At 66.3% G+C, this 57,671-nt stretch carries 50 protein-coding genes (2 of these 50 running past the window's edge); 21 read left to right on the top strand and 29 right to left on the bottom strand.

What is annotated here, in order from left to right; all coding sequences use genetic code 11:
• Positions 1 to 41, bottom strand: partial view of a cell division protein ZapE gene (gene zapE / locus AC5RVY_RS09270; RefSeq protein ID WP_493954425.1) — the 5' end (the start) only. The gene continues 997 nt to the left of window position 1, outside the view; only the first 41 of its 1,038 coding nucleotides appear in the window; its start codon is at positions 39 to 41; its stop codon lies beyond the left edge, outside the window.
• A gap of 214 nt (positions 42 to 255) precedes the next feature.
• Here zapE and AC5RVY_RS09265 point away from each other — a divergent pair, with 214 nt between their 5' ends.
• From AC5RVY_RS09265 to ybaK, 3 genes are read left to right on the top strand one after another with little or no spacing between them, the layout of a single operon-like run.
• Positions 256 to 1,179, top strand: coding sequence for a sulfurtransferase (locus AC5RVY_RS09265; RefSeq protein WP_493954699.1), 924 nt, complete (start codon positions 256 to 258; stop codon positions 1,177 to 1,179).
• 36 nt (positions 1,180 to 1,215) lie between these two features.
• Positions 1,216 to 1,665, top strand: coding sequence for a SufE family protein (locus AC5RVY_RS09260; protein WP_493954424.1), 450 nt, complete (start codon positions 1,216 to 1,218; stop codon positions 1,663 to 1,665).
• A 17-nt stretch (positions 1,666 to 1,682) separates the two neighbouring features.
• Positions 1,683 to 2,177 (top strand): Cys-tRNA(Pro) deacylase, encoded by a 495-nt coding sequence (gene ybaK, locus AC5RVY_RS09255; protein WP_493954423.1) that lies wholly within the window; start codon positions 1,683 to 1,685, stop codon positions 2,175 to 2,177.
• Here the strand turns inward: ybaK and AC5RVY_RS09250 are convergent.
• Complete coding sequence (locus AC5RVY_RS09250; RefSeq protein WP_493954422.1) at positions 2,161 to 3,447, bottom strand: alpha/beta hydrolase family protein; 1,287 nt, start codon at positions 3,445 to 3,447, stop codon at positions 2,161 to 2,163. The genes ybaK and AC5RVY_RS09250 overlap by 17 nt on opposite strands.
• 116 nt (positions 3,448 to 3,563) lie before the next feature.
• On the opposite strand from AC5RVY_RS09250, the gene AC5RVY_RS09245 reads away from it, so the two are divergent.
• The 9 genes from AC5RVY_RS09245 to AC5RVY_RS09205 all read left to right on the top strand — a co-directional run bounded on the left by AC5RVY_RS09245 (position 3,564) and on the right by AC5RVY_RS09205 (position 13,817).
• Positions 3,564 to 4,055: a hypothetical protein gene (locus tag AC5RVY_RS09245; RefSeq protein WP_493954421.1), complete on the top strand. Its 492-nt coding sequence runs from the start codon at positions 3,564 to 3,566 to the stop codon at positions 4,053 to 4,055.
• Positions 4,056 to 4,069: 14 nt separating this feature from the next.
• The gene (gene msrB, locus AC5RVY_RS09240) at positions 4,070 to 4,585 is read left to right on the top strand and encodes a peptide-methionine (R)-S-oxide reductase MsrB (RefSeq protein WP_493954420.1); all 516 of its coding nucleotides are present in this window, start codon (positions 4,070 to 4,072) and stop codon (positions 4,583 to 4,585) included.
• 141 nt (positions 4,586 to 4,726) lie between these two features.
• Positions 4,727 to 6,094 carry a DUF6421 family protein gene (locus AC5RVY_RS09235; protein WP_493954419.1) on the top strand — a complete coding sequence of 456 codons (1,368 nt, stop codon included), beginning with the start codon at positions 4,727 to 4,729 and terminating at the stop codon, positions 6,092 to 6,094.
• A gap of 50 nt (positions 6,095 to 6,144) precedes the next feature.
• Entirely contained in the window at positions 6,145 to 6,909 is a 765-nt protein-coding gene (locus AC5RVY_RS09230) for an SDR family NAD(P)-dependent oxidoreductase (protein WP_493954698.1), read from the top strand.
• A 41-nt stretch (positions 6,910 to 6,950) separates the two neighbouring features.
• A complete protein-coding gene (locus tag AC5RVY_RS09225) occupies positions 6,951 to 8,048 on the top strand; it encodes a threonine aldolase family protein (protein ID WP_493954697.1) in 1,098 nt (365 codons plus the stop codon).
• A 61-nt stretch (positions 8,049 to 8,109) separates the two neighbouring features.
• The gene (locus tag AC5RVY_RS09220; RefSeq protein ID WP_493954418.1) at positions 8,110 to 8,757 is read left to right on the top strand and encodes a DUF3000 domain-containing protein; all 648 of its coding nucleotides are present in this window, start codon (positions 8,110 to 8,112) and stop codon (positions 8,755 to 8,757) included.
• 83 nt (positions 8,758 to 8,840) lie between these two features.
• Positions 8,841 to 10,175 (top strand): HRDC domain-containing protein, encoded by a 1,335-nt coding sequence (locus AC5RVY_RS09215; RefSeq protein WP_493954417.1) that lies wholly within the window; start codon positions 8,841 to 8,843, stop codon positions 10,173 to 10,175.
• A 160-nt stretch (positions 10,176 to 10,335) separates the two neighbouring features.
• On the top strand, positions 10,336 to 11,643 hold the full coding sequence (locus AC5RVY_RS09210; RefSeq protein ID WP_493954416.1) for a thiolase family protein: 1,308 nt from the start codon (positions 10,336 to 10,338) through the stop codon (positions 11,641 to 11,643).
• A complete protein-coding gene (locus AC5RVY_RS09205; RefSeq protein ID WP_493954415.1) occupies positions 11,640 to 13,817 on the top strand; it encodes a 3-hydroxyacyl-CoA dehydrogenase NAD-binding domain-containing protein in 2,178 nt (725 codons plus the stop codon). Before AC5RVY_RS09210 ends, AC5RVY_RS09205 begins: the two co-directional genes overlap by 4 nt.
• 136 nt (positions 13,818 to 13,953) lie before the next feature.
• Here AC5RVY_RS09205 and AC5RVY_RS09200 read toward each other — a convergent pair whose 3' ends face one another.
• The 11 genes from AC5RVY_RS09200 to AC5RVY_RS09150 form a co-directional block, all read right to left on the bottom strand.
• Entirely contained in the window at positions 13,954 to 15,561 is a 1,608-nt protein-coding gene (locus AC5RVY_RS09200; protein ID WP_493954414.1) for an ABC transporter ATP-binding protein, read from the bottom strand.
• Positions 15,562 to 16,299, bottom strand: a complete 738-nt coding sequence (locus tag AC5RVY_RS09195) for an energy-coupling factor transporter transmembrane component T (RefSeq protein ID WP_493954413.1) — start codon at positions 16,297 to 16,299, stop codon at positions 15,562 to 15,564. It abuts the gene before it with no gap.
• 10 nt (positions 16,300 to 16,309) lie between these two features.
• Entirely contained in the window at positions 16,310 to 17,128 is an 819-nt protein-coding gene (locus tag AC5RVY_RS09190) for an ECF transporter S component (protein ID WP_493954412.1), read from the bottom strand.
• A 168-nt stretch (positions 17,129 to 17,296) separates the two neighbouring features.
• Entirely contained in the window at positions 17,297 to 18,322 is a 1,026-nt protein-coding gene (locus AC5RVY_RS09185) for a nucleoside hydrolase (protein WP_493954411.1), read from the bottom strand.
• A gap of 8 nt (positions 18,323 to 18,330) precedes the next feature.
• Entirely contained in the window at positions 18,331 to 19,308 is a 978-nt protein-coding gene (locus AC5RVY_RS09180; protein WP_493954410.1) for an aldo/keto reductase, read from the bottom strand.
• Positions 19,309 to 19,316: 8 nt separating this feature from the next.
• Positions 19,317 to 19,877 (bottom strand): hypothetical protein, encoded by a 561-nt coding sequence (locus AC5RVY_RS09175; protein WP_493954409.1) that lies wholly within the window; start codon positions 19,875 to 19,877, stop codon positions 19,317 to 19,319.
• Positions 19,874 to 20,491: a DUF402 domain-containing protein gene (locus AC5RVY_RS09170; protein ID WP_493954408.1), complete on the bottom strand. Its 618-nt coding sequence runs from the start codon at positions 20,489 to 20,491 to the stop codon at positions 19,874 to 19,876. The genes AC5RVY_RS09175 and AC5RVY_RS09170 overlap by 4 nt, the downstream gene beginning before the upstream one ends.
• Complete coding sequence (gene dxs / locus AC5RVY_RS09165; RefSeq protein WP_493954407.1) at positions 20,488 to 22,461, bottom strand: 1-deoxy-D-xylulose-5-phosphate synthase; 1,974 nt, start codon at positions 22,459 to 22,461, stop codon at positions 20,488 to 20,490. The genes AC5RVY_RS09170 and dxs overlap by 4 nt, the downstream gene beginning before the upstream one ends.
• A gap of 155 nt (positions 22,462 to 22,616) precedes the next feature.
• Positions 22,617 to 25,442, bottom strand: coding sequence for an aconitate hydratase (locus tag AC5RVY_RS09160; RefSeq protein ID WP_493954406.1), 2,826 nt, complete (start codon positions 25,440 to 25,442; stop codon positions 22,617 to 22,619).
• 166 nt (positions 25,443 to 25,608) lie between these two features.
• Complete coding sequence (locus AC5RVY_RS09155) at positions 25,609 to 26,988, bottom strand: class I SAM-dependent RNA methyltransferase (RefSeq protein WP_493954405.1); 1,380 nt, start codon at positions 26,986 to 26,988, stop codon at positions 25,609 to 25,611.
• Positions 26,985 to 28,961: an APC family permease gene (locus AC5RVY_RS09150; RefSeq protein WP_493954404.1), complete on the bottom strand. Its 1,977-nt coding sequence runs from the start codon at positions 28,959 to 28,961 to the stop codon at positions 26,985 to 26,987. Before AC5RVY_RS09150 ends, AC5RVY_RS09155 begins: the two co-directional genes overlap by 4 nt.
• Before the next feature lie 120 nt (positions 28,962 to 29,081).
• Between AC5RVY_RS09150 and AC5RVY_RS09145 the strand changes: the two genes are divergently transcribed.
• Complete coding sequence (locus tag AC5RVY_RS09145) at positions 29,082 to 29,756, top strand: potassium channel family protein (protein ID WP_493954403.1); 675 nt, start codon at positions 29,082 to 29,084, stop codon at positions 29,754 to 29,756.
• On the top strand, positions 29,753 to 30,496 hold the full coding sequence (locus AC5RVY_RS09140) for a potassium channel family protein (protein ID WP_493954402.1): 744 nt from the start codon (positions 29,753 to 29,755) through the stop codon (positions 30,494 to 30,496). Before AC5RVY_RS09145 ends, AC5RVY_RS09140 begins: the two co-directional genes overlap by 4 nt.
• Here AC5RVY_RS09140 and AC5RVY_RS09135 read toward each other — a convergent pair.
• The 4 genes from AC5RVY_RS09135 to dut form a co-directional block, all read right to left on the bottom strand.
• The gene (locus AC5RVY_RS09135; RefSeq protein WP_493954401.1) at positions 30,493 to 31,347 is read right to left on the bottom strand and encodes a DUF3159 domain-containing protein; all 855 of its coding nucleotides are present in this window, start codon (positions 31,345 to 31,347) and stop codon (positions 30,493 to 30,495) included. The genes AC5RVY_RS09140 and AC5RVY_RS09135 overlap by 4 nt on opposite strands.
• Positions 31,344 to 31,598 carry a hypothetical protein gene (locus AC5RVY_RS09130; RefSeq protein WP_493954400.1) on the bottom strand — a complete coding sequence of 85 codons (255 nt, stop codon included), beginning with the start codon at positions 31,596 to 31,598 and terminating at the stop codon, positions 31,344 to 31,346. Before AC5RVY_RS09130 ends, AC5RVY_RS09135 begins: the two co-directional genes overlap by 4 nt.
• 100 nt (positions 31,599 to 31,698) lie before the next feature.
• On the bottom strand, positions 31,699 to 32,412 hold the full coding sequence (locus AC5RVY_RS09125; RefSeq protein WP_493954399.1) for a DUF3710 domain-containing protein: 714 nt from the start codon (positions 32,410 to 32,412) through the stop codon (positions 31,699 to 31,701).
• A gap of 117 nt (positions 32,413 to 32,529) precedes the next feature.
• Positions 32,530 to 33,069, bottom strand: coding sequence for a dUTP diphosphatase (gene dut, locus AC5RVY_RS09120; protein ID WP_493954398.1), 540 nt, complete (start codon positions 33,067 to 33,069; stop codon positions 32,530 to 32,532).
• A 170-nt stretch (positions 33,070 to 33,239) separates the two neighbouring features.
• Here dut and AC5RVY_RS09115 point away from each other — a divergent pair, with 170 nt between their 5' ends.
• Positions 33,240 to 33,728 carry a DUF3093 domain-containing protein gene (locus AC5RVY_RS09115; protein WP_493954397.1) on the top strand — a complete coding sequence of 163 codons (489 nt, stop codon included), beginning with the start codon at positions 33,240 to 33,242 and terminating at the stop codon, positions 33,726 to 33,728.
• Positions 33,729 to 33,774: 46 nt separating this feature from the next.
• Here the strand turns inward: AC5RVY_RS09115 and AC5RVY_RS09110 are convergent, their stop codons facing one another.
• On the bottom strand, positions 33,775 to 34,074 hold the full coding sequence (locus AC5RVY_RS09110) for a DUF4193 domain-containing protein (protein WP_493954396.1): 300 nt from the start codon (positions 34,072 to 34,074) through the stop codon (positions 33,775 to 33,777).
• A gap of 224 nt (positions 34,075 to 34,298) precedes the next feature.
• Between AC5RVY_RS09110 and sepH the strand changes: the two genes are divergently transcribed.
• Positions 34,299 to 35,696, top strand: coding sequence for a septation protein SepH (gene sepH / locus AC5RVY_RS09105; protein ID WP_493954395.1), 1,398 nt, complete (start codon positions 34,299 to 34,301; stop codon positions 35,694 to 35,696).
• 26 nt (positions 35,697 to 35,722) lie between these two features.
• Here sepH and AC5RVY_RS09100 read toward each other — a convergent pair whose 3' ends face one another.
• From AC5RVY_RS09100 to AC5RVY_RS09080, 5 genes are all read right to left on the bottom strand, one after another.
• Entirely contained in the window at positions 35,723 to 35,860 is a 138-nt protein-coding gene (locus tag AC5RVY_RS09100; RefSeq protein ID WP_493954394.1) for a hypothetical protein, read from the bottom strand.
• Between the two features lie 73 nt (positions 35,861 to 35,933).
• Positions 35,934 to 36,665 (bottom strand): thymidine kinase, encoded by a 732-nt coding sequence (locus AC5RVY_RS09095; RefSeq protein WP_493954393.1) that lies wholly within the window; start codon positions 36,663 to 36,665, stop codon positions 35,934 to 35,936.
• Positions 36,658 to 37,827: an alkaline phosphatase family protein gene (locus AC5RVY_RS09090; RefSeq protein WP_493954392.1), complete on the bottom strand. Its 1,170-nt coding sequence runs from the start codon at positions 37,825 to 37,827 to the stop codon at positions 36,658 to 36,660. Before AC5RVY_RS09090 ends, AC5RVY_RS09095 begins: the two co-directional genes overlap by 8 nt.
• 62 nt (positions 37,828 to 37,889) lie before the next feature.
• Positions 37,890 to 38,633, bottom strand: a complete 744-nt coding sequence (locus tag AC5RVY_RS09085; protein ID WP_493954391.1) for a DUF5998 family protein — start codon at positions 38,631 to 38,633, stop codon at positions 37,890 to 37,892.
• 42 nt (positions 38,634 to 38,675) lie between these two features.
• Complete coding sequence (locus AC5RVY_RS09080; RefSeq protein ID WP_493954390.1) at positions 38,676 to 41,360, bottom strand: bifunctional acetate--CoA ligase family protein/GNAT family N-acetyltransferase; 2,685 nt, start codon at positions 41,358 to 41,360, stop codon at positions 38,676 to 38,678.
• A gap of 76 nt (positions 41,361 to 41,436) precedes the next feature.
• On the opposite strand from AC5RVY_RS09080, the gene AC5RVY_RS09075 reads away from it, so the two are divergent.
• Positions 41,437 to 43,944, top strand: coding sequence for a DNA gyrase/topoisomerase IV subunit A (locus AC5RVY_RS09075; RefSeq protein ID WP_493954389.1), 2,508 nt, complete (start codon positions 41,437 to 41,439; stop codon positions 43,942 to 43,944).
• Positions 43,945 to 43,953: 9 nt separating this feature from the next.
• On the top strand, positions 43,954 to 44,472 hold the full coding sequence (locus AC5RVY_RS09070) for a DinB family protein (RefSeq protein ID WP_493954388.1): 519 nt from the start codon (positions 43,954 to 43,956) through the stop codon (positions 44,470 to 44,472).
• Here the strand turns inward: AC5RVY_RS09070 and cydD are convergent.
• From cydD to AC5RVY_RS09055, 3 genes are read right to left on the bottom strand one after another with little or no spacing between them, the layout of a single operon-like run.
• Complete coding sequence (gene cydD, locus AC5RVY_RS09065; protein ID WP_493954387.1) at positions 44,454 to 47,990, bottom strand: thiol reductant ABC exporter subunit CydD; 3,537 nt, start codon at positions 47,988 to 47,990, stop codon at positions 44,454 to 44,456. The genes AC5RVY_RS09070 and cydD overlap by 19 nt on opposite strands.
• 1 nt (position 47,991) lies before the next feature.
• Entirely contained in the window at positions 47,992 to 49,041 is a 1,050-nt protein-coding gene (gene cydB, locus AC5RVY_RS09060) for a cytochrome d ubiquinol oxidase subunit II (protein WP_493954386.1), read from the bottom strand.
• A 27-nt stretch (positions 49,042 to 49,068) separates the two neighbouring features.
• The gene (locus AC5RVY_RS09055) at positions 49,069 to 50,673 is read right to left on the bottom strand and encodes a cytochrome ubiquinol oxidase subunit I (protein ID WP_493954696.1); all 1,605 of its coding nucleotides are present in this window, start codon (positions 50,671 to 50,673) and stop codon (positions 49,069 to 49,071) included.
• Between the two features lie 273 nt (positions 50,674 to 50,946).
• Here AC5RVY_RS09055 and AC5RVY_RS09050 point away from each other — a divergent pair, with 273 nt between their 5' ends.
• Together AC5RVY_RS09050 and AC5RVY_RS09045 are read left to right on the top strand one after the other, a co-directional pair.
• Positions 50,947 to 51,333 (top strand): BlaI/MecI/CopY family transcriptional regulator, encoded by a 387-nt coding sequence (locus AC5RVY_RS09050; RefSeq protein WP_493954385.1) that lies wholly within the window; start codon positions 50,947 to 50,949, stop codon positions 51,331 to 51,333.
• A gap of 6 nt (positions 51,334 to 51,339) precedes the next feature.
• Positions 51,340 to 52,362, top strand: coding sequence for a M56 family metallopeptidase (locus AC5RVY_RS09045; RefSeq protein WP_493954384.1), 1,023 nt, complete (start codon positions 51,340 to 51,342; stop codon positions 52,360 to 52,362).
• Positions 52,363 to 52,468: 106 nt separating this feature from the next.
• On the opposite strand, the gene AC5RVY_RS09040 is transcribed toward AC5RVY_RS09045, so the two are convergent.
• Positions 52,469 to 54,577 (bottom strand): DNA gyrase/topoisomerase IV subunit B, encoded by a 2,109-nt coding sequence (locus AC5RVY_RS09040; protein WP_493954383.1) that lies wholly within the window; start codon positions 54,575 to 54,577, stop codon positions 52,469 to 52,471.
• A gap of 255 nt (positions 54,578 to 54,832) precedes the next feature.
• On the opposite strand from AC5RVY_RS09040, the gene AC5RVY_RS09035 reads away from it, so the two are divergent.
• Entirely contained in the window at positions 54,833 to 55,054 is a 222-nt protein-coding gene (locus tag AC5RVY_RS09035; protein ID WP_493954382.1) for a DUF7455 domain-containing protein, read from the top strand.
• Positions 55,055 to 55,315: 261 nt separating this feature from the next.
• On the opposite strand, the gene AC5RVY_RS09030 is transcribed toward AC5RVY_RS09035, so the two are convergent.
• Together AC5RVY_RS09030 and AC5RVY_RS09025 are read right to left on the bottom strand one after the other, a co-directional pair.
• The gene (locus AC5RVY_RS09030) at positions 55,316 to 56,629 is read right to left on the bottom strand and encodes an RNA polymerase sigma factor (RefSeq protein WP_493954381.1); all 1,314 of its coding nucleotides are present in this window, start codon (positions 56,627 to 56,629) and stop codon (positions 55,316 to 55,318) included.
• A gap of 271 nt (positions 56,630 to 56,900) precedes the next feature.
• Positions 56,901 to 57,671: the 3' portion of a DUF4192 domain-containing protein gene (locus tag AC5RVY_RS09025; protein ID WP_493954380.1), read on the bottom strand. 522 nt of this gene lie beyond the right edge of the window; the window shows 771 of its 1,293 coding nt (coding positions 523–1,293); its start codon lies off the right edge, out of view; its stop codon occupies positions 56,901 to 56,903.

The raw sequence follows: 57,671 nt of genomic DNA, 5'->3' as shown, positions 1-57,671 counted from the left end.
ACCGACGGGGTTCGGGCGGCAAGCTGTTCGATCTGTACCAAGGTGGTCCGTTCTGCTGGTGGTAGGTCCCCAGAAAGGATACCGGCAATGACCCCCGGCCCCCGGTGGCACCGGCCACATTGGGCACCCACGTGATGAAGGCAACATTTCCTCCTGTTAACGCAAACCGGACATCGTCCGGGGCGGTGGCTAGGGTGGGAGCAGGTCCCCATCCGGTCCCGCGGATCACCCGTGTTCTCGATGAAAGGCAAAGCCATGTCCTACCCGGTTGAACAGAACGAAAAGTTTGCAGCCTACGCCCACCCGGAGCGCCTCGTCTCCACGGAGTGGCTTGCGGCAGCTGTGGAGAGCGGCGCCGTCGCCAGTGGCCAACTGGTAGTGGTGGAGTCTGACGAGGACGTCCTCCTGTACGAAACGGGGCACATCCCCGGCGCCGTGAAGATTGACTGGCACACCGACCTGAACGACGAAGTGACCCGCGACTACGTGGACGGGGCGGCCTTCGCGGAACTGGCGGCGTCGAAGGGCATCTCGCGCGACAGCACCGTGGTGATCTACGGTGACAAGTCCAACTGGTGGGCTGCCTACGCGCTGTGGGTCTTCACCCTGTTCGGGCACCAGGACGTGCGGCTGCTCGACGGCGGCCGGGACAAGTGGATTGCCGAAGGCAGGGAACTGACCACGGAAAAGCCGGCGCCGGCCAGGGGCGAGTACCCCGTTGTCGAGCGGGATGATGCTCCGATCCGCGCTTTCAAGGAAGATGTCCTGGCGCACCTGGGCAAGCCCCTCATCGACGTCCGCTCCCCCGAGGAATACACCGGCCAGCGCACCCACATGCCGGCCTACCCCGAGGAAGGCGCGCTGCGTGGCGGCCACATTCCGACTGCCGCCTCCATTCCCTGGGCACGGGCTGCCGCAGCGGACGGAACCTTCCGCAGCCGCGAGGAACTCGATGCCCTCTACCTGGGCGAGGCCGGCCTGGCCGAAGGCGACGACGTTGTGGCCTACTGCCGCATCGGCGAGCGTTCCAGCCACACATGGTTCGTGCTCAAGTACCTCTTGGGCTTCGAATCGGTCCGCAACTATGACGGTTCATGGACCGAATGGGGCAACGCCGTGCGCGTGCCCATCGTCAAGGGCGCCGAGCGCGGGTCCTTTCCCGTCGCCGTCGGAGCCTGACGCGGCCGCGCCTGGTACCTGCGTAAAATTGGAATAATGACTACTCAAGCCCTGCCCTCCGCCCTTGCGGCCATTGTGGACGACTTCCAGGCCCTGTCAGAGCCCGAGCGGCTGCAGCTGCTCCTGGAGTTCTCGCAGGGTCTCCCGGAACTGCCCGAACGGCTCAAGGACCACCCCGAGCTGCTCGAGCAGGTGGTGGAATGCCAGTCCCCGCTGTTCCTGACCATCGAGACGGAAAGCGGTGCCGGCGCCGTGCGGCTCTTCTTCAAGGCTCCGGCCGAGGCTCCCACCACCCGCGGCTTTGCCGGTGTGCTGCATGAAGGCCTGGACGGTCTGTCCGCCGAAGAGATCCTCTCGGTGCCGGATGACATGCCTGAATTGCTGGGCCTGACCCGCGCCATCACGCCCCTGCGGATGCGGGGCATGACGGCAATGCTGGGAAGGATCAAGCGCAAGGTTGCCGCTTCCACCGCCGTGCGCTCCTAGCCAGCGCCAAGGCACCGATGGCACGTAAGAACGCATCTCAGGGAACTCCGGCCACCGCGGTACTGGCGGCGGCCGGGGTTCCCTTTGTGTTGCATCCCTACGATCACGATCCCTCCACCGCCAGTTACGGCGCGGAAGCTGCGCAGGCCCTGGGCATTGCCCCGTCGAAGGTGTTCAAGACGCTGATGGTCGCGGTGGAAGGCAAGCTGGCGGTGGGCATTGTGCCGGTCAGCGGCACATTGGACCTCAAGGCGTTCGCGGCTGCCCTTGGAGCCAAGAAGGCGGCGATGGCGGACCCGGCTGCCGCCCAGCGTCGCACCGGCTACGTGCTTGGCGGCATCTCCCCGCTGGGCCAGCGCCTGCCCTCCCCCACCGTGCTGGACCACAGTGCCCTGGCGCTGCAGACGGTGCTGGTCTCCGGCGGCAAACGCGGCCTGGACATCGAACTCGCTCCTGCCGACCTGATCCGCCTCACCGACGCCGTCACAGCGCCGATCAGCTCGTCGTCGTAGTCCCGGGACGGGCTGCCCCCGGATTCAGGCGCGGCGCCAGCTGTTTGCGCAACCACGCTTTGACCACGCGCTCCCACCGCTCGGGGTCAACGTTCCACTCCTTGGTGTGCCGGGCATGGTTGAAAGCCTCGTAGGTCACCATTTCCGGATTGCGTTCAGCCAAAAGCGCGGACGGGCCGTAGGGCACGTACTCGTCGTCCACGCTGTGGATGATCAGCGTGGGAGTGCGGAGTTCAACTGCCCGGGACACCCAGTCCATCGCCTTGAGGTCCACCGGGGCGGACAGTCCGGTGAGCCTTCGGCCAAGCGGATGCCCCAGCATCAGTTGCCCGTAGCGTCCCACCAGGGACGGGATCCTGTTCAGCTGCGCATGGTGGGCCAGCACGGTGACCCAGTCGATCACCGGCGCGTCCAGCACCATGGCCCTGATCAGGTGCCGGTAGCGCGACAGATCCGCGGTCTGCAGGCAGATGGCGCCACCCATGGACCAGCCGAACAGCACAATCTCCTCGGCTCCGTTGGCCAGTGCATACTCAATGGCGGCCTCGACGTCGCGCCACTCGGTGGACCCCAGGCCGTAGCGCCCGTCGTCCGCGGACGGCGCCAGCCCGTCATTACGGTAGGACACCACCAGGGTTGTCAGTCCCAGCTCGAGGGCGGGCCCGACGGCGCGCAGGGCTTCCTGCCGGCTGGCGCCGCGTCCGTGCACCATCACCGCCCAGGTGCGTGCCGTCCCGCCGGCGCGGACCAGCCAGGCGGGCGCCTGGCCCCGGTCCACGTCGATCAGTACGTCTTCGGCAGGAAGGCCTACGGCGTCCGGGTCCGGGTATACCGCACCGCTCCACCAGCCCCAGCGGGCAGTGGCGAGGTCCCCGGAGTACACCGCTTCGACTTCGCGTGCCACTGTGCGCTCAGCCGGAGAGTACGAGACGATGCGGCCGATCCGCGCGTGCCCCTTGCCGCCGTCGAAAAAGAATCCGTACACGCCCTCAACGGTGGTGTCCTCATTGGCGGCCATGATCACCTGCTGCTGGTGCCCGTCCCGGATGACGGCCAGTACTTCCTGGTTTGCCGCCCTTTGGCGGGCAGGGGTGATCACCCGGCGTGCAAAGTACACAGCAAGCGCCGACGATCCCGTAGCCAGCAGCCCGGCAGCCGCACCTCCGCCGATGGCCCCGCCGATGGCCCATTTCGTTCCCAGCGACAGGCCGGCGCCGGACTGCGTGGTGCTCGCGACGGGTGGTGGGCTGCTGCGCTGGAAAAGTGCCATGGAACTATTCTTACCGGCCCGGCAGCGGCAGGCCGTCATTGCCGCGGAAGGTCGCGAGGGACGGCGCGTCCTTCGAACCCGTGCGGCTGCGCCACGCTCGGGACTAGGCTAAGGCCATGAGTGATCCCATCGTCATCCTGACCGAAGAACCCCTGGGGGCGGACGACCGCCTGAACATCGAGCGTCTCGTGGACGGAGCGGACACCCGGCTCCTCGTCCTGGTTCCGGCCAACACCGAACGGCATCTGCTGGTGGACTTCCTCGAGAACCTTTCCATGCTGGATATTGCCAAGGCTTTCCGCGAACTGACGTCCCACGCCCCGGATCGTGCCTCCGAGCGGGCGCAGGCCGCGGAAACGCTTGCGGTGTCGCTGGCTGCGCTGGCGGGGCTGGGCGCGGGCGTCACGGGAGAAGTAGTCGACGGCGGTGCGGTGCAGGCCCTGGTGGCCAAGGTTAAGGAAAGCGGAGCGTCGCAGGCCGTGGTGGTCACCCGGCCGCACGCAGTGGCGGATACCTTCCATACCGACTGGGCCAACAAGGCCCAGGACCAGCTGGGCCTGCCCGTCCTGCACCTGTATGCGGGGTCGGGATTTATCGGCGACTCCTGAGCGTTGACAAGGCTATGAGCATCTTCGGAAACAACATCGTGGGTAAGAACATCTTCGGCAGCAAGGATGCAGCTCGGGCTCCGGAGTCCGCCGCCGGGCCCAGCGTCCAAAAGACCGACGCCGAGTGGCGGCAGGAGCTCACGCCGGAGGAATACAAGGTACTCCGCCAGTCCGGCACAGAGCGGCCCTTCACCGGTGAATATTGGGACACCCATACTGCCGGTGTCTACCAGTGCCGCGCCTGCGGGGCCGAACTGTTCACCAGCAATGAGAAATTTGATTCCCACTGCGGGTGGCCCTCCTTCTTTGCTCCCTTGGCGGAAGGGACCGTCCGTTACATCCATGACCGCACGTTGGGCATGGAGCGCGTGGAGGTCCGGTGCGCCACCTGCGATTCCCACCTGGGGCACGTGTTCGACGGCGAGGGCTACCCCACGCCGACAGACCAGCGCTACTGCATCAATTCCGTCTCCCTGAAGCTCGTTCCGCGCGAGGAACCGCAGGTCACCGGGCCGGCGAAGGAAGCCTGAGATCAGGAAAGACTGGACCTTCGGCCTGTGCTTGCGGACCGAAGGAAAAGCATTTCTTAGGCTAGGCCCCTTTCAAGATTAGTTCTGCTGGTTGCTTGCTACGCTCACCGTAGAAAGCAAGCAACCAGAAAGGCGCCGACGATGACCGAAGTATTGATCACCGCATCCACCGGGATTTCCGCAGAAAACCGGGACTGGACCACCCTCAAGGCGGCCACGGCCGCCCTCCAGGCGCTCCAGGTGAAGGACGGCTCCATTCCCGACCCCGCACACCATGCTGCGGCATCCCGGCACGTCGCAGACATCATTGACGCAGTGCGCGCCCTGGCGCCCGCCTTCCCGCACGACGCCGCCTACCTGGCCGCCGTCGTCGACGACTTTTCCGCCTGGGAAGCCCAGGGCTTCACGGTCCCCGACTTCCTGTCCTCACTGCTCGCCTTCCAGCCGCAGGAACAGCGCCAGGACGGCCTCCAGCACCTGGTGGTCTTTCCGATGTACACGCAGAACGGCAGCAGCAACAGGCTGGTGGAAGCCGTCCTGATTGAAGTGATCTGGCCGGAGTTCATCGCCGGGTTGGAGTCGGCGGAGTACTCGAACAAGCTGTTCGTGCCCATCCGCTTCCTGGACTTCACTGCCGGTTACGACACCAACTCCGCAGTACTCTTTCCCGAGACCGTTGCCGTCCGCGAAACACCCACGTTCACCTGGGGCGCCATCTTCGCTGACCGGGAAGCCGCCCGCTTCCGCCGCGTCCTCAAGGCCGCCGCGGAAACCACCCGCCTGGAACTCCCGGAAGGGGCGGCAGAACTCCTCGCCGACCAGGACCTGACGGAATCCACCTTCGTGATGTGGGACCTCATCCACGACCGCACCCACATGCGCGGCGACCTCCCCTTCGATCCCTTCATGATCAAGCAGCGGATGCCGTACTTCCTGTACTCGCTCGAGGAACTGCGCTGCGACCTGACCGCCTTCCGCGAATCGGTCCGGATCGAGAAGGATAACGACGCCGATCCGGAGGCGCGGCGGCACGCCAAGCTCGTGCAGTACGCCATCATCTTTGACCGCATTTTCCGCTTCGCGATCACCGGGACCCGCGTCCGCAACTACGACGGCCTCGGCGGCCAGCTTCTGTTCGCATGGCTGCACCAGCAGCATGTCCTGCACTGGACGGATACGCGGCTCACCATTGACTGGGACGAGGTGGCCGACGCCGTCATCGCCTTGGGTGCCAGCATCGATGAGCTGTACTGGCGGTCCATCGACCGGCCGAAGACCGCACATTGGCTCGCCGCATACGAGCTCATTTCAGCTACCGTTACCCCTAACCCGGCTTCCGTCTGGGCCAAGGGTCCCGAGGCGCTGGCGCTGGCCGGTCCGCCGCGCGGCCTGACCGACCAGGTGCTGGACGACGAGTTCCCGCTGTCCATGTTCTACGAAGCATTGGAGAAGAAGATGCGCCCCGTGATCGAATCCACCGCCGGAATCACTGGAGCCTCCGCACTGTGACGGAGGAGCCCGTAACAGCCGTCCCAGGTTCACCGGCTTCCCACACCGGCCTGCCCCGGCTGAACATCCTGGTGACAGGCGGCAGCGGAGCGTCCGGCATCGCCGTCGCACGGGCGCTGCACGCTGTCGGCCACCGGGTGTTCACTGTCGGTTCGGACCGGGCAAGGATCGAAGCGGCAGCGCAGCAGGCGGGCGACGGCGTCACGGGCCTCGTGTGCGACCTCGCCGCTTTGGCGGAGGTACGGCAGCTGCGGAGCGACGTGACCGCAGCTGCCGCGAACGGGAACGCCGGGACCGTTGATGCGGTGATCCATCTCGTCGGCGGCTGGCGCGGAGCCAAGGGCATTCCGGACCAGACCGATGAGGACTGGGACTTCCTGGAGCGCGGCGCCATCACCACGCTCCGGAACGTGTCCCGCGTGTTCTACGACGACATTGCCGCCTCACGCTGTGGCCGCTTCGCGATGGTGTCCTCCACCGCCCTGGAAAAGCCGGCAGCGGCCACGGCAAGCTATGTTGCGGCCAAAGCAGCGGCGGAGGCCTGGACCATGGCCATGGCCGACGGATTCCGCCGGGCAACGGCCGCCAACCCCGGTACGGACACCGGTGCCAACCCCGGCGCGGATACCGCTATGGCGCCGGCCGCCGTCGTCCTGGTGGTCAAATCCCTGGTGGACGACGCCATGCGCCGCAAGAATCCGGAGCGCAGCTTCCCCGGCGCTACGGATGTGGAAGACCTTGCCCGCGCCGTCGTCGGACTCTTTGACGCCCCGGGGGACGGGCTGAACGGGACCAGGCTCCGGCTGGCGAACTAGCGGCCCATGACTCTATTTAGACTGAAAGCGTGACCAAAGCCATGACGACAACAGCAGAAACTGCCGCCGGAACCCGGCTGCACGATCCGAACGTCCGCGGATTCGCCTCGGACAACTACTCGGGGGTCCATCCGGAGGTCCTCGCGGCGCTGGCTGCCGCAAACGACGGCCACCAGGTGTCCTACGGAGAGGACGAATACACCGCCCGGCTGCAGGAATTGCTGGAGGGCCACTTCGGCACCGGCATCGAGAGCTTCCCGGTTTTCAACGGCACCGGCGCCAATGTCCTCTCCCTGCAGTCGCTGCTCCCGCGCTGGGGTGCGGTGGTGTGTGCCTCCACCGCCCACATCAACATGGACGAAAACGGCGCACCGGAACGCGTGGGCGGGATCAAGCTCCTGCACGTCCCCACCCCGGACGGCAAGCTCACGCCCGAACTGATCGACCGCGAAGCCTGGGGCTGGGGCGACGAGCACCGCGCCCAGCCACTGGCCGTCTCCATCACGCAGACCACTGAGCTGGGCACCTGCTACACGCCGGAGGAGGTCCGGGCCATCGCCGACCATGCCCATTCCAAGGGAATGAAGCTCCATATGGACGGAGCCCGGCTGGCCAACGCGGCCGCCCACCTCCAGGTACCGCTGCGGGCGTTCACCCGGGACGCAGGGGTGGACATCCTTTCCTTCGGCGGCACCAAGAACGGCCTGCTGTTTGGCGAGGTGGTGGTGGCGCTGAACCCGGAGGCGGCGCACGGGCTGGTGTACCTGCGCAAGATGAACATGCAGCTGGCGTCCAAAATGCGCTTTATGTCAGCCCAGTTCATCGCGCTCCTCGAAGGTGATCTTTGGCTGCGCTCCGCCTCCCATGCCAATGCCATGGCAGCCAGGCTGCGTGCCGCCGTCGACACCATTGAGGGAGTGCAGCCTACGCAAAAAACCGAGTCCAACGGCGTTTTTGCCATCCTTCCCGAAGGCGTGGCTGACAGGCTGCGGAAGTCCTTCCGTTTCTACGACTGGGACGAGAGCGCCCGGGAAGTGCGCTGGATGTGTTCGTTTGATACCACGGAGGAAGATATCGATGCCTTTGCCCAAGCAATCCGGCACGAACTTCGCGCGCACCGGAGCGATCCGGCCAGCTAGTACGCGCCGGGTGACGGCGAGCCTTCCCGCCGCACCCGGCCCGGTTGCGTAACCTGCGAAGGTGAACGCACTTGACCAGGTTCCCCCGGAGTTTCTCCACGCCTTGGGAACCCTCAGGAAAGCCCAGTGCCGCGGGGAACTACGCCTTGCGGAGATCCCCGCGCCTGCACGGCTGGCGCCCTTTGCCGTGGCGCTCGGCGCGGAGGTCCTGGCTCCGGGGCCAAGAACCACCACTCCCCTCCATGGACCGGCGGCGATGGCACTGGCCGCGGCCTCAGGAACAGCGGACGATGACGAGACAGAGTTGGCAACGGGGCGCTTTATCCTGCTCCACGACCCCGAGGGCTCGGCGGTGTGGGACGGCGAGTTCCGCATCGTGACCTACATCCGCGCGCAGCTCGAGCCGGAAATGGGCAACGACGAGATGCTCGGAACAGTTGCCTGGACCTGGCTGGTGGAGGCTCTGGAAAACCACAAGGCCCCGTACCGCGCAGCCGGCGGCACGGCAACGCGGGTTCTTTCCGAGAGTTTTGGAACGCTGGCGGAGAGGCCCGGCTCCATCGACATCGAGCTCCGCGCCTCGTGGACTCCCGCCACCTCCGACGTCACCGCCCACCTCGAAGCCTGGTCCGACATGGTGTGCACCTTCGCCGGCCTGCCGCCCCTTCCGGATGGCGTCACCCCGTTGCCGCAGCGGCGCCGGAACTGAAGGCGCAACGTGCGCCTGAGTATTGGCTGGGGCCCGCCGGTGCCCGGCGGCGGTCCCGGACCGGCCGGTAAACTAAAGGCATCATGACCCCTAACATTCCGGAAAACACCACGGCCGGCGTCCCGGCTGCTGATACCGCACCCCACATCACCGTGGAGGGCTTTGATGCCCCCATCCCCGAAATCATTGAACTCGATTCGCCCCGCGACGGCGTTCCGCTGGTCATCGAAACGCAGGCAGGGCTTGAGCGGTGCGCAGCCGCCATCGCCGCCGGCACAGGACCGGCCGGAGTGGATGCTGAACGCGCTTCCGGCTTCCGCTACGGACAGCGCGCCTTCCTGGTCCAGATCCGCCGTGAAGGTGCGGGGACCTGGCTGATCGACCCCGAACCCTTCGACAACCTGGACATCATCAACGATGCCCTGCACGGCGCCGAGTGGATCCTGCACGCCGCCAGCCAGGACCTGCCCTGCCTCTCCGAGCTCGGCATGTGGCCGGACAAGCTCTTTGACACCGAACTGGCAGCGCGCCTGGCCGGCCTGCCGCGGGTGGGCCTTGCCGCCGTTATTGAACAGCTGCTGGGTTTCGGGCTCGCTAAGGAGCACTCCGCCGCGGACTGGTCCACCCGGCCCCTTCCCGAACCGTGGCTGCGGTACGCCGCCCTGGACGTTGAGGTCCTCACCGAGCTGAGGGAGGAACTCATCGAACTCCTCGAGGCGGACGGCAAGCTGCAGTATGCGGAACAGGAGTTCGCCGCAATCCTGGCAGCCGGACTGCCCCCGGCCCGCGTTGACCCATGGCGTAAAACGTCAGGCCTGCACCAGATCCGTGACCGGCGCCAGCTCGCTGCCGTTCGCGAGCTGTGGCTGGAACGCGATTCGCTGGCCCAAAAGCGGGACGTTGCGCCGGGCCGGCTGATCCCGGACTCCGCCCTGGTGGCCGCCGCCAAGGCCATGCCATCCACCGTCCCCCAACTGCTGGGCACCAAAGGCTTCCACGGCCGCGCAGCCCAACGCGAAGCTCCCCGCTGGCTGCGCTGCATTGCCACGGCCCGGGACCTGGTGGAACTGCCGCCGCTGCACCTGGCCACCAATGCGCCTCCGCCGCCGCGAGTGTGGGCGGACCGCGACCCGGAAGCCGCAGCCCGGCTCGCCACCGCCCGGCCCATGCTGCAGGACATGGCAGACCAGCTCAACCTCCCGCTGGAGAACCTCCTGACCCCGGACTACCTGCGCCGCGTGGCCTGGCGGCCACCGGCCGAGATCAGTGAGGCATCCGTGGCCGCGGAGCTGCGGGCGCTGGGCGCCCGCCAGTGGCAGGTGGACCTGGCAGCACCCCTCATTGCGGACGCGTTCCTCCATCCGCAGCCCTTGCCGGCAAAGGAACCCAAGCCGGACGTGGCCGCCGCCGGGCAGTAGCCAACGTTCCGGACCACGTCCCCACGCGCTTTCCAACGCGTACCTGAATTCGGGGTCTTGCAGCGTAAGTTACTCGCGGGTAACATCGGAGGCACTGCCATACGGTTGCCTGCCGCGCTGCGGCCTGCACCGGTGCCTACGTCTCGATGAGGAGTTACACGTGAGCCAAACCCGCTCCAGCGGAGAAAACAGCAGTGCATCCGCACGCACTGTCCGGGACGTCGTTTTTGTGGACGGCCTCCGCACCCCCTTTGGCCGGGCAGGGGAAAAAGGCATCTACGCCGGCACCCGGGCCGACGACCTGATCGTGAAATGCATCCGGGAACTGTTGCGCCGGAATCCGTCGCTGCCGCCCGAACGGGTTGACGAGGTCGCCATCGCTGCCACCACCCAGACCGGTGACCAGGGCCTCACCCTGGGCCGGACCGCTGCACTCCTGGCCGGACTTCCCCGGACGGTTCCCGGCTTTGCCATCGACCGGATGTGTGCGGGCGCCATGACGGCCGTCACCACCACCGCCGGCGGAATCGGATTTGGTGCCTACGACGTGGTAATCGCCGGAGGCGTCGAACACATGGGCAACCACCCGATGGGCTCCGGGGCAGACCCCAATCCCCGGTTTATGTCCGAACGCCTCGTAGACCCGGCAGCGCTGAACATGGGCAATACCGCCGAGAACCTTCATGACCGGTTTCCGACCATCACCAAAGATCGGACCGATGCCTACGCGGTTGCGTCCCAGGCGAAGTTTGATGAAGCCCGCCGCAACGGCCTGATCCAGCCGGACCTGGTTCCAGTAGCCACCCTGAAGCCGGGCCAGGGCTGGACGCTCAACACCGTTGACGAACCGCCGCGGCCGGGCACTTCCCTTGCTGACCTGGCTGCCCTGCGCACCCCGTTCCGCCCCCACGGCCGGGTTACCGCAGGAAACGCCGCGGGACTGAACGACGGCGCCACCGCCGCCCTCCTGGCATCCTCCGATGCCGCCGCTGACCTCGGCCTGCCGGTCCGGATGCGGCTGGTCAGCTACGCCTACGCAGGGGTTGAGCCTGAGGTGATGGGCATCGGCCCTGTCCCCGCCACCGAGAAGGCGTTGAAAAACGCCGGGCTGTCCATCAACGAGATCGGCCTGTTCGAAATCAACGAAGCCTTTGCCGTCCAGGTGCTGAGCTTCCTGGAGCACTTCGGCATTGCCGACGACGATCCCCGCGTCAACCGCTACGGCGGGGCCATCGCGGTGGGCCACCCCCTGGCCTCCTCCGGCGTGCGGCTGATGAACCAGCTCGCCCGCCAGTTCGAGGAGGATCACTCGGTACGGTACGGCATCACCACCATGTGCGTAGGGTTGGGGATGGGTGCCACGGTGATCTGGGAGAACCCCCACCATGCCGATTACAGCGGAACCCGGCCAGGGTCCGCCGCAGAAACAGTTACCGCCGCCCACACCCTTTCCGAAGGAGCAGCATGAGCGCCGCCGATTTCACCAAGCTTGCCGACATGTTCCCCCACGAGACTGTGACGCACTCCTACGTCCAGGACATCGAACTTCCGGCGCCGGTGGGAAAGCCCAGCCCCGGCACCTTCGCCCTCATCACCCTGGACAACGGCCTGGATCACACCAAACCCACCACCCTTGGACCCAAGACCCTGGTGGAGCTGGGCACCGTGCTGGAGGGACTTCGTGAGCGCGCACGGCGTGGTGAGATCGTGGGTGTGGGGGTGACCGGCAAACCCTATTTCCTGGTGGCCGGGGCCGACCTCTCCGCCGTGAAGAACCTCGAAGAGCGCGAGCACGGACTGCGGATGGCGCAACTGGGGCACGACGTGTACAGCACACTCGCCAAGCTCGGAGTCCCCAGCTTCGCGTTCATCAACGGCGCAGCGTTGGGCGGCGGCCTGGAGATCGCCCTGCAGTCCACTTACCGGACCGTCTCAACCGGAGCCGGTGCCCTGGCACTGCCCGAAGCCTTCCTTGGACTGGTTCCAGGCTGGGGCGGCGTGTACCTCCTGCCGCGCCTCATCGGTCCGGAGAACGCTGTGAAGGTGATGATCGAGAACGCCCTCAGCAACAACCGGGCACTCACGGGACCGCAGGCCTTCACGCTCGGCGTCGCTGATGCGCTGTTCGAGCCGGCGGACTTCCTTGAGCAGTCCCTGGCCTGGGCCGCGAAAATCATTTCCGGTGAGGCCTCGGTGGAACGGGCCAACGCCGTCGACCCCGCCGATCCGGACATAGCGGCGCGCTGGTCAGCGGCGGTGGCTGCCGGCCGGGCGCTGGTGGAAGCGAAGACGTCGAACGCGGCCCCTGCACCCGGCAAGGTCCTGGACATCATGGAAGCCAACCGGACCATGACGCAGGCCGAGTCCGCGGCGCTGGAGTGCGAAACGCTTGCGGAACTGATGCAGACCGACGAATTCCGTGCCACCGTGTACGCCTTCCTGGACCTGGTCCAGAAACGGTCCAAACGTCCGGCCGGCGCCCCTGACCGCACACTCGCACGCCCGGTCACCAAAGTGGGTGTGGTGGGCGCAGGCCTGATGGCAAGCCAGCTTGCGCTGGTCTTCGCCCGGCAGCTCAAAGTACCCGTGGTGATGACGGACATCGACCAGGCCCGGGTGGACAAAGGCGTGGGCTACGTCCATGCCGAGGTGGACAAGCTCCTGGCCAAACAGCGCATCAGCCAGGACGCCGCCAACCGGACCAAGGCACTGGTTACGGGTTCTGTCTCCAAGGATGTTTTCGCCGACGCCGACGTCGTGATCGAAGCGGTCTTCGAAGAGCTGAACGTCAAAAAGCAGGTGTTCGCCGAGCTGGAGCAGATCGTCAGCCCCGACTGCATCCTGGCCACCAACACCTCCTCGCTGTCCGTCACCGCCATGGCAGAGGACCTGCAGCACCCGGAACGGCTGGTGGGCTTCCACTTCTTCAACCCGGTAGCCGTAATGCCGCTGCTGGAGATTGTCCGTGCCCCGCGCACGGATGACGCTGTGCTGGCCACCGCCTTTGAGCTCGCGAAATCCTTGAAGAAGACCGGGGTGCTGGTCAAGGACGCGGCCGCCTTTGTGGTGAACCGCATCCTGCTGCGGCTGATGGGCGAGGTGACCGCCGCCTTCGATGAAGGCACTCCCGCCGATGTGGCAGACAACGCCTTGCGCCCCATGGGCCTGCCGATGTCCCCCTTCACCCTCGGCGCGATGGTGGGCCTTCCGGTGGCCCAGCACGTCCAGGAGTCGCTCCACGCCGCCTTCGGGGACCGCTTTACCGTGTCCGCGAATCTGCAGAAGCTCATCGACAACGGAGTCAAGAGCCTTTGGGCTCCAGGGCCGGACGGCTCACAGGTGATTCCGGAATCCACCGTGTCACTGCTGTCGTTCGGAACCAGCCCCTCGACTGCAGAGGAAGTGTTGCGCCGCACGCAGGACGCTCTCGCCCAGGAGATCGGCCTGATGCTGGACGAAGGCGTGGTGGCGGGGCCTGAAGACATCGACCTCTGCATGATCCTCGGCGCCGGCTGGCCGCTGTTCCTGGGCGGCATCACCCCCTACCTGGACCGGGTGGGAGCCTCTGAGCGGGTCAACGGCAAGCGGTTCCTGCCGCCCGGCGTGGCTTCCCGTCCGGCAGGCCAGCCCGCCAACGCGTAGGGAAGCAGCGCATGGAATCCTGCGCTTAGGATCCGGCGCATAAGTACCAGGGCTTCAGCAGGGGGATGCGCACAGTGGGCTCCGTCCGGTTCTCGGGGCGGAGCCCTTGCGCGTACTGCCCCTTTGGCGGCCCCGGTCAGCGTGCTGTCAGCCGGCCGCCGTCGAGCGTTAACAGCCGGTCCGCCACCGACAGGGCATAGGGCACGTCGTGGGTGACCAGGACGACGGCGGCGCCCGCCGCTGCTGCGCTCCTCACCGCGGAATCCAGCAGCCGGAGGCCATCGCCGTCCAATGCGACGGTCGGCTCGTCCAGGGCGAGCACCGAGGGGCCGCGGGCCAGGACAGTCGCCAGCGCCAGGAGCCGCTGCCGGGAGCCCGGCAGCTCGACGGGGTGTGCAGCGGCGGCTGCGGACAGGCCAACAGCAGCCAGTGCATCGTCAGTCCTCGCCGCCGCTTCACGGGCACCAAACAGCCGGTCCAGGCCGAACCGCACCTCCCGGGCGGCAGTCCGTTCGAAAAGCTGGTCGCCCGGATTCTGGAACAGCAGGCCCACGGATGCAGCCACCTCGCCCACGGGCCTGCCGGCGATATCCTCGCCGCGCAGCAGGACGGAGCCGGAGGTGGGCCGGAGCAACCCGTTGAGGTGCCGCAGGAAGGTGGACTTTCCCGCCCCGTTGGGTCCGGTGACGGCAACAATCTCCCCCGGCAGGAGCTGAAAGTCGATGTCCCTGAGCACCTGCTGTGACGTGTCCCCGGAGACCCGGCTGGCGGCTGCCCGGTTCTTCCTGCCTTTCCCCCGCCTGTCCGTGTACCCGAAGCCCACGCAGCGGAGCTCCAGGACGGGCATGGGCTCCGCAGCAGTATCTTCCGGTTGAATGCCGCGGGCTGGTACCTGCCGGGCAGCGGCATCCTCCGCTGTAGCCTGCCGGAAGCGGATGCCCGCCGGCAGCCGTGAAGGCCCGGGACCGGGCTCCGCAGTGAGGCAGGGCGTGAACTCCGGGGTGAGCTGACCAGCGAGCTCTGCCGGTGTTCCGACGGCCGCCACGGTGCCGCCGTCCAGGACAATCCAACGGTCTGCCTGGAGGAGTGCATCCTCCACCGCTTGGCTCAGGATCACGACGGCGGTCCCCTGAGTTACGAGCGAACCCAGCAGGAGTGCCAGCTCCTCCGCACCGGCTGCATCCAGTGAAGCGAAGGGCTCGTCCATGATCAGAATTGCGGGCTCTGCGATCACGGCGCAGCCGATCGCGAGGCGCCGCAGTTGCCCTCCGGAGAGCGTGCCAGGGTGGCGGTCCAGCAGTCCGGTCAGGCCAAGCAGTCCGGCAGTCCGTTCCACCGCGGCGTGCATGGCGAAGCGTTCCATGCCGGCGTTTTCCAGGCCGAACGCAAGCTCTTCACCCACGCTCGCCCTGACGGTGGAGAGGATGGCGGACGCGTCCTGCGGCACGAAGCCCACGTGCCGGCCCCATTGGGCGGGATCAATCCGCGGATCGTCTGCTGCACCCTCGAACTGCAACCTGGTTTCCGAAAGCGTCAGGTGTCCGTGCAGCCGTCCGCCCGGTCCTGGTCGAAGCCACGCCGCCAGGAGCCGGCCCAGCGTGGACTTGCCGCTGCCCGACGGGCCCAGGATTGCCGTCAGAGTCCCGGGCTCAAAGGAGACGTGCACGTCACAAAGGACAGGCGCGTCCTCATCATCGAATGCGAAGCTCCTGATGCCTGCGGCAAGGGCAATACCGGATGCCACCTAGCCTCCCGCCAGGAGCAACCGGGCAGCCACGGCGGCGACGGCAAACAGGACCAGGAGCAACCGCAGCCACCGCTCCCACGGGCGCTCCGCCACTTCCCGGTAGCTTGTCCGCGGGCCAGTACTGCCGAAACCACGGGCTTCAAGGGCCGCAGCGCGGGTTCCCGCGTCCTCCACCAGGGCCGTCACCAGCGGAACAGCCTGCAGGCGGAAAGCCGCTGCCCGGGCCAGGAGTCCGCGGCGGATCACCAGCCCCCGTGCTTCCTGGGCGTGGCGGATACGCTCAAGCCGGGAGGTGATGGCAGGCAACAGGGTGAGGGTGGAGGCCAGCACGAAGGCAAACCGCCCGTGCACGCCCTTGGACGACAAGGCTGCTACGAGGTCCGGGACACTCACGCTGAAGGAAAACACGAGGAGGGCCAGGACCGCCGCGGATAGCTGAGCCGCCCGCTGCAGTGCGAAAGCGAGGCCTTCGGACGTTGCCCGCGCCGGCCCCCACTCTGCCAGCACGGCATGGCCTTCCGGGAAAAACAGGCCGTGCAGCACCAGCAGGGATACACACAGCGGCCCCAGCACGGCGGCGGCCGCGGGCAAAAGCCTGCGGAACGTACCGCCCCGGGCGGCAAGGCCCAGCGCGCCGGCGATCACGGCGAGGGACAGCGGCAGCCACGCCGCCGCCGTCGTGATGACAGCCGTGCTGCCGGCGGCCGCCAAGGAAGTCAGCGGGTGCAGTCGCATCGGAAGGCGGTCAGGCGTCCTGTTCGGCGGCCTTGCCGGCCAGCACGCGGTGCCGCCGGACAAACGGGAACTGCAGGCTCGCGCGGCGGGGCAGGGCGTAGACCAGGACGGCCACGGCGGTGAACACGATGGCTTTGTCCATGGGGTCGGAAATGAGGGCCTGCTTGGTGATGGCCGCCAGGAGGCTGTCCCCCATGGAGCGGAAGGCGCTGACGATCGCACCCGTGGCTACGCCGGAGGTGCCGCCAAAAACGAAAGCTGCCACCGGGGCGGAGACCACTCCGCCGATAATCCCGGTGACGAATCCGGCTACGGGAGCCAGGTAGAAGCGGCGGAAAAGCCCGTAACGGGCGGCAAGGCCCGCCAGGCACCCGATCAAGGCGGCCCCCGCGGCGAAGGGCAGCACCGTGGGGTTGAAGAAGGACCAGACGATGCTGCTCAGTGCACCGGTTGCTGCACCGGCCGCGGGGCCGGCGAGGACTGCAATCAGCACTGTACCGATCGCATCAAGGTAGAACGGCACCAGGGTGCTGCCCACGAACTGGCCCAGCACAATGTTGAGCACCAGTGCCACCGGGATCAGCACCACGGTGGACGTCGGCAAGGCAGGCAGGACGGCCACGATGAGCAGGATGGCGCCCACCAGGAAACCGGACAGCGCAATCAGGGCCGAGGCACTTCCCGGTCCGCCGGTGATGTCAGTGGGCTGGTTGAGGACCAGGTAGATGTAGGTGCCGGCGATGGCCAGGGCGCCGAGGGTTTCCAGCAGCCGCCGTTTGCGGTCAGCTGCGGGTGGCGTGGACGGCAACGTCAAGGAGTGCGATGACATGGTGTTCCTTCAGGGTGCGCACGGACGGCCCGGGGATCCCGGGCCGGATGGAACGCTGCTTATGTCACCTCAGCAGCAGCCGGCAGGCAATCTGCGCCTGTCCGGTCCGCCGATAATTCTATCGCGGGGTGGAGTTTGCCGGTTATCCAGCGCAACCACCGGGTGCGCTCATCCCAGGCGTCGGGCCAGGCTGCCGACGGTGGACACCAACTCCCGGAAGGCAGCGTCCGGATGGTTCGCGGACACCACGCGTGCGTTCGGCGGCGCTCCCCAGAGGCCACGGAAATCAGCAACGGTAGTGCCCATCAGTATTGTGGAGCCAGTCTCGACGTCCACCGTGGCGGGCCGGGCCTCGAAGTCCAGGGTGCCCGCCGCGACGCCCGCGGCGAAGTAGTCGTGGACGTGGGCAAGATAGCCCTGGTCGTAGTGGCGGTGGAATTCAAAGTAGAACCGCAGGGCATCGGACAAGTGCCGCACAAGGGTGTTATCGGAGGTGCTGCGCAGGCCTTCCGGCTGGTCGGGCAGCACCAGTTCGGGAGCCGCGGTGCCGGCAGCCTCCGCCAGCTGCCGGAGATGGTCGGGGCGCATCTCCATCCGCTCAGTGGTGTCCAGGGAGCAGACGATGGGGAGTTTTTCCAGCGGCTGCCCCTGGAAGGCCGCGTAGACCTCCTTGGCGGCGTGAGGGTCCACGTGTGTGTTCCACTCCGCCGTTGGAGTGGTATTGCCCTGGTGGTAGAAGCTGCCGCCCATAATCACCACCTTTGCGAGCAGCTCGGGCAGCCGCGGTTCCTGCCGGAGGGCCAGCGCAAAGTTGGTCAGCGGGGCGGTGATCAGCGCGGTGAGCTCACCAGGCCGTGCCCGGGCGTGCTCAACCCACAGGTCCACCGCGTTCCGGGCCGAAACAGCCCCGGCCGGATCCGGCAGGACCGCGTATCCAATGCCTTGCGGGCCGTGCGTTTCGGGCGTGGTCAGCAGAGGTATGTCCAGTGGTTTGCGGGCGCCGATGGCCACTTCCACCCCGGGCCGCCCGCACAGTTCCAGCAGTGCCAGGGTATTGCGCGCCACCTGGTCAGCGTCCACGTTTCCGGGCGTGGCGGTGACGGACACGAACTCTGTGTCCGGCAGTGCGGCAAGGTAGGCGACGGCCAGGGCGTCGTCGATGCCCGTGTCCACGTCCAGCAGGAAGGCGGTCATGTCCGGTCCTAGAAAAGTGCCACCTTGGGCACGGCAGGGAAAATGCTGTCCAGTTCAGCGAGGTCCTTATCGGAGGGTACCCAGTCCGCGGCTTCGGCGTTCTGCCGCACCTGTTCGGGCCGCGTGGCCCCTGCGATAACGCTGGCTACGGATCGCTGGGCTGCCAGCCAGGAGAAAGCGACCTGGATTTCGCTGAGCCCCCGTTCCTTGGCAAAGGTGCTGAACCTGCCCAGCTGGTCCCAGTCGGCGTCGTGCACCATGTGTTGGCGCGTGTGGCTCAGGCGCGAGCCGTCCGGGGCGTGGCCCGGCGCGTACTTGCCGGTCAGCAGCCCGTTGGCCAGGGGGAAGTACGGAAGGACGCCCAGGCCGAACTCCTCCGCTGCCGGGGTGACTTCAAGCTCGGCCCGCCGGTCCAGGAGGTTGTAGTGGTTCTGGGTGGAGATGAAGCGTGCACCGCCCAGTTCCCGGGCAACGTACTCCGCCTGGGCAATCTGCCAGCCGGCCCTGTTGGAGTGCCCGATGTAGCGGACCTTGCCGCTGGTGACGAGGGCGTCCAGGGCGGACAGGGTTTCCTCGATCGGGGTGAGCGGGTCCGGGGTATGGAACTGGTAGAGGTCGATCCAGTCGGTGCCCAGCCGGCGCAGCGAGGCTTCCACAGCCTGGATGATGTACCGGCGGGAGCCGCGGGCGCCGAAGTCCGGACCGTTGGCGCCTTTCATGTCCATGCCGAACTTGGTGGCGACGACGACGTCGGCCCGCCTGCTGCCAAGGGCCTTGCCGAGCATCGTTTCGCTGAGCCCGGGTTCCTTGCCGTAGGTATCGGCGACGTCGAAGAGGGTGATTCCAGCATCCACCGCGGCGTTGACGACGGCGTCGGTGGCCTCCTGCGACTCGGTGGGGGTGTTGGCGCGGCCCAGGTTGTTGCAGCCCAGTCCGACCGTGGAAACGGTCAGGCCGGACTTCCCGACGCGGCGGTACGTGGTCACGGAAGCTCCTAGAGGCTGAAGGTGCTGGCGGGCTTTGCTGAGTGCTTGAGCTTGAAGTTCTGCGGATCGGCGTGCGGGGCTGCACCGATGCTGAGCTTGGTGAAGTCCAGGTCCTCGTTCCGGGCGCAGACCTTGATGGCGTTGACGGCTTTGTTGACCTCGGGGCAGAGGCAAAAGATGTTGAGCTTGAAGTCGGTGAATTCGGAGCGTTCCACTGTGCCGAGTCCGCGCCAGGCGAGGTGGCTGATCAGGGCATCCGTGGCTTTTTCTTCCAGGTAACGGTCCCGCTCGGTGCCCTCCTTGGTCTTGAGCGCAAACTGGGCCACTACCCAGAATTGCTCCTCCTCCGGGATCTCGGCGTAGCCGTCCTCTGCGCACTGGGCGGCAAAAGCGTCCAGGAGTCCTTCTGCGGCAGCAGCATCAGGAACGTCGGTTTCCTCGGTTTTGCTCTGGTGGCCCACCGCTCCGTAGTTCATGACGAACTGGTTGTAGTCCTCATCGAACCAGGCTTCCCGAAAGTGGAGCGTGCCCTCGTCGTCGCGCTTGTAGACCCTGACAATTCCGCTCATAACCGTCCCTTTGTAAACCATTCAACGTCGGTGCCGTCGAAGGGTGACTGCTCCGCCTTCACGGCCTGGTAAAGCTGTCCGGCGGCGGTCTCCAGTGATTCCACCAGGTCCGCCGGGTAGTCCATGGCCACACGGTGGTCGGCGAACTCGTCTTCGTCGTCGATGAACACGCCCCGTTCCGCTGTCCGCACCACGTCCAGGTCCATGTCGATGACGTGGAATTCCGTCACCGCGGGCCGGATCGGGTTCCATTCGTGCGCCACGGCCAGGTCGATGTAGATCCGCACTCCGCCGGGGTGGGCGTCGTCGTAGAACGTGGCCACCCAGTCCCCCTCACGGGGGATCAGCAGGACGGCGTCGGACCTGGTGTAGAACGCAGCACCGGGCCGCGAGCAGAATTCGTTGGTTCCCTGGAAGATCCACCAGCCGTGCCGGTCCTCGCCCAGGTAGCGTCCGGGGACAACCCAGTGGGCTTTGCCGTTCCATTTGCGGTTGCGGGCCACCACCAGATGCCCGGGTTCAAGGCCCTGTGGTTCACGGCCCGCCCCGGGTTGCTTTGCTCCCGCAAGGTCTCCCAGGGCGCCCGGATATTTCAGCTGGTCCTCTCCCCTCACAGGATCGGAAGGCTGCCGGTGGTGGGATGCTGCTGGCCGGGCAAGGGACGAGCAAAGGGGACCTTTGTCCCCAGGACCTGGGCTACGACGTCGTGCGTAATCTGCTGGGCCGTCAGGCCCACGCGTTCCAGGACCTGGTTGCGGGTGCCGTGGTCAAGGAATTCGACCGGCAGGCCTACCTCGTTCAAGGCAGTGTCCACACCGGCGGCGCGCATTTCCTGGCGGATGCGTGAACCCACGCCGCCCGCACGGACGCCGTCCTCGATGCAGATCACCAGGCGGTGGTGCGAGGCCAGCGCCACGATGGACCGCGGCACCGGAAGCACCCAGCGGGGGTCCACCACGGTAGTGCTGATGCCCTGCGCGCCGAGGCGGTTGGAAACATCCAGTGCCAGCTCGGACATGGCGCCCACCGAAATGATCAGGACGTCGTTCTCAGTGGACCCGGAGGGCCGCCGCGAGAGGACGTCCACACCGTCGCTGAGGCGTTCCAGTGCCTCCACTTCGGCGCCGACCGACCCCTTGGAGAAGCGGACTACCGTGGGAGCGTCGCTGATGGCAACGGCTTCCCGCAGTTCCTCGCGCAGCCTGCTGGCATCGCGGGGCGCAGCCAGGTGGAGTCCGGGGACGATCTGGACCATGGACATGTCCCACATGCCGTGGTGGCTGGCGCCGTCCGGGCCGGTCACGCCGGCCCGGTCCAGGACGATGGTGACGCCTGCCTTGTGCAGGGCAACGTCCATCAGCAGCTGGTCGAACGCACGGTTCAGGAACGTGGCGTAGACGGCAACCACCGGGTGGAGTCCGCCGAAGGCCATGCCAGCAGCAGAGGTCAGGGCGTGCTGTTCGGCGATGCCGACGTCGATCACGCGCTCGGGGTGCCGGGCAGCAAACTTGTGCAGGCCCACGGGGATGAGCATGGCGCCGGTAATACCCACCACGTCCTGCCGCTCATCGGCGATGGCCGCGATCTCGTCCGCGAACACCGAAGTCCAGGACTGGGCGCCGGCGCTGCCGGTAGGCTCTCCGGTCTCGGGGTCGATGATGCCCACCGCGTGGAACTGGTCCGCCTCGTGGGCACGTGCCGGAGCGTAACCATGCCCCTTTTCGGTCATGGCGTGGACAATGACGGGGCCGGCGTAGTGTTTGGCGGTGGACAGTGCGTGCTCCATGGCCTGGAGGTTATGCCCGTCCACTGGCCCGATGTACTTCATGCCGAGGTCCTCGAACATGCCCTGCGGCGCCCACCAGTCTTTGATGCCCTTCTTCATGGCATGCAGGCTCTTGTAGGTGAACTGCCCCATGGGCCCGCCGTTTTGCAGCTTCTTCTTCCACCAGTCCAGGGCACGTTCGTAGGTGGGGGTAGCGCGGAATGAGTCGATAGTGGGACGGAGGGAGGCGAGGTAGTCGGCAAAGCCGCCCACGGTGGGGGCGTAGGAACGGCCGTTGTCATTGACAACGATGACCACGCGGCGCCGCTTGTCCGCTGCGATGTTGTTGATCGCTTCCCAGGCCATGCCGCCGGTCAGGGCACCATCCCCGACGACGGCGACGACGTGCCGGTCGCCTTCCCCGGTGAGCCGGCGGGCTCGGGAGATCCCGTCTGCCCATGACAGCGAGGAGGAGGCGTGCGAGCTTTCCACGATGTCATGCTCGGACTCTGCACGGGACGGGTAGCCGGAGAGGCCGCCTTCCTGGCGAAGGGTGCTGAAGTCCTGGCGCCCGGTCAGGAGTTTGTGGACGTAGGACTGGTGCCCGGTATCAAAAACAATGCTGTCGCGGGGCGAGTCGAAGATGCGGTGCACGGCGAGCGTGAGCTCCACTACCCCGAGGTTTGGCCCGAGGTGGCCGCCCGTCTGGGAGACGTTTGTGATCAGGAAGTCCCTGATCTCCGAGGCCAGCTGGTTCAGCTGTTCTTCGGACAACTCGTTCAGGTCCTGCGGATTCCGGATGGTGTCCAAAATTCCCAATGACCCCTCCTTCGGGTGGTAGACGTGCCGTTTAACTCTAACGCCTTGGTCAGCGGGACCAGACGCACCTGCAAAGCCCTCCTGCAAAGCCGAAGCCCCGGCTGGTCGGTGACCGGCCGGGGCTTCGGGAGGTGCTGTGCGCTGGGCAGAAGCCGCTAGTTCGCGGAGATCTGGCGCAGCACGTACTGCAGGATGCCGCCGTTGCGGTAGTAGTCCGCTTCACCCGGGGTATCGATGCGGAGTACGGCGTCGAAGGACTTTACCGATCCGTCTTCTGCGGTGGCGGTGACCTTGAGGGTCTTGGGCGTGGTGCCCTCGTTCAGGGCGGTGACGCCCTCAACCGAGAACGTTTCCGTACCGGACAGGCCCAGGGTCGCAGCGGATTCGCCGGCGGGGAACTGCAGCGGCAGGACGCCCATGCCGATGAGGTTGGAGCGGTGGATACGCTCGTAGCTCTCGGCGATGACCGCCTTGACGCCCAGCAGGGCGGTACCCTTGGCAGCCCAGTCACGGGAGGAGCCGGAACCGTATTCCTTGCCGGCCAGGACCACCAGCGGGGTGCCGGCTGCCTGGTAGTTCTGGGCAGCGTCGTAGACGTAGGCCTGCGGGCCGCCTTCCTGGCTGAAGTCGCGGGTGAAGCCACCCTCGACGCCGTCCAGGATCTGGTTCTTGATGCGGATGTTCGCGAATGTTCCGCGGATCATCACCTCGTGGTTGCCACGGCGTGAGCCGTACGAGTTGAAGTCCTTGCGTTCCACACCGTTGGCCAGCAGGTACTGCCCGGCGGGGGTGTCGGACTTGAAGGAACCGGCCGGGGAGATGTGGTCGGTGGTGACCGAATCGCCCAGCTTCAGGAGGACCCGGGCGCCGGTGATGTCCTTGACCGGCTCCGGCTGCGCCTGCATGCCCTCGAAGTACGGGGGCTTCCGGACGTACGTGGAGCTCGGATCCCAGGCGAACGTGTCGCCGGCGGGGGTGTCGAGTGCCTTCCAGCGCTCGTCTCCCTCGAAGACGCCTTCGTAGCCCCTTGCGAACATGTCCTTGTCGATCGAGGAATCGATGACCTGCTGGACCTCAACCGGGTTGGGCCAGATGTCCTTGAGGAAGACATCGTTGCCGGCCTCGTCCTTGCCCAGGGCATCGGTTTCGAAATCGAAGTCCATGGAACCGGCCAGGGCGTAGGCGATGACCAGCGGCGGGGAGGCCAGGTAGTTCATCTTGATGTCCGGGTTGATGCGGCCTTCGAAGTTGCGGTTGCCCGAGAGGACAGCCGCCACGGCGAGATCGTTGGCCTGGATGGCCTCGGAGATTTCGGCTTCCAGCGGGCCGGAGTTGCCGATGCAGGTGGCGCAGCCGTAGCCCACGATGTAGAAGCCAAGCTTCTCCAGGTACGGGGTCAGGCCGGACTTCTCGTAGTAGTCGGTGACCACCTTGGAGCCGGGCGCAACGGAGGTCTTGACCCACGGCTTGGCCGTGAGGCCCTTTTCCACGGCGTTGCGCGCCAGGACCGCTGCGGCCAGCATGACCGAAGGGTTGGACGTGTTGGTGCAGGAGGTGATGGAGGCGATGGTGACTGCACCGTGGTCCAGTTCGAACTCGCGTCCGTCAGCCATCTTTACCGGAACCGGCTTGGAAATGCGTCCGGCTCCCCCGTGGCCTGCCGAGTACTTCGGCGGTTCGCGGTCCGTGTCCGAGACGTGCGTGGCTCCTGCCGTGAAGGACGGGGCATCCGAGGCCGGGAAGGTCTCCTCGAGGGACTCGTCCAGGGTGCCCGCGTTGGCGTCATGGGAGACGTAGTTCTTGAGGTCGTGGCGGAACTCGTCCTTGGCCTCGGTGAGTTCGATGCGGTCCTGCGGGCGCTTCGGGCCGGCGATGGACGGAACAACCGTGGACAGGTCCAGTTCCAGGTACTCGGAGAACTTGATGTCGCGGGATGCGTCGTGCCAGAGGCCCTGCTCCTTGGCGTAGGACTCCACCAGGGCAACGTTCTGCTCCGAGCGGCCCGTGAGGCGCAGGTATTCCAGGGTGACGTCGTCGATGGGGAACATTGCGGCCGTGGAGCCGAATTCGGGGCTCATGTTGCCGATGGTGGCGCGGTTGGCGAGCGGCACAGCGGCCACGCCTTCGCCGTAGAATTCCACGAACTTGCCCACAACGCCGTGCTTGCGGAGCATTTCGGTGATGGTCAGCACCACGTCGGTTGCCGTGGCGCCGGCAGGGATGCTGCCGCTGAGCTTGAAGCCCACAACACGCGGGATCAGCATGGAAACCGGCTGGCCCAGCATGGCGGCCTCGGCTTCGATGCCGCCGACGCCCCAGCCGAGCACGCCCAGGCCGTTGACCATGGTGGTGTGCGAGTCAGTACCCACGCAGGTGTCCGGGTAGGCGCGCAGGACGCCGTCAACTTCGCGGGTCATCACGGTGCGGGCCAGGTATTCGATGTTGACCTGGTGCACGATGCCGGTGCCCGGGGGAACCACCTTGAAGTCATCGAATGCGGTCTGGCCCCAGCGCAGGAACTGGTAACGCTCCCCGTTGCGCTGGTATTCGATCTCCATGTTGCGCTCCAGTGCGCCGGAGTTGCCGAAGGCATCGATCTGGACCGAGTGGTCAATGACCATTTCGGCCGGTGCCAGGGGGTTCACCCGCTTGGGGTCGCCGCCCAGTTCCTTGACCGCTTCGCGCATCGTCGCCAGGTCAACCACGCAGGGAACTCCGGTGAAGTCCTGCATGATCACGCGTGCCGGCGTGAACTGGATCTCTGTATCGGGCTGGGCGTTGGGATCCCAGCCAGCCAAGGCGCGGACGTGATCGGCAGTGATGTTCGCGCCGTCCTCGGTCCTCAACAGGTTTTCAAGCAATACCTTGAGGCTGAACGGAAGGTTTTCTGCACCTTCAACGGAGTTCAACCGGAAAATTTCGTAATCGGTTCCGGCTACATTAAGTTTGCCTTTTGAACCGAAGCTGTCCACAGTGCTCATCGCAGGACTCCTCTCGCAACAGTTTCATCTTTGTCGCGCGGTTGACCGCCTGCTAGTTAGGAGGCCCTAATTATGTTCCGGGCCCGAAAATTGCACACGGCCGGCCGAGAATACGGAGCGCGACGTGGGACTACTCCCGTCATACTAGTCGAAATACGTTGAGGCATCAGGGACCCGGGGTCAGCAGCGCCACCGTCTCCAAATGGTGGGTGTGCGGGTAGAGGTCGAACGCCCTGAGTGCGGAGAGCTCCCAGCCGGCCTGGCGGAAGTAGCCCACGTCCCGGGCGAACGACGCCGGATCGCAGGACACGTAGGCAATGGCCCGCGGGTTCGAGGCAACAAGTTGCCCCACCACTGCTTTCCCGGCTCCTGCCCGCGGCGGATCGAGGATCAGGGCGTCGAAATCCCGCGGTTTCTGGCGCAGGACACGCTCGACGCGGCCCTGGACGATCTCTACGTGCGGCGCTGCGTGCAGGTTTTTCCGGGCGTCCCGGCTGGTTCCCGGGGCGCCTTCCACGGACAGGACAGAGCCCGTTTCCCCCACGGCATCGGCAAGGACTGCGGTGAAGAGGCCCGCACCCGCGTACAGGTCTGCCACCACGGCGCCGGGATGCAAAAAGCCACCGCCCTGCAGGAATTCTGTGACAGCCCCCACAAGGGCCCCGGGCGCGTCGCGGTGGATCTGCCAGAACCCGGCGCCGGTCACCCGGTAGTCGTGCCCGGCTGCTGATTCCTGAACCCAGAGCCGTCCGCGCAACCGTTCAACGGTCTCGGTAATGGGATCAAAAGCGGCGACGGAGACGTCCCCGGGCAGTTGGGCCGCGATGGCGCTGAGCCGCTTGGGCTTGGTGCCCTCCGCCGGAGCCAGGAGCACCAGCGGGCGCGAGCCGTTGGCCGGCGCCGCCACCTCCACCCGGTCCACGCCCTGCAGGTCGATGTCCCACAGGCGCAGGTTGTTGATGGCGTCCGTGGAAAGGGGCATCTCCTGTACCGGGATGATGTGTCCGGAACGGTGCGCGTGCATCCCCAGCTTGCCGCCGGGGGTGACCGAGAAGCTGGCGCGTGTCCGCCACCCGAGGCCGCTGCCGCCGTCGGACGTTCCACCCACCGGTTCCACAGCCGTGAGCGCCCAGCTGTCCGGCAACTGTTCGACGCCGGCGAGCCGCCTGAGCTGTTCAGTGAGCACGTCCGCTTTGAGGCTGCGCTGGCGGGCCAGGGCGATGTGGCCGAACTCGGCTCCGCCCACGGGAGGGTGGCCGTGCGACCACGCACGGCGTGAATCCGCCGGGTGCCAGAAATGGTCCACGCGGTCCGGTGAGGCGTCGAGGACCTCCACCACGTCGGCACGCCAGAATTTGGCCGTCCCGTCGGCGTCCGTCAGCCTGGCCCGCACTTTCTCGCCTGGGATGGCGTGGCGGACAAAGATGACGCGCCCTTCATGCCTGGCCACGCAGTGACCGCCGTGGGCGACGGGTCCGACGTCGAGCACTACTTCCGTGCCGGCTTCTCCGGCAGGTGCCGGCTGGGTTTGGGTCTTCGCAATCATTGAACGTCCTGCAGGTTCTTCGCTTCTTCGGATGATTTCAGCTGCCACGGAACACTGGCCACCATCACGCCCGGTTCAAAGTGCAGCCGGGTCTTAATGCGCAGGGCGGTCTGGTTGTGGACCAGCTGCTCCCACCACTTGCCCACCACGTATTCGGGGATGTATACCACTACCAGGTCGCGGGGGGAATCCCGGCGCATCTGCTTGACGTACTCCATGATGGGCGTGACCGTCTCACGGTACGGGCTGGCCAGTACGGTCAGCGGCACTGGAATGTCCAGCTTTTCCCAGTCGGCCACCGTCTGGGCGGTTTCCTCGGGATCGATGTCCACGGTGATGGCATCCAGCCGGGACGGCCGCGATGCGCGTGCGTAGGCCAGGGCCCGCAGCACAGGCTTGCGGACGTGGGAGACCAGCAGGACCGCATGGACGCGGGTGGGCAGGGCCCGGGGTGAGGAGTCCTCATCCACTGCCAGTTCCCTGGCCACGTTGTCATAGTGGGCCCGGATGCTCCACATGATCAGGAACAGGACGAACATGGCCAGCAACGCGATCCAGGCGCCCTGCTCGAACTTGGTGATCAGGACGATCACCAGCACCAGCGCCGTCATACCGAACCCCACAGTATTGATGGCACGGGACTTGGCCATCCTGATCCGGACCGCCTTGTCCTTGGCCAGTTTCAGCTCGCGCCCCCAGTGCCGGATCATGCCCAGCTGGCTGGCCGTGAAGGAGATAAACACGCCCACGATGTAGAGCTGGATGAGCTTTGTGACATCGGCGTTGAACGAAATGATCAGCACCAGGGCGCCGGCGGCCAGGGCCAGGACGCCGTTGCTGAAGGCCAGCCTGTCACCCCTGGTGCGGAGCTGGCGGGGCAGGTACCCGTCCTGGGCCAGGATGGAGCCAAGGACCGGGAAGCCGTTGAACGCCGTATTGGAGGCGAACACCAGGATGACGCCCGTGGCAGCCACTACAAGGTAGAACGGGATGGAGCCGGGGCCGAAAATGGTTTGGGCAATCTGGCTGATGGCGGGGTTCTGGATGTAGCCCTCGGGCAGGGGCCTGCCGTCCAGGAGGAATTCCTGGGCCGGGTCCAGGACGATGTGGACCTTGGTGGCGTTGGCCAGGTAGATGATGCCCGCCAGCATGGCTGCGCCGATGACGCCCAGGAGCAGCAGTGTTGTGGCAGCGTTCTTGCTTTTCGGGGGCCGGAAATTCGGGACGCCGTTGCTGATGGCTTCCACACCCGTGAGGGCGGCGGCGCCGGAGGAGAAAGCACGCAGCAGGAGGAATGCGCCGGCCAGTCCAACCAGCCCTTCATCAAAGCCCGCTGCGGGGACGATGGTGAAAGCAGCGGAAGGCGCCTCCCCCAACTGACCGGTGGCTGCCTGGAATATTCCGACGGCGGTCATGCCGAAAATCGATGCCATGAAGATGTAGGTGGGTACGGCGAATACACTGCCGGCTTCCTTGATGCCGCGCAGGTTGACCAGGGCCAGGACCACCACGCCGATGGTGGCAATGACGGCCTGCTGGCCGTGCAGCGACGGGACCGCCGTAGTGAGGTACGCCGCCGCCGAGGACATGGACACAGCCACGGTGAGGACGTAATCCACCAGCAGGGCCGACGCCACCGTCAGGCCGGCGTACTTGCCCAGGTTCTCGTTGGCGATCTCGTAATCGCCGCCGCCGGAAGGGTACGCGTGGACGTTCTGCCGGTAGGAGGCCACCACGGTCAGCAGCACCACCATCACGGCAAGCCCCACCCACGGCGAAAACGCCACGGCACTGACGCCGGCCAGGGCCAGGGTCAGCAGGATTTCATCCGGCGCATAGGCCACCGAGGACAGCGCGTCCGAGGCGAAGATCGGCAGTGCGATCTTTTTCGGAAGCAGGGTGTGGGCCATCCGGTCATTCCGGAAGGGCCTGCCCACCAGCACGCGCTTGACCGCGTTGAATATTGTCAGCACCCCACAAAGCTAGTCTGATTCCCGGGCTGTGTCATGACGGCCGGTAATCAGTGGCATCCGGACGCTGACGGTAGAGTTCTAGCGGCAGGACGAACGGGAAAGAAACAAGAGGAGATACTGGTGGCGCATTTCGTGATCATGGGATGTGGCCGGGTGGGGGCGACGCTGGCGCACACGCTTGAGGACGCCGGGCATTCCGTGGCCATCATCGACCAGGACGACCGCGCTTTCCGCAGGCTCCGCCAAGGCTTCACGGGACGGAAGGTCACGGGAGTGGGCTTCGACCGGGACACCCTCAAGCAGGCCGGCGTCGCTGACGCATACGCCTTCGCGGCAGTATCCAGCGGTGACAACTCCAACATCCTCGCCACCCGCGTGGCCCGGGAAACTTTCCACGTGCCCCATGTTGTGGCCCGGATCTACGACCCCGGCCGGGCAGAGATCTACCAGCGCCTGGGCATCCCCACCGTGGCCGCAGTCCGTTGGAGCGCGGACCAGGTGCTGCGGCGCATCCTTCCCGAACAGCACCTCGCAGGCGACTTCCGCGAGCCTTCCGGACGGCTGGTGCTCGCCGAACTGGATCTCGACGCCGGCTGGATCGGCCACCGCATCAGCAGCGTCGAAAAAGCGGCCGGGGTCCGCGTCGCTTACCTCACGCGGTTCGGCGAAGGGCTGCTTCCCGACGCCGGAACCGCCTACCAGGACGGCGACACGGTTCACGCGATGCTGCAGGTTGACCGCAGCGCCCAGGTGGCACAGATCCTCGCCAAAGCACCCGCCAAGGAGTACCAGTGAAAGTTGTGATTGTGGGTGCCGGCAGCGTCGGCTCGTCCATTGCCCGGGAACTCCTGGCGCACAAGCACGAAATCCTGCTGATCGATCTCAAGCCTGAGGTGATCGGGCGCAGCGGACTCCGGGGCGCGCACTGGCTTGTTGGTGACGCGTGCGAACTGAGCACGCTCCAGGGCGCCAGGGTGGAGGACGCGGACGTGGTGGTGTCAGCCACTGGTGACGACAAGGTCAACCTGGTGGTCTCACTGCTGGCGAAGACCGAATTCGGCGTGGGCCGCACAGTGGGCCGGGTAAACAACCCAAAGAACGACTGGATGTTCAACGATTCCTGGGGCGTGGACGTTGCAGTCAACACGCCCCAGCTGATGACGGCGCTGGTGGAGGAAGCCGTGGAGATCGGCGACCTGGTGCGGCTGCTCACCCTCCAGACCGGAGTGTCCTCGCTGGTGGAGTTCACCGTCCCGCACGATTCGCACGTCATCGGCAGTACGGTCGGCGATATCCGGTGGCCGGAAGACTCCACCCTGGTGGCCATCCTCCGCGACCACGCACCGATCACGCCAAGCCGTGACGACGTGATCGACGGGGGCGACGAACTGTTCTTCGTCACAACGATCGCCGCCGAGGACGAACTGCGCACCCTGCTCTCCCCCGAGTCCTCTGAACCTCCGCAGCCACGGGCCGGCGATGAATCCCGGCACGTTGACCAGCCGGGCCAGGAAGACGACGGGTTCGACGGCTAGTTCGGCTGGTCGCGGGGTGCCGGGTCCTGGGCATCATCCTGCGCGGCGGCACCATCCAGCGGGCCGGCACCATCCAGCGGGTCGACGTCGGCCGGCGCCGGCCTGGTGATGAGCCAGGCGATCCAGACTCCCAGGATGTACAGCGGCGCACCCATGATGAGCCTGGTGGTGGCGAGGGCGGCCAGTCCTTCCGGTCCCATGAGGTAGAGCGGGACCTGCACCACAAGCCGGAGCACCAGGACGGCAACGATGATCCAGGTGCCCAACCGGTACGCCCTCAGCCGAGCGGGGTCGTTGCGCCAGTCCAGGCCCTCATTCCGGATGAACCCGAAGAGAAGCCCGGCCACCGGCCATTTGACCAAAATCGAGATCACCATCGCCACGATGTAGGCGGCGTTGGTGAAAAAGCCGGGCAGGTAGAAGTCCTCAGCCTTGCCCGTGGAGTTGGCAAGCCAGGCGGAGATGCCCACACCCACCACGCCGGCCAGGGCCTGTGTCAGCGGGCGTCGCTGCACGAGCCGGACCACTGTGAACACCGCGGCGGCTGCCAACGCGGCCACGAGGGAGACGGTGAGGTTTTGGCTGATGGTGTATGCCACGAGGAACACCAGTCCCGGCAGGATGCTTTCAGCAATGCCCTGGGCACCGCCGGCGCTTCGCAGCACATCCACTCGCCCGTCATGGGTCCTGTGCAGCCCGGCTTTGGCCGCATATTCTGCAGCGAGTCCTGCCATGGGGGAAGGTTCCTGTCCGTCAGCCGACCCCTGCCCCTGGCGTGCATTTCCGGCTGGTCCGGCGGGCTGCCCGTCCGGTCCGGGACCAGTGGAAGGGTTGGGATTGGGGACGCTCATTCGTTCTCCTGGCGGGACAGTATTTCGTAGCGTGGGTTGAACATGGTGGGCAGTCCCTGCACTGAAGAGAGCATTCCTTCGAGCCGGACCTCGGTGCCGGCGTCGATTCCCGGTACCCGCCGCCGTCCCAGCCATACCACCCGGAGCCTGGCGGGGCGGCCGGCAGCGGCACCGATTCCACGGTGCATCGCATCGGAGTCGGAAACTACGGCGCTGAACTCCGCGGTTCGATCCGTGGGAACGTATGTCACGGATTCAATCCACCCGCGGCAAACCACCCGTCCTTTGACCGGCAACTGGCTGAGGGGGACGTCGGCGCTTTCCCGAAACGCGGCTCCCCCTGGTGCAGGATCAGCCAATCTGGGTGATTTCAGGACCACGTTCAGGTTCCTGCAGTGACGGGGCGGCCGGCGGAGGCGTGGCAGTTGCATCCTTGGGCAGGCGGAGCTGCAGCAGGTCGCGCGGCGGCATCGGGTTGTCGCCCCGGATCACCACCACCTGCCGGAACAATGCTTCGAGAGGCTCGGCGGCGGACCGCTCCAGTGCTGCGGCACCCCCCAGGACCCCGCGGAGGAACCAGCGGGGGCCGTCCACGCCAATGAAACGGGCCACCCGGTAGCCTTGGCTGCCGTCCGGCAGGCCGGCAGGAAGCTTCGCCACCAGCTCAGTTCCGAAGGGACCTTCAATTTCCTCCACCTGGCCACCCTGGACACCGACGGACTGGCCGATCTGTTCCCGGATCTCGTCCCACAGCCCCTCGCTCTTGGGCGCCGCGAAGGCCTGCAGCTGGAGGCTGGAGCCGTTCAGGTCCATGGTGACGGCCACGACGCGCTGCGTCGCTTCTTCCACCTCGAGCCGGAGCTGGAGCCCCTCACTGGGTGTGATGAGGAGTGCGCCCAGGTCCACGTAGCCATCACGGCCGCTGATTTCGGACTCATCAAAGGGACCGATCACCCGGCGACCGGAATCGTCCTTCGCCTCCTCCGCGGACTCCGCGGCAGGCATCAGTTCGTCCGGTTCGGCCGGTTGTTCCTTCTTGGCTTTCCTGCCGAGCCCAAAGACCATTTGGGTGTCTCCTTAGTTGTGAAGTTGCCGGTCCGGGCCGTGGGGGTCCCGCCGTCGTGCTTTATGGCCGTCCGGCAGGCACGTGGGTGACCTGGGAACGGCTGGGTACCAGAAGGTTCAGGCGCCGGGAACGTTGAATCCGCCGGTGGAACCGAACCCTCCCGTGCCGCGTACGGATCCGCTCAATTCGTTGACGGGGATAAATTGCGCGTGCTCAACACGCTGGATTACCATCTGGGCAATTCTATCGCCGCGGCGCAGCTCTATGCTGTGCGTCGCATCGGTGTTCAGCAGGGTGACCGCGATTTCGCCGCGGTAGCCGGCGTCCACCGTTCCGGGGGCGTTGACGATGGTGAGGCCGTGCCTGGTGGCCAGCCCTGAACGCGGGTGGATCAGGGCCACAAAGCCGTCAGGGAGGGCGATGGCCACTCCGGTGGGGACAAGCTTCCGCTCCCCCGGCTTCAGGACAACGTCCTCGCGTGCGCGAAGGTCTGCGCCTGCGTCGCCCGGATGCGCATAGGAGGGCGCCTCCATGTCCGGATCGAGCATCTTCAGCTGGACCTGCAGGGTGGGAGCGCCAAAACCAACGGGAGCCGGAAGTCCGGCTGCGGCTGCTTCGTCGGGAAACGTATCTACTGTGGCGGGATGATCAGTCACAGTCACTCACTCTAACCCGCGCCCCCAAATCAGGCCTAGGCAGACGGCGGCAGTGGCTTCTGCGGCACGGCGGGCCGGAGTGGCACTGACGGTGTGGCAGGAGTGGCGTGTTGGTGGGGAACAGTTCCACACGAGGTGAAATAGCCGGACAAAAATGGAAAGCTTGGCACATGCCCGATTCAAGCTCTCCTGCGCCCGTGCCCGAAACCCCTTCCACCGGGGCGCCGGTGATCTACCGGGAGAAGCTGTGGCCCAATGTGTGGATCTGGGTCATTTCAGCCGGCGTGGCCGGGGCCGGCATCCTGGTGTTCGCGCCCATCAGCATGGCAGCCGGTTACACGGCAGCGGCGGTACTCTTCGCGATCATCGCCATCCTCCTGGTCCTGTCCACACCGGCGATCGTGGTGACTGACGATTCGCTGACCGTGGGCCGCGCCACCATTGAGCGGCGGTTCGTCGGCGCAGTAGAGGCATTCCGGGGCCAGGAGGCCACGGCAGAACGCGGAACCCGGCTCAACGGCCTGGCATTCCTCTGCATTCGAGGGTGGATAGACCCGGTGGTCAAGATCCAGATTACTGACCCGTCCGACCAGACACCGTACTGGCTGACTTCATCCCGGAACCCCGACAAACTGACGGCAGCCCTGTCACACAAGTAAGCCCGCCGCCGTCGTAAGCCTGCGGCCAGCGATGAGCGAGTGCTGCTTAGCCCTCGCATTCCTTGCAGTAAAAGTGGCCGTCCTTCTCGCGGGCAATCTGCGAACGGTGCCGGACCAGGAAGCACGAAGAACAGGTGAATTCATCAGCCTGGGCGGGCACCACATGCACCATGAGCTCTTCACCCGAAAGATCCGCGCCCGGCAGTTCGTAGCCCGCGGCCAGATCGCTTTCGTCTTCGTCCACCACCGCTACCGGCTTCTCCGAGCGGCGGGTCTTCAGCTCCTCGAGGGAATCCTCGCCGAGGTCTTCTTCGGACTTCCGCGGGGCATCGTAATCGGTGGCCATGTTCGCCGTATCCTTCTTCTGTTTTGCCCGCCTGCAAGTTCCACCCTTGATAACGCTGCGTGCAGCAGCTTTGTGCCCGCAACGGAGCCCGCTTTGGGCATCAGCCGCCGTACGGCTCCCCTGGCTCGGCCGGAATATTGCGGCGCGCCCTGCCCCTTGACACAAAACGGGTTCACCGAGTGGCAGAGTTTCGGTTGATAGTAATGCCAGGGTGGAGGATTTGTATGCAGGATCTACGGCTTGTAGGCGTACACGACGACGGGATGCATCTCCTGTTGAGCGGGGCCGGCGGCGAGATGTTCCAGCTGCCGATCGACGAAGCGCTGAGGACCGCGAGCAGGCCCGCGCCCAGGCCTGCCGCCGAACGGAACGCCATTCCCATGTCCCCGAGGGACATCCAGGCCAGGATTCGGGCCGGGGCGACGGCAGCGGACGTGGCCGAGCTGTCCGGCCTGCCGCTGGCCAAAGTGGAACGCTATGAGGGCCCCGTCCTGGCAGAACGGGAGTACGTGGCCCAGCAGGCCCGCAAAGTCGAAGTGGCTTCGCCTTCGCCCGGCCACGACATCTACCGCTCCGCGTTCGGCGACAACCCGGCCACTTTGGATGACATGGTGGCACACAGGCTCTCGGCCCACGGCATAGATCCATCCACCGTGGAGTGGGATTCCTGGCGGCGCCAGGATGGCACATGGACGGTATCGGCAAGCTTTGAAGCAAACACGGGCGGAAAAGCCGGCATTGGTGAAGAACCACCGGCACTGTGGACCTTCAGCCCCACCCGCAAGTCACTGCACAATGCCAACCGCTGGGCACAGCAGCTCAGCGAGCTTGAGCCCCTGGACGGGCCTGTTCCGGCACGCAGGCTTTCTGCCGTTTCCGACCGTCCCTTCGACTTTGAAACCGACGCTGACAGTGTCCGCCCTTCTTCTGGGGGCGAGGTCCAGGCCGAGGGCAAGGAATCGGACGGCCTCCTTGACATGCTGCGCTCACGCCGGGGCCAGCGCCTGGGTGTTGACGAGGATTCCGACGACGCGTTGGCGCTGCTGCTGACCCATGGCGTTCCCGCCGCCCACCCGAGGCCATCCGAAGTAGCCCCCGAGCCGGAGGCGCAGGCCGACGAAACGCAAGAGGACTCCCCCGAAACTCCAGCCGCGGAGGCCAGTTCCTTTACACGGCGACGGGATGCGCGGCCCTCGATGCTGTCGCGGCTCAGCCTGATCCCTCCGCACCGTGAGGCCATGGAGGATGCCCTGAAGCTGCACGATGGCGTGAGCACGGAAACCCGTGAAATCACCATTGTGGCGTCCCCCCAACGGCCTTCCGGAGTTACTCATGATGGCGCACCAGGGGCCGGCCATTCGGACGCCGGAAATCGTGACGAGCGCCGCGGTGAAGCTGGTGGGAGCGCCGGCAGCAGCGGCAGTGGAAACCCTTCCAGTGGCGCAGGCCTTAACGAGCTGCTGGGCAACAACCCCCGGCGGCCTGCACCGCGGAGCGACGACGGTTCCCCCACTACCGGCCAGCTTCCGGAAACAGGTGCACCTGAGCGGCAGCCAGGCCGGCCCAAACGTTCCAGTGTTCCGTCCTGGGACGAGATTGTGTTCGGCACCCGCAGCGAGTAGGTGCCAACCCTCGAACCTTGCGTGGTTCAGGCCTGCGATTCCCGCCGAAGGTGCTCCAACTCCAGTATTTGGTAGAACCCTCCGAACGGGTCCTGGGGCAGTTCGTCTTCCGGAACACCTGGGTCTTCGGGGATGACAAAGTCGGGCAGGTCCGTAAAGCGCACGGCATGGTCAACTTCACCAAGCCACCGGCTTACTTCAGTTGTTGCCTGGCCGTCAGCGGAGAGTCAGGCCGGCCTAAGCCCCGGTAGCCCCGGTTCCACCTGAGCCGCGCCACAGGCAGGCGTCAACCTCGAACGGCAGCAGCGGGTCCTGCTGGCCCATCAAAGTGGCCCCATGGGCAGTGACCCGCCGCATAAAGTGCCGACGGCACAGCGTCTCGTAGCCGACAACCGGGACGTGATCTCCCAAAGGCTCAACAGCGGCAGCGCCCATGGCCATGTCCACGTCCCCCACCACCACCTGCGCTCCTTCGGTGACCATCACGCCGTCGACCGTTCTGGCATTATGCGTGGCACGGCGGCCGCACCAGCACAGCGCCTCCACCTGAAGAACCTGTACGCGGTCAGCGAGTTCCACCAGCCGCCGGGAACCTGGGAACAATCGGGTGCGGAAGTCAGCGGTGATCCCGAACGCGAACACGTCGACGTCGATCTCGTCCACCACTTTCGCCAGCTGTTCCACCTGCTCGGGAGTGTAGAACTGGGCTTCATCACAGATGAGGTAGTCGATGCGCTGCCCCTGGGTGCGGCGCACCATGACTTCGTCCCAGAAGTCGGTGCTGTCCACCACCTCCACGGCATCGGTCTGCAGGCCGAGGCGGCTGGAGATCCGTGATTCCCCGGCACGGTCGTTCCGGCTGAAGCGTACGCCGCCGCGTCCCCTGGCCCGGTGGTTGTGATCCATTTGCAGGGCGAGGGTGGACTTTCCACAGTCCATGGTGCCGGAGAAGAAGACGAGTTCAGCCACGCCGCGGGCTCCTGCCGCCGGCCGGGAAGCAGAGCAGGGGGACTTCCCGCTCGGCTTTGGTTAAGGACCCGTGCTGCCCCACCACTTCCATGGCGGCGGGGCGGACACGGCGGGTGTCATAGAGGGCAAGTGCGTCCCGGGCCGCGATCATCACGTCACCGATCCTGCCTTCGACGGCGGGACGGACCGAACCGAAGAGGCCCGCCGCTAGTGCGTGCTCCCTTGTGAACGCCCAAATCCGGTCACCGAAGCGTGCCCGCCACGCGGCAAGCAGCCGGTTCCGGACATCCCCGCCCGCACCGTTTTCGAGGTACAGGTGGACCATGCGCGGCTCCCCGGCCGTGTGCCGGACCCCGTCCACCAGCTCAGGATCGGCCGAGTAGTCGATGCGTTGCTGCTCGGGAACGTCCAGCATGCCGTGGTCGGCCGTGAGCAGGATGGTGGTGCCGGCGGGGAGGGTGTTGCTGAGCCGCTTGACCGTTGCGTCCAGTTCTTCGAGCTGGTGTTCCCACTGCTCGGACTGGCAGCCGTGACGGTGCCCGGCCTTGTCCAGCTCGTTGACGTAGAAGTACATCAACGACGGGCCGGCGGCGGCCATTGCCTCGGCGGCGGAAGCCGTCCGGGCGTGTGAGGTGGTTCCGGAGATGTGCCGGCCTCCCCGCAGTGCCGCCCGGGTCATGGGTGAATCAGCGAACTGCGGCAGGCTGACGGTGGTGACATCCACATGTTCTGCGGCGCGCTCAAGCACCGTGGGAAAGGGCTGCCAGGCGGCGGGGTCAACGCCGGGGTCCCAGTTTCCCAGCAGGTTGACCACCTTGTCCTGCCGGGGATCGAGGACGTCATACCCCACCATGCCGTGCTGTCCCGGGGCCAGCCCGGTGCCGAAGCTGGACAGGGCAGCTGCGGTGGTGGACGGGAACGCCGAATCAATCCAGACGGGGACTTCGCCCTGCCCGGCCTGGACCACGGAGCGCAGGAAGGGCGTGTGGGCCGATTTCTGCTTCAGGAGGTTCCGTCCCAGCCCGTCCGCGAGGACCACACAGACCCGCGAGGCAGACGGCAGGCCCAGGGTGTTGGAAAAGCCGTCCACGCCCAGGCTGGCCGCGGCGCTCGTGAGAACCTCGGCGATGGAGCGCCGCCCATAGGCAGGGGCCGGCGGCATAAGAAACTCAAGGCCTGGCCGGGCGGGAGGAACGATACCAGTCGGCTGGCGGTCTTCGGGCATCAGCGCTGCTGGTGCCCGCGGCTGAGGCGGTTGCCGAAGACTCCGGCACGTGGCCGCGGCGGCATGGACTGGACGTGCGGCTGCGGGGCGGGCGAGCCGGTGTTCACGGCCCGCAGTGCCCGGGCAAAGAGCTTGGCGTCCTGGACTGCCTGCAGGCCGTCCGCTTCGGCGCTGATCCGCAGCACGATGTCTTCCTGGGCGATGGTGCCGCTGTACCCGTGGTCCGCTTCGCACTGCGGGTCCCCGCAACTGGCCGGCCCCATGTCAAGCCGCTGGCCGCCGGACCAGGCGATGGACAGCGTTACTTCACGGACCGGGTCCGAGGGCTTGTAGTTCTGCGGCTGGGAGTACATGTAGCTGAGCACCACGGACCGGATCTGTGCCACGGGCACGGATTCGGTGGAGATCTGGGCGACGATCTGTTCGCCGGCGTCATCCAGCTGCTGGTCGTCCACGTGGGTGATGACCAGCATGTCCGAGGTCAGTACCAGCACCGTGATGTGACGACGGACCTCGGCGCGGTCAAAGTGGGTTTCCAGGTGCACCAGGTGCGCAACGCAGTCGCGGCCGTCCAGGGCGTCGTCCACCACGTCCGCAACGAGGCGGGGATAGAAACCGGCCTTCTGCAGGGCACCTTCCAGGCTCTGGCCTTGTGCGGTGTGGCTGTGTGAGCTGTGGTGGCGGACTGCCTGGGTTTCATTGCCGGGCGTTTCAGGCGCCGAAGCGGGAGGCTGTGAGCTCATTCCCCCATTTTCACAGATCGGCCGGACACTTGCTAACCGCAGTCAGCCCAGCATGGCCCGGCGCGCACTGTCCGTCCGCTGGGCAGCGTTGCCGATCCGTATGTCCGCGGCAAGGATGGTTGCACCCGAGGTCCCGCACAGGACCGGGTTGAATTCCACCAGGGCGATCTCGGGGTGGTTGTCCTTCAGCCAGGCGAGCCGGCCGGCAAGGTCCTCAAGGGCCTTCACATCCACGGCCGGCAGGCCCTGGTAGCCAAACAGCTTGCGGGACGCCCGCGGGCCCCGGATGAAGTCGTTGACGTCGGCAGCGGACAACGGCGGCACCCGGTGCGACCAGTCGTCCAGCAGGTTCACGGCGTCACCTGCCAGCCCGAACGAGATCACCGGCCCCAGCAGCGGATCCTCGATGGCCCGGAAGGTGCAAGCCTGGCCAACCGGTGCCATGCTCTGCACCTCCAGCGCCGGATCCCCGTAGTAGGAGAGCACCCGCCGCATCTGCAGCACATTCAACCGCAGCGACTCCGCATCCTGGATGTCCAGGCGCACGCCGCCCAGGTCCAGCCGGTGCCGCAGGGCAGGATCGGTGGTCTTCAGCACCACGGGCCAGCCCAGGGCTTCGGCCGCGTCAACCGCCTCATCGGGAGTGTCAAAACCCACCGAAGGCAGCACCCGGATCCCGTAATGGCCCAGCAGGGACGCCGTGGACGCGGCATCCAGCTGCTTGAGCTGCTCGCCCCTCACATCCCGCAGAAGGGTTTCAAGTTCAGCCCGGGCGAGCTCCGGGTTGCAGCCCTCCGGTTCCACAAAATGCCCCTGGTCGCGGGACACCCATTCGGAGTACCTGGCAACGGCCGCGAGCGCGGCCACGGCAGCACCGGGGTTGGAGAAGCAGGGGACGGCCCGTCCGGGGGAACCCAGCATGCCCTCCACATGGATGGAAGGGTCCAATATCCCGGTGAACGCTGCCACCACGGGCTTCCCGGCGGTGGCTGAGCACTCGGCCAGCACTTCGGCGATGCTGTCCACGGTCAGCCCCCTGGCGGGCAGCAGGGCGGCAACCGCGGCGTGGACGGCGTCCTCCTCAAGCGCCTTGAGCAGGCTGGCCCTGAGGGCGGGCAGGGCAACTGACTGCCCCGCGTCGAGGTCTACCCCCGTCACCAGCTCTTCGACAGTGAGCCCCTGGGATGAGGCGCTGTCCGCCACTACTTTGCCCAGCGCCTGGGAATTGCTGAAAATGGCCAATCCCGGCCCGGCGGGGAGCGGCTGCCCGGATACCACCTGCGCCACATCCATCAACTGCTCGATGGTTTCCACCCGGATCACGCCGGACTGGCGAAGCATGGCGTCCAGCGCCCCGGACGGCGCCTGGGTGGTCCGGACGGCATGCCCTGGCGGCAGCCGGAGACCCATCGCGTCGGACTTGGCCACGATGACCGGCCGCGTGCGGGCCAACCGGCGGGCTAGCCGGGAAAACTTGCGAGGGTTGCCGATTGATTCAAGGTAAAGGCCGACGGCGGCGGTGTCCGGATCGTCTTCCCAGTACTGCATCATGTCGTTGCCCGAAACGTCCGCCCGGTTCCCGGCCGAGAGGAACGTGGACAGTCCCAGCCGGCGCCGGCTGGACGCCGCATAGAGCGAAACGCCGATCGCCGCTGACTGGCTGAACAGGCCCAGTCCCCCGCGCAGCGGCAGGGAAGGCGCCATGGAAGCGTTCAGGGACACGTCCGGATTCGTATTCACAATGCCCAGCGAAGCCGGGCCGATAACCCGCATGCCGCTGGCCCTCGCCTGCCGCACAAGGTCACGCTGGCGCTGCAGGCCGCGCTCGCCGTCGTCCGCGAAGCCTGCTGAGGCCACCACCAGCCCCCTGACGCCCGCGGCGGCACAGTCCGCCACCACGGCGGGGACTTCCTCATACGGGACGGCTACAACGGCGAGCTGGACCGGATCCGGGACCTCGGACAACTTGCCGAAGGACAGCATGCCGGCAAGTTCCAGCGCCTCGGGATTGATCGCATAGACCGGCCCGCGGAAACCGCCCTCAACGATGTGTTCCAGCAGCTGGTAACCCACCGTGCCCCACTTGCGGCTGGCACCGATCACAGCAATGGACGACGGCGTCAGCAGGTCCCGCACGCTCCTCGCCTCGGCGCGGTGCTCGCGGGATTCCATGACCGCCCGCGATTTCTCCGTGGGGTCGATATTGAACTCGAGGCTGACGACGCCGTCGTCAAAGTGCCGCCTGACGTCGTAACCGGCGTCGGAAAAGACCATCAGCATTTTCCGGTTCTCCGGCAGCACCTCGGCGCTGAACCGGCGGATCCCGTTTTCGTGGGCCGCGGCGGCGAGGTGCTCCAGCAGGATGGACCCGATCCCCCGCCCCTGGTGGGAGTCGGCGATGTTGAACGCCACCTCCGCCTCGGTGGGATCATCGAGCCGGTCATACCGGCCGATCCCGACGATTTCGCCGCTGATGGTGATCACAAAAGCCACCCGGTCTTTGTAGTCAACCTCCGTGAAGCGCTTAAGCTCCTTACTGGACAACCTGGCCTTGAACGCAAAGAAGCGCATGTAGATTGAATCCTGCGATTGCCCGACATGGAAGGCCTGGACGGCGTCAGCGTCGGAAGGATGGATCGGCCTCAGGTGGGCCGTTCCGCCGTCACGCAATACGACATCGGCTTCCCAATGTTCCGGATATTCGCCGTCCCCGGGCTGATCCACCATAGGCTTAGCCTAGCCAAAAACTATCGCAGCACACCCCCGTCCGCTGCTCAGTACCCAGAAGGATTTGCCAACCCCCATGGCCCGCCGCCAAAGTTCCGCCCCCGCTGTGGAAGACAGCTCCCCCTACACGGAAAACATCGTGGACATTGATGTCACCTCCGAGATGGAAGGCTCCTTCCTCGAGTACGCCTACTCGGTGATCTACTCCCGGGCTCTTCCGGACGCCCGGGACGGACTGAAGCCCGTGCAGCGGCGCATCCTCTACATGATGAGCGACATGGGCCTGCGCCCGGACCGCGGCCACGTCAAAAGCGCCCGTGTGGTGGGCGAGGTCATGGGCAAGCTGCACCCGCACGGCGACACCGCCATCTATGACGCCATGGTGCGCATGGCCCAGGACTTTTCGCTGCGGTTGCCGCTGATTGACGGGCACGGCAACTTCGGCTCGCTCGACGACGGCCCGGCGGCCCCGCGGTACACCGAGGCCCGGATGGCTGCCGCCGCCCTCACCCTCACCGACCACCTCGACGAGGACGTGGTGGACTTCGTCCCCAACTACGACAACCAGCTGACCCAGCCGGAAGTCCTGCCGGCCGCGTTCCCCAACCTGCTGGTCAACGGCGCCACGGGCATCGCCGTCGGCATGGCCACCAACATGGCCCCGCACAACCTGGTGGAAGTCATCTCCGCCGCCCGGCACCTGATTGCCAACCCCGATGCCACGCTGGATGACCTCATGCGGTTCGTCCCCGGCCCGGACCTGCCCAGCGGCGGCCGGATCGTGGGTCTGGACGGCATCCGTGATGCCTACGCCACCGGCCGCGGTTCCTTCAAGACCCGGGCTAAGGTGGAGATCGAGCAGCTCTCGGCGCGCCGGACCGGCCTGGTGGTCACCGAACTGCCCTACATGGTGGGTCCCGAAAAGGTCATCGAAAAGATCAAGGACGCCGTCAACGCCAAGAAGCTGACCGGCATCAGCGACATTGTGGACCTGACCGACCGCAAGCACGGGCTGCGCCTGGTCATCGAACTGAAGAACGGCTTCAATCCGAACGCGGTGCTCCAGCAGCTCTACCGGTACTCGCCGATGGAGGATTCCTTCGGCATCAACAACGTGACCCTGGTGGACGGCCAGCCGCAGACACTGGGCCTGGTACAGCTGCTGACGGTTTACGTGAACCACCGGATCGACGTGGTGCGCCGCCGTACCGTGTTCCGGCTCGGGAAGAAGAAGGACCGCCTGCACCTGGTGGAGGGCCTCCTCATCGCCATCGTGGACATCGACGAGGTCATCCAGATCATCCGGTCCTCAGACGAGGCCGCCGCCGCGCGCGCCCGGTTGATGTCCATCTATGACCTCACCGAGATCCAGGCGAACTACATCCTGGAACTGCGGCTCCGCCAGCTGACCAAATACTCCCGGATCGAGCTTGAGAAGGAACAGGACGAGCTGCGCCGCGAAATCGCGGAGTTGGAGGCCATCCTGGCCTCGGATGAACGCTTGCGGACCCTGGTGTCGGACGAACTCGGCGCCCTCGCCGAGGAGCATGGGACTCCTCGCCGGACCCTGCTGCTCGAATCCGAAGCCGTCTCCCCCACGGTTGCCGCTGAACTGGCCGCCCCGGGCAAGAAGGGCAAGGCCGTGCCGCTGGCCCTGGAAATTGCCGACGACCCCTGCTGGGCCATCCTTACGGCTTCCGGCCAGATCGCACGCACCAGCAACCAGGAGCCCCTGGCCGAGGCCGGGCCGAGGAACAAGCACGATGTGTTCACCTCTGTGGTGAAGACCTCGGCTCGCGGCGAAATCGCCGCCGTCACCTCCCTGGGGCGGATGCTCCGCCTGCAGGTGATGGACATGCCGGTGCTGCCCCCGGTGTCGGGCCTGCCCAACCTTGCCGGCGGTGTCCCGGCGAAGGACTTCATCACCCTGCAGAAGGGGGAATCCCTGGTGGCCTTCGCGCGGCTGGACGAAGTCCTGGCCATCGGCACCGCCCAGGGGATTGTGAAGCGGGTCCAGCCGGACTATCCCCTGAACCGTGAGGACTGGGAAGTCATTGCGCTCAAAGACAAGGACTTCGTGGTGGGTGTGGCACCCGCCGGAGCTGACGACGCCGAGCTGGTGTTCCTGACCAGCCAGGCGCAGCTGCTCAAGTTCGGGGCGGCCGGCGTGCGGCCCCAGGGACGCACTGCCGGAGGCATGGCGGGCATCAAGCTGGCCCCGGGTGACAAGGTTCTGTTCTTCGGCGCCATCCAGCCCAAGGATGAGGCCGCGGTGGTGGTGACCATTGCCGGCACTACGGGCGCGCTTCCGGGAACGGCCCCCGGCACCGCCAAGGTGACCGCCATCGCCGAGTACCCGGCGAAGGGACGCGCAACGGCGGGAGTCCGGGCACACCGGTTCCTGAAGGGCGAGGACACCCTCCTGCTGGCCTGGGCCGGCCATGGTCCGGCAAAGGCGTCTTCCGCCGCCGGCGTGGCGCGGTCCCTTCCGCAGGAGCACGGCCGGCGCGACGGCTCCGGCATTCCCCTGTCCCAGCCGGTTGACGCGGTGGGGCCTGCCATGGCCTGGCCTGATCCCGCTTAGACTGCTGCCATGCCAATCGTTCCTGATGAAAAGGACTGGACCTGGGTCCTGACCCGTCCCTGCCCTGAGTGCTCGTTCGATGCCACCGCCGTTACGCCTTCCACGGTCCCTGGCAGCATCGAGAGCATGCTCCCCCGGTGGCGCGCGGTTCTCCGCAGGCCCGACGCAGCGGAGCGGCCGAACAGCCACACGTGGTCCCCGCTGGAGTACGCCTGCCATGTCCGGGACGTGTTCAGCCTTTTCGACCAGCGGCTGAACCTCATGCTGGATTCAGACGACGCCCGGTTCAACAACTGGGACCAGGACCAAACGGCCATCGACAGGGATTACGCCAACGCCGACCCGGCCGTCGTCAGCGCCGAGCTCACCGCTGAGGGAAAGCAGGCCGCCGAGTCATTCGCCGCTGTCCGGGAGTCCGAGTGGGGCCGCAAGGGGCTGCGCAGCAACGGCTCCGTCTTTACGGTGATGACCCTGGCCCAGTATTTCCTGCACGACGTGGTCCACCACCTTCACGACGTGGACGGCTGATCCCCCGCATAGGACGCCACCAGGTTTTCACCGGTATTTCCTGAACCGGAGACCTCTGAACCCGGGCCCTCTGAACCTGCCGCCAGCACCAGGCGCGCGTCCTCCGGCAGGATGTCAGCCGGATTATGTGTCACCAGCACCACAGTGCGGTGGCGCAGCCCCTGCCGCAGGTCCGCCAGCATGGCCCGGGCCGACTCCGCATCCAGGTGCGCCGTCGGCTCATCCAGCAGGACCACCTCGGCGCCGGTCATTAACGTGCGGGCCACGGCCAGGCGTTGGCGCTCCCCGCCGCTCAAGAACGCCCCGCCCGGACCGATCCTGGTATCCAGGCCGGCCGGCAAGCGCTCCAGGAGGCCGGCCAGGCCCACCGACGCGAGCACGTCGAGCAATTCAGCGTCGGCGTGCTGCGCTTCGGCCTGTTGTACGCCCGCCTGTTGTCCACCCGCCTGTTGTCCACCCCCCTGGTGTCCCCAGGCGGGCCCGCTGCCGGGCTTACCCAGCAGCAGGTTTCCACGGATCGTCGAATCGAACAGGTGCGCTTCCTGCGGGCACCAGGCGGCCCGGCCCGTCACGCCGATCCGCCCCGCGGCGACAGGGAGGAAGCCCAGCAGGACTGAGAGCAGGGTGGACTTCCCCGAGCCCGACGGCCCCGTCACCGCGAGCCACCGCCCGGGTTCCGCCACGGCGGTAAGCCCGGAAAATACTGGCGCACCCCCGGTCCAGGCGGCGGAAAGCCCGGCCAGTTCGACGCCGGGAAGCCCGCCCGGGCGGGCAGCAACGGCCTGCAGCCCGTCCTGCATCCGTTTCTCCTGCCGGCCCTCGTCCAGTGCCCCGGACTCTGCGACGCGCTGCATGACGGTCCGCAGCGCCGGAAACTGGCGCACCGCCGTCGTCATCGCCGCGTATGGCTCCACCAACGCAAGGAGCAGCAGCACCACCACTGCCGCGGTTTCCGGGGTGAGCCTGCCTGCAAGCACGGCCGGCCCCGCAAGCCAGGCGGCGGCCAAGGCGGCGGAGGCGCAGGCAGCGGTGGTGATTGCCTGGCCCAGGCCGTCTGCCCAAGCTGAGCGCTGCGAGGCCCTGGTGGCATTGCGGTCCTGTGCACGCAGGTCATCCAGGACGCGGGGAGCTGCTCCGTTCGCATGAAGCTCGGCCCGTGCGTCAAGGGCGGCTGAAACGCGGCGCAGAACACCCGACCGGAGGAGCTGCTCGGCAACAGCAGACCTGCGGTCACCCCAGAGGGCAACAGCCGGGGCGAGCAGGAGGCTCACCACGCTGGCCGCGAGCACGGCCGGAAGCGCTGCGGGCACCAGCAGTGAGGTGGTGGCCAGGGCCACCACGGAAACAGCAAGTGCCGTGACCGGCGGCAGCACCACGCGCGGCAGGAGGTCGCGGACGGTATCGACGTCGTCAATCACCGTCCCCAGGACGTTGCCGCCCTGCAGCAGGCGCCGCAGCGGCAGGGCGCGCCGGCTCAGCGACTCCCAGAGCCGGCCCCGGAGCCGGGTCAGGGCGGCGAACACGGCGTCGTGCAGGAGGAGCCGTTCGCAGTACCGCAGCACGGCCCGGCCGATCCCGAAGAAACGTACGCCAACGATCGCTGTGAGCAGGTACAGGATGGGCGGCTGCCCGGCGGCGCGGATAATCAGCCAGCCGGACAGGCCCGACAGGGCGACGGCGAAGACCGCGGCCAGGGTGCCCACCACTGCTGCTGCCGCGAACTTGCCCCTGACGGGCGCCAGGAGTGCCTGAAGCAGGCGCGCGGCGCTGTACCGGGCGTTACCCTGCGTGGCGTTGCGGGCAGGGGCCGGCGCAACGTCCGGCTGGGCTTGAGTTGTCGAGGCGCCCGCCGTCGCACCGCTGCGCGGGGCAACCGCCGGGCCGGCACTACCTTCCGTGTCCGGAGCCGTGAGGCCGTTTCCGCTTACTGGCACCAGGTGTTCCGCGAGCGCGCGGGTACGTTCCCCATGCGCCACCAGGATGACCGTCACCTGGCCCCGGAGCTTCCTGATGGTGTCCTCCACCAGCATCGCCGATTCGTCGTCCAGATGGGCGGTGGGTTCGTCCAGCAGGAGGATGGTGGCGCCGGCCTCGATCCTGGCGAGCCCGCGGGCCAGTGCCACCCGGCGCAGCTCACCGGGGCTGAGCTCTGCCGGGTGCTTGCCTGCAAGGTGGCCGGCGGCAGCGCGGGCCAGGCAGTCACGGGCCGCAACCTCCGCCGCATGGCGGCCGATCGCGCCGGCACCCGCCCCGCCCGTGAGGTACAGCACGATCTCGTCGAGGACCGATTCGGCCACCATGACCGGGTGTTGCGGAACCCAGGCAATGTCCTTGCGGTCCATGCCGGAAATGGTGCCGCTGACTGTGGTTCCCGCTCCCTGGCCAATGGTCCCGGCCAGGACACCCAGGACGGTGCTCTTGCCCGTTCCGCTGGGCCCGTCCAGTGCAGTGATCCGGCTCTGCGGCGCGGTGAAGGTGAGCGGGCCGACGGCGGGCCGGGACCTTCCCGGATAGGTGACCGTAAGGCCGGTGACGGTGATGGGAGCACCGGGCCTGCCGGCCCGGACAGCGGGAAGCGGCTGCGGCTCGGGCGCTTCGGTGACTGCGGTGGTTTCGGCGAGCGCCACCCTGCCGTCATCGCTGGCGTGGTGGGCGGTACCGAGTTCGCGCAGCGGAAGGTAGCAGTCCGGGGCAAGGATCAGGGCCAGCAGGCCGGCTTCCAGGGGCATCCCGCCGTGCACCAGCCGGACACCGATGAACACTGCCACCACGGCCACCGAGATGGTGGCGATCAACTCCAGTGCCAAGGCCGAGAGGAACGCGGTCCGCAACGTCCCCATGGTGCGGGACCTGTATTCCTCCGAGATCTCCTCCAACGCTTTCCGCTGTGCGGTGGCGCGTCCCAGGCCCACCAGGACAGGAAGCCCCTTGGCCAGCTCGAGCATGTGGGTGGACAGCCGGGCGAGGGACGCCTGGGCTTCGCGGACGTTCTCCTCGGTGTACCGGCCGATCAGCACCATGAACAGCGGAATCAGCGGAACGGTCAGGACGATGACCACCGCGGAGACCCAGTCCGCGAAGAGGATCCGGGCACCCACGAGCAACGGGATGGCCGCGCAGTTCACCAGCGCGGGCAGGAACTGCGTGTAGTAGCTGTCCAGCGCATCCAGGCCGCGGGTGGCCAGCACGGCGAGTCCGCCGTCGGCAGGTCCTGTCCCGCGGACCCCGTTCCGCAGCGCCTTTTCCAGCAGCCCGGCGCGCAGCTCCTCCTTGATGCCGAGCGCTGCCCGCCGCGCCGTAACCGCCTGCCCCCACACGGTCAGGGACCGAAGGACAACACCGGCCATACCGGCAGCGATCTGCTCGGCCCACCCCGGGTTCCCCGCCACAAGTCCGGCGAGCACCGAAGCCACCGCCTGGCCGATCAGGACCAGGGACAACGCCTTGAGGGCGGCGAGGAGTCCCAGCCAGTAGATGGCGGAACGGGTGGCCGGGCCGGACGGGAAAGTGGGACGCATGTCAGCCTTTGTTGGTGAAAGCCTTGGCCGCGACGGCCGGCAGGAAACTGTGGGCTTCCGGGATGTGGGCGGCACTGACCCGCCTCCGGAACACCCAGTAGGTCCAGGCCTGGTAGGCGATGACCAGGGGGAGGCCGAAGGCGGCCACCACGCTCATCAGGCCCAGAGTGTAGTCCGAGGACGAAGCGTTGGAAATAGTGAGGTCAAAGGCCCCGTCCAGCGTGGAAGGCAGCACCACCGGGAAAGCGGCCCCGAAGATTGACGCCGAGCCCAGGGCCAGGAAGGCTCCCAGCGCCACGAACGCCTTCCCCTCCGCCCCCTTGCGGGCCATTGACCAGGCCGCCACTGCCGCCGCCACTGCCAACAGCACCAGCGCCCAGGTCCAGGGCTTTCCTTCGAGGATCTGGATGGCTACGGCCCACCCGGCAATGGGCAGGAGCAGGACGGGCAGCAGCCGGACGAACCAGCGCCGCGCACGGTGCCGTACTTCGCCGTCGGTCTTCAGGGCAAGGAAAGCCAGGGCATGCAGCAGCGCGAAACCGACGACGGCGAGTCCGCCGAGGACCGCATAGCCGTTGAACCAGGCGAACGCCCCGCCCTCACGGTCGCCGTTGGCGTTCAGCGGAAGTCCTGTTGTGGTCAGGGCTAGCGCTGCTCCTACGCCGAAGGCTGCGAAGAAGGAGCCCAGGGCGATGGCCCAGTCCCAGCTGGCCCGCCACTGCTCGTTATCCACCTTCCCGCGGTACTCGAAGGCCACGGCCCGGAAGATCAGTGCCACAAGGACCACGAGCAGCGGCAGGTACAGGGCGGAGAACAGCGAGGCGTACCAGAGCGGGAAGGCCGCGAAGGTGGCTCCGCCGGCGGTCAGGAGCCACACCTCGTTGCCGTCCCAGACCGGCCCCACGGTGTTGAGCAGGACGCGGCGCTCGGTGTTGTCCCGGGCAAACAGCTTCATCAGCATGCCCACGCCGAGGTCAAAGCCCTCCAGGAAGAGGTACCCCGTCCAGAGCACTGCGATGGCGATGAACCAGATGGTTGGCAGCAGTTCCATTCCTTGTTTCCTCTGCTCTTGGCGCGACTAGTAGGCGAAGGCCAGGACGTCGTCGGCGGGTTTGCCACCGCCCGGGCCTTCGGGGCCAGGGGTGGCATCTTCGTTTTCGTCCACCGGGGCGTGGACGAGCTCAGGCATCGCGGAGACCACACCGCCCCGGATGTACTTGACCAGGAGCTTGACCTCCACCACCAGCAGTACGGCGTAGATGGCGGTCAGGGTGACCAGCGATGCCAGCAGTTCGCCGGCAGAAACGCCGGGCGATACCGCCGCGGCGGTGAACATAAACACCTGGTCGATCCCGCTGGGGTCCGGGTTGGGTGCCACCACAAAGGGCTGCCGGCCCATCTCCGTGAAGATCCACCCGGCGGCGTTGGCACCGAAGGGGGCAAGGATCCCGAAGACGGCAAGGCGCATCAGCCACCGGGAGTCGGGGACAGTGCCCTTCCGGGTCAGCCAGAGGGCAACCAGGGCGGCCAGCGCTGCGAGGCCGCCGAAACCGATCATCATGCGGAAGCCCCAGTAGGTGACCTCCATGACCGGAAGATAGTCGATTTCCTGGCCGGCCCGTTCGCCGTAGATGGGGTTGTCCGGCAGGTTGGTGCCGTACTTCTCCTTGTATTCGGGCAGCAGGCTGTTGACGCCCTTGACCTCTGTGGTGAAATCGCCCTTGGCCAGGTAGGAGAGGATTCCGGGAACCTCGATCACTGCCACAATCTCGTCGCAGTTCTGTGAGCCGATGTTGCCGATGCTCAAGACGGAGAAGCCCGTGCCGTCGTGGCAGGCCGCTTCGGCGGCGGCCATTTTCATGGGCTGCTGCTCGAACATGAGCTTCCCCTGGAGGTCGCCGGTCAGTGCGGTTCCGGCGAAGGAGATCATGGCTACCACGGCACCGATCCGCAGGGACCGGAGCCAGACCTGGTGGTCGTTCCGGTCCCGGCCCGGAATGTCCCTGGCCTCACCCGGGATGACCTTGCCGTCGGCACCCACGGTGTCGACGCCGTCGCGCCGCCTCCGCCAAAGGTGGTACCAGGCGATGCCCAGGAGGAAGCCGCCTGCCACGGCGAGGGCGCCGAAGAGGGTGTGCGGCACAGCCACGAGGGCGGTGTTGTTGGTGAACACTGCCCAGGCGTCGGTCATGACCGGCCGGCCGTCGACCATCTCGACGCCCACGGGGTGCTGCATCCAGCTGTTGGCCACGATGATGAAGTACGCGGAGAACACAGAGCCGATCACCGCGACCCAGAGGCACGCGAGGTGGATGGCCGGCTTGAGCTGCTTCCAGCCGAAGATCCACAGGCCCAGGAAGGTGGATTCAACGAAGAAGGCCAGCAGGGCCTCGAGCGCAAGCGGGGCACCGAAGACATCTCCTACAAACCGGCTGTACTCGCTCCAGGCCATGCCGAACTGGAACTCCTGGACGATGCCGGTGGCCACTCCCATGATGAAGTTGATCAGGAAGAGCTTTCCCCAGAATTTGGTCATCCGGAGGTATTCGGGCTTTCCCGTGCGGTGCCAGAGGGTCTGAATCACGGCCACCACCAGGCCCAGGCCGATGGTCAGCGGGACCATCATGAAGTGGTAGACGGTGGTGATGCCGAATTGCCAGCGTGCGATTTCCAGAGCGTCCATAGCGTCCATGGCTGTCCCTACTGTGAGCCGGGCAGGTTTTCTACGTTCTGTAGAAACTCTAACTTCTACAAAGTGTAGAACAACGCTGGCGGCGTGCGAAACGGGTTGCAGCACCCCTGCGCAGCTGCGGCAGGGCGTAAACCGCACGTGTTCTACCCAATGTAGAAAGTGAAGCGGAATCGGGGTAAATTGGATCCTGTAGTAGTAGGTAAACGCATGATGTCACCGCCTGTCCATGGCAAGCGGTGCGGGGAAACAAAAAGGATGAGTGCAATGGCTAGTCTTGGTGAACTGGAACGGGCAGTGATGGACCTGCTCTGGGCGGGCCATGAAGCAGCCACCGCGAACACGTTGCGGGACCGGCTCGCACAGACGTCGGCCGGCCAGGACGGCACCTCTGCCCATGAGGGCAAGGAACTGGCCGTTACCACCGTGCTCACCGTCCTGTCGCGGCTGGAGAAGAAGGGCCTGGTGGAACGCGAACGCGGCACCCGTCCGCACCGCTACCAGGCAGTGTCCAGCCGTGAAGACCACACCGCTGAGCTGATGCATGAAGTCCTGGGGTCAGCCCCGGACCGCGAGGCCGTGCTGGCACGCTTTATTGGTTCCGTTTCCGAAGGTGAAGCCGAGACCCTGCGCAAACTGCTTGGCCACATTTAACGGACCATGTTCTGGGCCTCATACCTGCTGGCGGTCCTTGCGATAGTCCTGGCGTGGCCGGTGCCTATCCTCCTCTCGCGCGCCCAGTGGCCCGCGAGGTCCCCCTTCACAGCGATGGTGCTGTGGCAGGCCATTGCACTTGCCGGTGGCCTGTCCATGATCGGTGCCATGCTGGTGTACGGCCTGGAGCCCATCGGCGATAACCTCATCGCAGGCCTGCGGGCGCTTGCGGGCATGGTGCTCTTCAACGCGCCCACCACGGATTTGGGTTTCTGGCATATCTTCGCGCTGTCCGCCGCGGCGCTGCTGACGGCCCACCTGGTGTTCACCCTGCTGCTGACCTACTACAAGATCGAACGCCAGCGGCGGCGGCACCGAGAACTTCTCGCGCTCCTGGCCTCCCCGTCCGCCGAAGGTGCCGGAACGCTGGTCATCAGCCACGATTCGCCCGTTGCCTACTGCCTGCCGGGCGGGGCACGCTCCGTGACAGTACTCTCCGACGGCCTGATGGCCGCGCTTGAGCCCGCCGAACTCCGTGCCGTGCTGATTCATGAGAATGCGCACCTGAGCCAGCGGCACCACTTGCTGCTGTGGGCGTTCGCCGCCTGGCGGCAGGCGCTCCCCTGGCTTCCCACCACCCGGCTCGCCCAGGAGTCCGTCAACTCCCTGATCGAGATGCTGGCCGACGACGTTGCCCTCAAGACCGAAAGCAAGGCCACGCTGATCAAGGCCATTGCCATTGTTGCCAGCGGAGCCGCCAGGACCCCGGGCGATGCCGAACTCCAGTCCAGCCCCTCCGGGCTGTCCCCATCCGGGGTATCCCCGTCCGGATTGTCCTTGGCCGGGCTAGATTCAGGGGCCGCAGCCGCAGGCTCGGACTCGGCCCGCACCACCGCGTCCCGTGTCAGCCGGCTGCTCTCCTCCCAGCCGCAGCTGCCCGCCCCGGTCCGCAGCCTGGTGCTCGCGGGCTGTGTACTCCTGCTGGCGCTGCCTACGGCCCTGCTGATGGTGCCGGGCCTGTTCGGCTGAGTCCGCCGTCGGCTGGCCTGCCGCCGTGGGCGCTGCCCGTCCGTCCTGCCTGTCCTGCCGGTCCGTCCTGCCGCCATAATCCGCCGGGCGTGGGGCCCGCACGCGCTTAGGCGTCGATGCGCTCCCGGTCGAGGCTTGAGGCACCGGCGATGATAAAGTCCTTGCGCGGCGAGACGTCCGAACCCATGAGCAGGTCAAAAATCTCCTCCGCCTGCTTGGCGTTATCGATCCCCACCTTGCGCAGGGTGCGGTGGCGCGGGTCCATGGTGGTCTCGGCCAACTGCTCGGCGTCCATCTCCCCCAGGCCCTTGTACCGCTGGATGGGCTCCTTGTACCGTTTGCCCTCCTGGGCCAGGCGGGCCAGGAGCACGTGAAGCTCGGCCTCGGAGTAGGTGTAGATCATTTCGTTGGCCTTCTGGCCGGCGTTGATGACCTCCACCCGGTGCAGCGGCGGCACCGCGGCGAAGACCCGGCCCTCTTCGATCATGGGCCGCATGTAGCGGAAGAAGAGCGTCAGCAGGAGGGTGCGGATGTGCGCGCCGTCCACATCCGCGTCCGTCATCAGGATCACCTTGCCATAGCGGGCGGCACTGATATCGAAGCTGCGGCCGGAGCCCGCACCCACCACCTGGATGAGGGCCGCGCATTCGGCATTGGAGAGCATGTCCCCCACCGACGCCTTCTGGACGTTGAGGATCTTGCCGCGGATGGGCAGCAGGGCCTGGAAGTCCGAGGACCGGGCAAGCTTGGCGGTCCCCAGCGCCGAGTCACCTTCCACGATGAACAGTTCGGAACGTTCGACGTCGTCGGTGCGGCAGTCAGCAAGCTTGGTGGGCATCGAGGAGGTTTCCAGCGCGTTCTTGCGCCGTTGGGTCTCCTTGTGCACGCGGGCCGAGATACGGGACTTCATCTCGCTGACGATTTTTTCCAGCAGCAGCGCGGACTGGGATTTGTCGTTTTTGTTGGCGGAGGTGAGCTTGGCGGTGATTTCACGCTCCACCACCCTCGAGACGATGGCACGCACAGCGGAGGTGCCCAGGATTTCCTTGGTCTGGCCTTCGAACTGCGGCTCGGCCAGGCGCACTGTCAGGACGGCCGTGAGGCCGGCGAAGATGTCGTCCTTCTCGATTTTGTCGTTGCCGGCCTTGAGCTTGCGGGCGTTGTTTTCCACGGCTTTGCGGAAGGTCTTGACCAGTGCCTGCTCGAAGCCGGACTGGTGCGTGCCGCCCTTGGGAGTGGAGATGATGTTCACGAAGCTCCGGACGGTGCTGTCGTAACCGATCCCCCAGCGCAGGGCCACATCGACTTCACAGTCGCGCTCCACCTCGGCGAGCTGGCTGTGACCGCGTTCGTCCAGCACGGGGACGGTTTCCTTGAACTTGCCCGATCCATGCAGCCGCCAGACGTCGGTGACGGCGGGATCGGCGGCGAGGAACTCGACGAATTCGGAGATGCCGCCGTCGTGGTGGAAGACCTCCTCATGCGGGCCGGATTCCCCGGGAGTCCCGGGGACCTTCCTCTCGTCGCGCACTGTCAGCTTGAGGCCGGGCACCAGGAAGGAGGTCTGCCGGGCCCGGGCCGCGAGTTCGTCGTAGGAGAACTTTGCGTCCGGGGTGAAGATCTGGCGGTCCGCCCAATACCGGATTCTGGTCCCGGTGACGCCGCGTTTGGCCTTGCCCACCACGTCCAGGACTGAGTCATCCACAAACGGGGTGAAGGGCGCGGCCGGGTCGATCCTGGAACCGGTGTCCTGGAAGCGCCCGGGTTCGCCGCGGCGGAAAGACATCTTGTAGGTTTTGCCGCCGCGGTCCACCTCGACGTCGAGGCGGGCAGACAGGGCGTTCACCACCGATGCGCCTACGCCGTGCAGGCCACCTGAGGCGGTGTAGGAGCCGCCGCCGAACTTGCCGCCGGCGTGGAGCTTCGTGAACACCACTTCGACGCCGGTCAGCCCCGTTTTCGGTTCCTTGTCGATGGGGATGCCGCGGCCGTCGTCGTGGATTTCCACGGAGTTGTCTGCGTGGAGGATGATCTTGATGTCATGGCCGAATCCGGCGAGAGCCTCGTCAACGGAGTTGTCGATGATTTCCCAGAGGCAGTGCATCAATCCGCGGGAGTCAGTGGAACCGATGTACATGCCCGGGCGCTTGCGGACGGCTTCGAGGCCCTCCAGTACAGACAGGTGCCGGGCGGTGTAATCAGAACTTGGTGCCACCGGTGGTGAACTCCTTCAGGGACGGAACAGCGGGCTGGGAATCGCTCTTCCTAGGGTAGTCGGCCGGGCCTTGGACGGCCGACTGCCACACCCGCCGGCGCCTGTGCCCCGCGCCACTTAGCGGCTCGTTGCAGGGCCTGCGCAGATCTTGACGCACTCTTGCGGATACGCGGACAGCGAACTTGCCCCATCCTTGCGATGGTTTTGTTACGAATACTGGTTATATAGACGTACTGATCTACTAAGGAGGCCGACATGACAACAGCAGTGGCAGACCGCACACTCAACGCACTCGACCGGTGCGATCGTTGCGGAGCCCAGGCATATGTCCGGGTTGTACTGGAGACCTCCGGCGGTGAGCTGCTTTTCTGCGGCCACCACGCCCGTGCAGTTGAAGCGACGCTCAAGCCGTTGAGCTCCGACTGGCACGATGAGACGGGGAAGCTTCACGAGAAAGCTGCCGTAGAAATCGACTAGTTCAACCGAAGCTGTCGGGACCTCACCGGAAGGTGGGGTCCCGACTCGTTTAAGCCCCAGCAGCGTCGGCAGGCGCCTAAGGTGCGGCTCCGGGCCAATCCCCGCCACCACCTCCGCAGTCCACACCGCAACGCCCCACCACCTCCCGCAGGGCATTCGGGTTAACGGCAGAGAATCCGGCAACGCTTAAGCAAGGCGGCCCGCCGGACGCTGCACCCGGAGAGGGCGCAGCAGCCGGCGGGCCGCCTTTAACTACTGGTTTTAGTCCAGGTAATCCCGCAGGACCTGCGACCGTGAGGGGTGGCGCAGCTTGGACATGGTCTTTGATTCGATCTGGCGGATGCGCTCACGCGTTACTCCGTAGACCTTGCCGATTTCGTCTAAAGTCTTCGGCTGTCCGTCGGTCAGCCCGAACCGCATGGCAACAACGCCTGCCTCGCGCTCGGAGAGGGTGTCCAGTACCGAGTGGAGCTGTTCCTGCAGGAGAGTGAAGCTAACAGCGTCAGCCGGGACAACGGCCTCGGAGTCCTCGATCAGGTCGCCGAACTCCGAATCGCCGTCCTCGCCCAGGGGCGTGTGCAGCGAGATGGGCTCGCGGCCGTACTTCTGGACCTCGACCACCTTTTCGGGTGTCATGTCCAGTTCGAGAGCCAGCTCTTCCGGTGTGGGTTCGCGGCCGAGGTCCTGCAGCATCTGCCGCTGGACGCGGGCCAGCTTGTTAATGACTTCAACCATGTGCACCGGGATACGGATGGTGCGTGCCTGGTCTGCCATGGCGCGGGTGATCGCCTGGCGGATCCACCAGGTGGCGTACGTGGAGAACTTGAAGCCCTTGGTGTAGTCGAACTTCTCCACTGCGCGGATGAGGCCGAGGTTGCCTTCCTGGATCAGGTCCAGGAACAGCATGCCGCGTCCGGTGTAACGCTTGGCCAGCGACACCACCAGGCGGAGGTTGGCCTCGAGCAGGTGGTTTTTGGCGCGCTTGCCGTCGTGGATGATGAACTCAAGCTCGCGCTTGTACTTCGGGTCCATCGAGCCGTCGTCTGCGTTGATCTTCTCTTCGGCAAACAGTCCGGCTTCGATCCGGAGCGCAAGGTCCACTTCCTGCTCGGCGTTGAGCAGTGCAACCTTACCGATCTGCTTCAGGTAGTCCTTCACGGGGTCGGCAGTAGCACCCGCGGACATCACCTGCTGGACAGGCGCGTCGTCGTCATCGGCATCCGAGTAGACGAAACCCTTGCCCGAGCCGGCAGCGCCCTTTACAGGGTCCGCCTCGGCGTCCTCTTCAACAACGTCAGGGCCTTCGAGGACGATGTCGTCGAGGTCTTCCTCAACTTCTTCTGCATCATCGTCGGCGTCAGACGCCGATTTGCCGGCAGCCTCGGCTGCAGCTTTCGCACCGGGCTTGGGGCCGCGCTTTTTGGGCTCACGCTTGACGTCCGCACCAGCTTCACCGGCAGAAGCCTTGTTGGCTGCCCGAGTGGCGGCCCGCTTGGCGCTCGTTGCAGCCTGCTTCTCCTCAGCGGACAGTTCGTCCTGGGCGGCGGGGTCCTTCTTCGTGGAAGACGGGGTCACAGAAAACCTTTCTAGCGGTGGTCTGTGGAATCACCATACGGGCAACACCACTATGACCCTGTCAAGTCCGTGGTGGAAACCAAGCGCCACCACGGCCGGCAGAGTCTATAAATAGAACTGCCGGAGCGGCTGTAATGTTCCCCGAAAGGACCCGTTACAAGCACTCGATACACGGACCCAACCGGGTCTCGGCAACCATTGTCTCACGTTTCCCCGAATACGACCTCCCGGGCTACCGCCAGCCTGGCCTTTCAGCCCGCATCCGTGGCCTTCAAGCAGCGTCCGGCCCGAATTTTTGCCAGGCAGCCTCCTTCCGGGCGGCCCAGCCGCACAAAGTACCTCTGCGGACCAGTTCAAGCAGCAGTTCCGCCAGCCGGTAGCCGGGTTCGATCTCCAGCGCCTCCTGGAAATATGCGGCGGAGTACGAGCCACGTCCGCGGCACCACGCAATCCAGCCTCTTACCGTTAGTGCTGCAGCTGCCGGAGCACCGCCCAGGACGGCCAGTTGCTCCATGACCAGGTCAAGGGAGTCCATGGTCCGCCATTGCGGCACTAACGGCTCAGCTCCCATGAGGACGTCACCATAGCGCGGGGTCCCCGGACGGTCAGGGGACTCCGGGAGGCTTTCATTGGGAACTTCGTGAAGGTCAATGGCCTGCATTGTGTATGAGGGAGGGCCGGGAGGATCGATCGTCCCGGCCGGGAGTGTTTCCTGGCGTGAATCTTCCGCGGCGGGCTCCAGTGGCCCCAACCCGGCGTCGCTGCCAAAGAATCCGAACTCCTCAGCCCCTGCTGCCGCGGCCGGCCTTCCGGCCGCGGCCATCACCATCACAGCGTCCCGCCAGGCGGGTACCAGGAGCGTGGCCCGGAGGAAGGCGTCGCGGTGCACTGAGGGTTGAACCCTGCCACCGGAGCTACGGGCCAACATTGCTTCCCACTGCCGCAATACGGCGTCAAACTGCGGCCGGCTGTTCCGCCGCAGTTGCAGCTGGGCCCACCACACGGCTTCGGCCTCCAGCACCGCGGTGCGGTGGACGTCCGG

Source organism: Arthrobacter sp. Ha26 (assembly GCF_059091705.1).
Note: the sequence above shows the minus strand (reverse complement) of the source record. Positions and strands in the feature narration are given on the sequence as shown.

Coding starts and splice junctions, on each gene's coding strand:
- AC5RVY_RS09155 (WP_493954405.1), bottom strand. CDS start 26,988: ATGATTGCGAAGACCCAAACCCAGCCGGCACCTGCCGGAGAAGCCGGC.
- AC5RVY_RS09090 (WP_493954392.1), bottom strand. CDS start 37,827: ATGCCGCCGGCCCCTGCCTATGGGCGGCGCTCCATCGCCGAGGTTCTC.
- AC5RVY_RS09265 (WP_493954699.1), top strand. CDS start 256: ATGTCCTACCCGGTTGAACAGAACGAAAAGTTTGCAGCCTACGCCCAC.
- AC5RVY_RS09075 (WP_493954389.1), top strand. CDS start 41,437: ATGGCCCGCCGCCAAAGTTCCGCCCCCGCTGTGGAAGACAGCTCCCCC.
- AC5RVY_RS09250 (WP_493954422.1), bottom strand. CDS start 3,447: ATGGCACTTTTCCAGCGCAGCAGCCCACCACCCGTCGCGAGCACCACG.
- ybaK (WP_493954423.1), top strand. CDS start 1,683: ATGGCACGTAAGAACGCATCTCAGGGAACTCCGGCCACCGCGGTACTG.
- AC5RVY_RS09080 (WP_493954390.1), bottom strand. CDS start 41,360: ATGGTGGATCAGCCCGGGGACGGCGAATATCCGGAACATTGGGAAGCC.
- cydB (WP_493954386.1), bottom strand. CDS start 49,041: ATGGAACTGCTGCCAACCATCTGGTTCATCGCCATCGCAGTGCTCTGG.
- AC5RVY_RS09195 (WP_493954413.1), bottom strand. CDS start 16,299: ATGCGACTGCACCCGCTGACTTCCTTGGCGGCCGCCGGCAGCACGGCT.
- AC5RVY_RS09085 (WP_493954391.1), bottom strand. CDS start 38,633: ATGAGCTCACAGCCTCCCGCTTCGGCGCCTGAAACGCCCGGCAATGAA.
- AC5RVY_RS09045 (WP_493954384.1), top strand. CDS start 51,340: ATGTTCTGGGCCTCATACCTGCTGGCGGTCCTTGCGATAGTCCTGGCG.
- AC5RVY_RS09125 (WP_493954399.1), bottom strand. CDS start 32,412: ATGGTCTTTGGGCTCGGCAGGAAAGCCAAGAAGGAACAACCGGCCGAA.
- AC5RVY_RS09070 (WP_493954388.1), top strand. CDS start 43,954: ATGCCAATCGTTCCTGATGAAAAGGACTGGACCTGGGTCCTGACCCGT.
- AC5RVY_RS09110 (WP_493954396.1), bottom strand. CDS start 34,074: ATGGCCACCGATTACGATGCCCCGCGGAAGTCCGAAGAAGACCTCGGC.
- AC5RVY_RS09050 (WP_493954385.1), top strand. CDS start 50,947: ATGGCTAGTCTTGGTGAACTGGAACGGGCAGTGATGGACCTGCTCTGG.
- AC5RVY_RS09190 (WP_493954412.1), bottom strand. CDS start 17,128: ATGTCATCGCACTCCTTGACGTTGCCGTCCACGCCACCCGCAGCTGAC.
- AC5RVY_RS09055 (WP_493954696.1), bottom strand. CDS start 50,673: ATGGACGCTCTGGAAATCGCACGCTGGCAATTCGGCATCACCACCGTC.
- AC5RVY_RS09135 (WP_493954401.1), bottom strand. CDS start 31,347: ATGAGCGTCCCCAATCCCAACCCTTCCACTGGTCCCGGACCGGACGGG.
- sepH (WP_493954395.1), top strand. CDS start 34,299: ATGCAGGATCTACGGCTTGTAGGCGTACACGACGACGGGATGCATCTC.
- AC5RVY_RS09260 (WP_493954424.1), top strand. CDS start 1,216: ATGACTACTCAAGCCCTGCCCTCCGCCCTTGCGGCCATTGTGGACGAC.
- cydD (WP_493954387.1), bottom strand. CDS start 47,990: ATGCGTCCCACTTTCCCGTCCGGCCCGGCCACCCGTTCCGCCATCTAC.
- AC5RVY_RS09035 (WP_493954382.1), top strand. CDS start 54,833: ATGACAACAGCAGTGGCAGACCGCACACTCAACGCACTCGACCGGTGC.
- AC5RVY_RS09160 (WP_493954406.1), bottom strand. CDS start 25,442: ATGAGCACTGTGGACAGCTTCGGTTCAAAAGGCAAACTTAATGTAGCC.
- msrB (WP_493954420.1), top strand. CDS start 4,070: ATGAGCATCTTCGGAAACAACATCGTGGGTAAGAACATCTTCGGCAGC.
- AC5RVY_RS09175 (WP_493954409.1), bottom strand. CDS start 19,877: ATGAGCGGAATTGTCAGGGTCTACAAGCGCGACGACGAGGGCACGCTC.
- AC5RVY_RS09115 (WP_493954397.1), top strand. CDS start 33,240: ATGCCCGATTCAAGCTCTCCTGCGCCCGTGCCCGAAACCCCTTCCACC.
- AC5RVY_RS09225 (WP_493954697.1), top strand. CDS start 6,951: ATGACGACAACAGCAGAAACTGCCGCCGGAACCCGGCTGCACGATCCG.
- AC5RVY_RS09245 (WP_493954421.1), top strand. CDS start 3,564: ATGAGTGATCCCATCGTCATCCTGACCGAAGAACCCCTGGGGGCGGAC.
- AC5RVY_RS09215 (WP_493954417.1), top strand. CDS start 8,841: ATGACCCCTAACATTCCGGAAAACACCACGGCCGGCGTCCCGGCTGCT.
- AC5RVY_RS09235 (WP_493954419.1), top strand. CDS start 4,727: ATGACCGAAGTATTGATCACCGCATCCACCGGGATTTCCGCAGAAAAC.
- AC5RVY_RS09205 (WP_493954415.1), top strand. CDS start 11,640: ATGAGCGCCGCCGATTTCACCAAGCTTGCCGACATGTTCCCCCACGAG.
- AC5RVY_RS09185 (WP_493954411.1), bottom strand. CDS start 18,322: ATGACCGCCTTCCTGCTGGACGTGGACACGGGCATCGACGACGCCCTG.